Origin of the sequence: Campylobacter sp. RM12654 (assembly GCF_020137585.1) — a bacterium.
GTDB lineage: Bacteria > Campylobacterota > Campylobacteria > Campylobacterales > Campylobacteraceae > Campylobacter_E.
Genome location: NZ_JACGAR010000005.1, coordinates 1 through 57,671, shown reverse-complemented (window position 1 = coordinate 57,671; position 57,671 = coordinate 1). Strand labels below are relative to the sequence as shown.

The following is a 57,671-nucleotide window of genomic DNA, read 5'->3' as shown; positions in this document are numbered from 1 at the left end:
TATCTATAAAAATATATGAATTATTTTCTAAAGTTGATTTAAATGATAAATTATTTCCAGATATAAGCCCATCAGTATCATTTAAAACATCTCCATTAAAAGTATTGTTATCTCCAAAAATCCAGCCTTCTTGAAAGTTAATAAAATCATAAAAAATATTATCATCTCCATAAATTAAGCCATAATTTTGCATATTAAAAAAATTATTATGATTAGCTTCTATCATTCCATCATATAGATTAAAAAACTCTTGATTTGTAGTAGTATTGGTGCTTAAGAAATATCCATTATTAACAAACATTTGAATATTATGAAATGAGCCTTCAAAAAATCCACCATTATACACCTCGTTAAAAGTAGAAAAATTACCACTTAAAGTAGCACCAAAATTATTATTAAAAACACCAGAAAATTGATTTTTATCACTATTTATGACGCCTTCATTATCTATATCTTCATTTGTAATTATCTGATTTGAAATCACTTCATTTTCATTGATAATTAAAGCATTTAAAAAAGTTAAACTAAATAAAAATAACAAATATTTTTTAAACAATATAAACCTTTATATAAAAATAATTTTTAATTATATTTAAAAATTAGCTAATATTAAAATATCAAAATAATATTTTAAATTCTAATTTAATTGTTTATATAATATTTATAATTATTTTCAATTATTCTTAAGAAATGATTTTTATAATTAATATTTTTTAAGGAGAATGTATGAAAAAATTATTATTTGTGTCAATTTTATCAAGTTTAGCTTTTGCTGATGTAAGTTATTTATTAAATGTAAAAAATATGGGTTGCAATGGTTGTGCTAAAAAAATAATAGAAGCGTCTAAAAGTATTGCTGAAGTTAAAGATTATAAGGCTGATTTTAATTCTAAAGATTTAGTTATTACTTTTGCTAAAGATGTAGATATTAAAGCAATAGTAGAAAAAATCAACGAAATCGGCTATAAAGCAGTGCAACAATGAAGGCATTTTTTATAATGCTTTTAGCACTTAATCTTAATGCAAATGTTTATTTTATAAAAGATATGGCTTGTGAAGTTTGTGTTGATTTTATTAGTTTTTGTGCTAGTAAAGTTAGCAAAAATTATAAAGTAGATTTAAATTCTAAAACTCTAAAAATAAGTGATAAAACTTATGATGAAAAATCACTTTTAAAATGTTTAGCAAAAGATGGCTATGAAGCAATTTTGCAAAAATAAAATTAAGCTAAGCATATTTTTAGCTACATATATTTATGCAAATACCTTAGATGAAATCAATATTAATGCAGTGCAAAATATTGATTATTTAGAATTTTCTAACACTATTTACAATAAAGCCTATCTTAATACTCAAATAAAACAAAATCACACTTTAGATGAACTTATCAAAAATCATACAAATATAAGAATTACTACTAAAGATAGCGATAATTCAAATTCTTTAAAGCCAGATGATTTTTCAATCAATGGTGCTAAAACCTATCAAAATCAAATGTTTATAGATGGAATAAACATAACAAGCACCATTCAACCAGCTATGTCAAAAACGCTATATAAAAATGTCTGGTATAACCCATCTCTTGGTTCATATTCGCTTAATATAGATAGCGAAATTATAGATAATTTAAGCATTTATGATAGTTTTGTAAGTGCTAGTTATGGTGGATTTTTAGGTGGAGTAATTGATGCAAAAATCAAAAGCCCATCAAAAAATCCAAGTGGTGGATTTAGTCTTGGATATAGCTTTCAAGATAATATTTTTATAGATGATAAAATAAGGCAAAAATATTCTAGTGGATATGGTTATCAAGATTTTAGTAATTATTATAAAAGATATTTCAGTGCTAATTTTAGCTCATATTTAAATGATACTTTTGGAATTTTATTTTTTGCAAGTAGTAATTATTCAAATACAAAAATAAAGCAAAAAGATATATACACAATAAATAAAATCAGCGATACAAATAACTTAATTTTGCTAAAAACTCAAAAAGATTATGATAACCATATTCTTAGCTCAACTTTTATTTATAATCCTTATTTAATAAATCAATTTCAAGAAGGCGTAATTGATTCTAATATGAAAGTAAATTATGGTGGATTTAGCCTAGCTTTTAATCTTGAAAGTGAATTAAAAAATATAAATCTTAATCAGCATTTATCATTTTTAAAATCAAATTCTTCAAGAATTTATGATAAAAAAGTTCAGTATCAATTCATCTTACCTTCAGGTATAAAGCAAAGTTATGGTGGGCTAGGAGATACCTTACAAACTGAAAAATCATATCAATATAAATTAGACGCTAAAACTAATGAATTTAAAAATAATGATTTAGAATATAGCTTTAATTTTGGTTTTGAACTTAGTAAAAATCAAGGCAAAATAAATAGAATTAATCCTTATACAAGATATGAAAAACCAATTGATATTCTAGCTTGTAAAGAAAATGATATTAGTTGCATAAATAATCAATATTTTTCATATTATGAAACACATTTTGCAAAAGCTAAAAAATCAATAAATAACTACGCTCAATTTATACAAAGCGATATTAAATATCATAATTTTAGATTTAGATTAGGTCTTAGAAATGATTATGATAGCCTTAGCAAAAGATTTAATATAGCCCCTAGAACAGGACTTGAGTATTATTTAAATGATAATCAATTTTTAGGATTTGGATTTAATAAATATTATGATAAAGGGCTTTTAGCTTATATTTTATATGATGATTATTTTAGTGGATATGAAGAGTATTCAAGAATTGATTATAATAGCCCTTGGATACAAGATACAAAATGGCAAAAAGATAGAGTTTTTATGGGATTAAAAAGCCCTTATGCTAATGAGTTTAGCCTATATTACAACGCAGAATTTAAATATTTTAAAATGTTATTAAAATACATTAAACGCAAAACTTATAATGAAATTTATTCAGCAAATCAAGAAGAATTAGGCTTAGAAAGTATAAAAGATACTGATAATAATTATAAAGTTTATTATAATGGCAAAAAAACAGCTAATGATATTGTAAGTCTTAATTTATCTAGCAATGAAATTAGTATATTTAATACTAAAAATTATTTTGATTTAAATCTTAGCTATCTACATAAAAAAGGTAGTGCGACTAATTATTTAAGCACAACTGGTAAAAACATAATCTATAATGGTAAAACTATAAAATCAAGCGAATTGCCATTTGTTTATGAGCCTTTTATAGCTAATTTTACTCATAATTTATTTTATGATAATTTTAACTTGATTAATGAAATCACTTATCATTCAGCGAAAAATGATTTATACTCACAATACGATAAGAATTTAAATATGCAAATATTTAGCGATACTAAACTTAAGTCATATTTGAATTGGAATTTAGGATTTGGCTATACTAAAAATATTAAAAATACTAAATTAAAAATAAGTTTTAATATCTTAAATATTTTAAATAGCAAAAATAAAATCAACGTATTTAATTGTAATAACGAATTATGTTATAAATACGCTAATTCAAGGCTATATACTTTTAATCTAAATTATAATTTTTAAATTAGTGCAATTAAGCACTAATTTTTAATGTAAGCTAAACTTAAGCGGCACACTAATATCTAAAACTCTTTCATAACGCTTAAATTTCGCTATCTCAACGCTTTTAATCCCTGCTTTATTTAGATTTTCATATTTTGATGGCTTAAGTATTTTTATATTTTTTGCCTTACCATAATCATAGGTAAATCCTACAACCACTACTCCTTGCTCACGCCTTTTTCTTGAACTCATAGGATAATTGCTCTTAGCAGTTTTATTTAAAACTGATTGAATATGAGAGATTAATTCATCTTGATTATTCCCACCTGCAGGAGTATTATTACTAATTGTAGTAGTTGGTTTAGCTTCATTTATCTTGCTTGCTAAAGGTTCGTTTTGAGATGTGATTGGCTCATCTTGAGTTTTTTTAATTTCTTTTACTTCTTGCTTTGGTTTTGGTTTTTTATGGTGCTTTTTTTTAGGTTTTAAAGCAAATTTTTCTTCTTTTATCTCTTCTTTGATTATTTCTTCTTTTATTTCTTTTACTTCTTCAATTATTTCTTCTTTAACAGCATTTTGGGGTATGCTAGGAGCATAAAAAAGCACCGCTAAAGCTTTATCATTTTTAATCTCACTTGTCTTTACATCAATTCTAAAAAAACACGCCAACAAAACCGCATGAACTAAAAAGGAGATGAAAAATGCGATTTTATTTTTCTGTTGCAATAGCAAAATTTTCATGCTTTAACTCTTTTAAAATATCCACTATTTTTACAAAATGTTTATAACTAGCGTTCTCATCAGAGCGTAAAATTACAATTTCATCTTTACTAATACTTGATAATTTTGCCTTTAATTCATCTACGCTAAGCAAACTCTCATTATAAAATATCTCGCCAGTTTCATTAATACTTATAAATACTTTTTGCTTATCATCAATGCTTACGCTATTTTCTGATTTTGGTAAGTTTATAGCGATTTTTTCTTCTGCTATAAAGGTGCTAACACTTAAAACAATGCAAAGTAAAACTAGCATAATATCAATAAATGGAACTAGATTTAAGCCTTCTTTATTTACTCTCATTATTTTCCTTAAATCTTGATAATACAACATCAACTTTTCTAATAAATGCGTTGTATATCATAAGAGTTGGGATTGCTACAACAAGTCCAAGTGCTGTTGCTTTTAGTGCTAGCGAAAGCCCTAGCATAATACTTTTTGCGTCCATAGTAGCTGCATTTGCCATATCATAAAATGTAATCATTATGCCTATTACCGTGCCAAGCAAACCTATATAAGGAGCGTTTTGATAAACGATGTAAAGACAGGTGAGATTTTTACTAAGTGCTATTTCTAATTCATCTTTACATTTATAATTTTTAATATCAATATTCTTAAAAAATATTAGCCTTTCAATACTAAATGCCAAAACTAAAAAGCTCATAAAAAATAATATCGCAAACACAAAATAATCTAAATATTCTTTTAAAAATTCCACATTTTCTCCTAATAATTGATATTCTAAAAAAGGCTAAAAAGCCTTTTTTAGTTTAGAATTTGTAACTAAAGCCTAGTTTTATATTTCTTCCTGCTTCATAGTCGTTTGCAGTCTCAACCCCAAATCTTCTTTGAGAATGTGAAACATAAGTTTTATCAAATAGATTGCCAACGCTTAAGTTTATTTCAAGATTTTGAGTAGGCATATAACTTGCATATATTTCGCTTACTCCATAACCTGCTTTTTTAGTTCCATCTTCTAAAGTCTTACCAGCAAAAGCTATTAGGTTATAACCAAATAATGTATCAATTGGACTAGCAAAATATTCAGCATTAAATGTATATTTATCCCCACTATCACTATATGCCATTACGCCACCAACTTTACTTTTGTCTTTATGTTTTGTTGTTTGATGAGTATAACTTGCACTAAATTTTAAATTCTCATAAGCATAAGAAGCATATAATTCAACCCCACGAACATTAGATTTACCCATATTCATACGATTGTAATTATTCTTAATTGTTTGTCCGTTTTGAGTAGTTGTTACGCTTACATTTTCTTTAATTAAATTCTTATAATCAGTATAAAAATATTTAGCTACAAAATTAACATTATGTTCATTAAAGTTATTTTTATACCCAAATCCAGCTTCATAAGCATCACCTGTTTCAGGCTCTAAATTCTCATCAATATAATTTGTATTAAATGTATTTTCGCTAAGTCTTAAAGCTTCAATCGGATCAGGTCCTCTAAATACTTTTGAATACCCAGCAAATAAATTAATGCCGTTTTCTGCCTTATAATCAAGTGCTAATGCAGGGCTAAAATTATTAAATCCTTGAGTTTTCTTGCCAAAATTATCTATAGTAAATCTATCAAATCTAACTCCAGGAATTATGCTAAATCCACCAATTTGAATAGTATCTTGTAAAAATACTGATAGGTTGTTTGCTACTTCTTTAGGATGATTGTTTGTAGGAGTTACAGAAATTGCTCCATTTGTTGCATCTTTTAAACTTGAATGATTTTTTCTAAAGCTTGTAGTTTGATACCACTCAAGTCCATAAAATACTTCTTGATTAAAGCTAGTATTTTCAAATCTTGATTTATTGTTTAAATAAGCACCTGTGGTTTTTACTCCATCATTTGATAAAAATGCTTTACCACCTGATTTTTTAAACTCTGCATAATTTGGAACTTCATCTTTTATAAGCCTATGCTCTGTATGATAAACTCTAAATTCGCTATCAATTAATTCATTTGGATTGTAATTGTAATTAAATGTATAGGTATCTCTTTGCATAATTTGAGGCAAAATAGGTTGAGCTCTTTCTCCTGCTTTTAGTGTGCCTGTATCAAATGCCACCGAGCCACCAAACTCACCTCTAAATGGAAAATCACCATCATATTCAGTATGCTCATAGCTAAGACCTGCTTTATGCTCATCTTTTTCATAATTTACTTTAAATAAATAGCTTAAATCATGACCCTTACCACCAATATCATTGCCATTTCCATCTTTTCCAAAGCCATAATTTTTATGATTGATATATGCTAAAAGACCAAAATTATTATCAGTTTTACCATAAGCCATTATGCTTTTTTGCCATTCTTTATTATTAGTTGAATAGCCTGTCTTAAACTTACCACCAAAACTCTCATCACCTTCTAATAAATCAAATGCACTTGCAGTCTTAAACGCAACCGAACCACCTAAAGCACCTGAGTTATTAGCAACACTTAAAACACCCACGCCAACATCAATAGCTTTTAATAAATCAACATCTAAAACTAAATCAGCCGAGTGATGAAAAATATTTCCACGTTGTCTTGCACCATCAATAGTAATATTAATACCCCTATCATTTACGCCACGCATATAAAGTTTTTGATTAAACTGATTTGTCCCTGCCACATAAACACCTGGAATATCACGCATAACATCTCTTATTGCACCTGCGTTTTTGTTTGAGATTTTTAGCGAATCAACATTAGAATATCCAATTGAACTAGCATTTACTTCAATAGTATCAAGATTAGCATTCTCATTAGCCAATAAGCCAACACCACCAAATAAGCATAAAGCCAAAGAAAGTTTTAAAGATTTTCTCAAAATATCTCCTTAATTGATAATAAAAATGATATTCTATAATATTTTTAGTTAATAACAAAAATAATTATCATAATATTTATAAGTTTTAAATAAATGATAGTTATATTGATAATAAATTTTATTTAAAATTCAAATTCATTGTAATATTGTTTAAGATTTTTAAAATAAAGAATTTAATTTAGCTTTTGTAGTTTTATAATTTTTTAGAAAATACTTCGTATAATAAATCTATTTCACTATCTTCAAATATAGCTGAATTTTTATTTTTTAGATAATCTTTCATCTTAATTTTATTGATACTTACACTCACTTTACAACTCCTACAATACATTAAAAATCCTTCTCCTAAAGAAAAAAAATCATTTAATTCTTTATTGCATTCCGTGCAAGTTTCACTAAAATAAAGCCTACCTTCATACTCAATCATCAAAGCATAAGCATCTAAAAATACTCTTTTATAATGTTGAGTTTTTAATCTATTAATTATTCTTAAACTTAAATCATAATAAAAACTTCCACACTCTTGATTATCTTTTAAATGCTCATATAAAAGCACACAAAAACTCTGCCAAGCCTTAATAATCTCATAATCATTCCAAGGTAAGGCTAATTGCATTGTTGAATGTAATTTTGGCAAAAATAAAGGCTGAATACTTAGCTCATAATCAATAATATTTCCGACTATTAAATGCGAGTGTCTAACTCCGTAAAATCTATAGCATTTTACTAATTCTTCGCTGCTTAGGATAAAGACTATTAAATCTTTATCCCTAACGCTAAAGGTATTTAAGATTATTCCTTGCAATAATTAGCACCTTCGTTTGCAAAAAAAGTATCGTAATGAATGTTAAAAAAGGCATTTTCAAGGCTTTTAAATAATTTTGGATTTTGTGCTTCAAGACTTGCTAAAAGCTCTTTTGTTTCTGCTCTTGCGTGTGGCATTTTTACATCAAATCTCATAGCAGGACAAGCTTCATCACCTATTGTTTTAAGACCATTTTTAATAGCATTTTCTCTTAACATTCTTTCACGAACAAATATCAAAGGACGAATTACGGTAATTCCTTGTGCTGAAGTGAATTTTGCAGCAAGTGTTCTTAAAGCTCCATTATAAGTAAAGTTCATAAAAAAGCTCTCAATAGCATCATCTAAATGATGTCCTAAAGCTAATTTATTAAAGCCATTTTCCTTAGCATAAGTATATAAATATCCCCTTCTCATACGAGAGAAAAACGAGCAAAAGCTTGAATTTTGACGGATTTTTTCACTAGAAATCTCATAAATGTTACTTTCAATTATTGTATGCTTTATGCCTAAAATCTTGCAATAATTACTTAGATATTTATAATCTTCGCCCATTCCATAGCTAAGCGTTACTGCTTCAAATTCAAACTTAAACGGGACTGCTCTTTGCATATGTTTAAGTAGCATTAGTAAGCTTAAGCTATCTTTTCCACCGCTAAGTCCTACTAAAACCTTATCGCCTTCTTCAATCAAATTAAACTTATCACAAGCTCTTGCCACTTCTTTAATAAGTCTTTTACTAAGCTCATTTTTAAACAAATGTTCGCACATTTTTAAGACAAATCTAGCACTATTTTTAGCAGCTAGTTCTAAAAACTCATCAAAACTAACATCAGCATTTCCACCTGCATCATCGCTAATTGCTCTTAGTATAAAACAAGGCACATTAAGACTTTCGCAAACTAAAGCAACGCTTGCTCCTTCCATCTCAACCGCATCAGCATTAAAAGTATCTTTAATCCAATTTTTCTTAGTTTCATCGCAAATAAATTGATCAGATGTCGCAATAATGCCGCTAACTACATTTAAATCAAGCTCTTTTGCTACTTTTTTAGCAATATTATTTAATTTTTCACTTGTTTTTATAAAAACGCTAGTTTCAGGGACATAGCCAGGTTTGTGTCCAAACGCTGTTATATCTATATCATGCTGCACTAATTCTTCTGCAATTAATAAATCCCCTATTTTTAAATTAGGATTAAGCGACCCTGCAACGCCTGTAAAAAGCAAACAATCAGCCTTATATTTTTCTATCATTACACTTGCACTTAGAGCTGAATTTACTTTGCCTATTTTTGAATAAGCAATAATTAGTTCATGACCTGCGTAATCAATGAAATAATAAGTATTATTTGCATATTTACTCTCTTTATAAGAATACTCATTTAAAATTGGCTCAATTTCTTCACGCATAGCACCTAAAATTGCTATTTTCATAGGTTTTCCTTAAATGTTTTTATAAAATTTTCAATATCTTCTAGGCTTTTTATACTAATACTTGGTTTGTTTGTTATTTTTTTATTAAGTCCGCATAAAACACTGCTTCCAAATTCTATAAAACCATCAACGCTATTTTCTATACTTTTTATGCTTTGTTTATATAAAACAGGCTTAATAAGTTGCTCTTTTATGGCTAAAATGGCTTCATTTTTAGTGCTATAAGGCTTTGTAAAAGCATTAGAGATTACTGGTATGAAATCATCATTAAACAACAATTCTTTTTCTAATTTATTAGCTGCACTTTGCATTAAAGGACAATGACTTGCTACGCTCATATTAAGTAGCATTGCTCTTTTTGCTCCAGCATTTTTAAAATCATCTATGCTATTTTCTAAATCTTTTTTAAGCCCAGCTACAACTATTTGACCATCGCAATTGTAATTTGCTGCATAGATTTGCTTATTTTCCTTATTTGCTTTAGCACAAATTTCTTCTACTAAATTATCATCTAAACCTAAAATAACCATCATAGAAGCAGGATTTTCACTACTTGCACATTCTTGCATATATCTTCCACGCATATTTACTAGCTTTAAAGCATTTTTTAATTCAAGTGCATTATTTGCACATAAAGCCGAAAATTCTCCTAAAGAATGCCCTAAAGATGGAGTGTTTTCATAACTAATAAAAGGCTTTATATCATCTTTTTTTCTTAAAGAAATTCCATTTTCTTCTAATAATTTTTCAAATACTTTATAATACATAATGCTATTTAGTAATATTGCAGGTTGGGTAAATTCACTTATATCTAATCTATCATTTTTACTAAAAATTAATTCTTTAAAATCAATACCACAAAAACTACTAACTTCATCATAAGTTTTTCTTACAAACTCAAAATTATCAAATAATTCTTGACCCATAAAAGCACTTTGAGAACCTTGACCTGGGTATAAAAATGCGTAATTCATATTTTTCCTTTTTAATTTATTTTATTATCAAATCTTATAATACAAGTATTAAAATCTTTTAATTACAGCTATTATAAATCTTTTTTACTTTTTGTATAATATTATAAAAATATAAATTCCATTATTAAAATAATAAACGAAGTTTAACTTGTAATACTAATACAATCTATATTTTTAATATCATAATTTTAGCACTTTTTTATGATTGAATTAAAAATCAAGTTAAAAATAATAAGTTTTGTATATTTATAACTTACGATTATATATTAAAGATTGCTTGTAATTTGTGAATTTGATAGCAATAAATGTATTTTAAAGATTTGACATAAAAATAAAATTATAAAAATGATTAATTTTAAAAAACTGAATACTCTGAGTATATAATAAATATTAGTATAAGGCGAAATAAATCGCCTTACATTTTAGCTAAACCTTAGCTCTTAACCTCTGCAACAACCGCCGCCGTGGTGATGATGGTGATGATCATCTTCATCATCGTGATGATGACCGCAACTTCCATCGCCTTTGCAACCACTATGTCCGTGATTTCCACATCCACATCCACCAGCTTGTGCTACTGCACCACTTTCTAATTCTTCAGGAGTAGCATCTCTTACTTCTTTAATATTTACGGTAAATAATAAATCTCTTCCTGCATAAGGATGATTATAATCAATTACTACGCTACTATCTTTGATTTCTTTAACAACAACTCTAACTGTTGAGCCATCTTCGTTTTCTCCGAATAATTCTAAGCCAACATTTAAATCAATGCCTGCGAATTGTTCTTTTGGTAATTCTTGAACCAAATTCTCATCATATTCTTGCCAAGCTTTATCTTTAGTGATTAAAATATCACTTTCATCACCCTCATTTAGTTTAGCAATTTCATCTTCTAAAGCCTCTAATACTTGATTTCTACCTAATAAAAATGAAATAGGATGAAAATCAGTATTATTTTCTAATACTTCATTAGTTTTTGCATCACGCAATATAAAATTAAGTGATACTACGCTGTCTTTTTTTATAGCCATTTTTAATCCTTTCTATTAATTTATACTTTTAGCTTCACTTGAATCTGGAAATTGTTTTTTAAGTGCTGCATAAAAATTATTTGCTTTTTCTGTTTCATTAATTGCCTTCAACGAATTTGCGGTATTTAATAAAATTAAAGGCATATTAGGAGCTTTTACCCCTTGATTATTATATAAATCTGAACTTGTTTTATAATAATATATAGCATTTTTATAGTCTTTTTGTGCGTATGCAATTTGTCCTAAATAAAAATTACATTGTGCAGGTTTATGTTTTGCATTTGCTAATTCTTCAAAAATTTTTGCGGAATTTTCATAATCTTTACTATTATATAAACTTATAGCATTTGCCATTTTTTGAGCTGGAGTTTCATTTTTAGCTGCAACCTCATTTGCTACTACTTGCTGAGTTGTAGATTTTACAGCTTTATTCTCGCCCAAGCTACTAACTAAATTTGTTAATTCACTTAAAGCCTTTTTTAACTGATTAATGCTGTTTTTTTGATTTTTTAATTCTTGTTTTATTTCAGAAATATCTTTATCATAAATATCAAGTTTTTCTTTTGAAAACTTTTCTACTTCTAATAATTTACCTTCAAAATTATAAGTTTTGTTATTCAAATCATCAACTACACTTTGAATACCTTCAATTCTTTCTAAAGCCTTATTTGTTTTAAAATCAACACCAGTATAATCTTTACTAAGAGTTTCAACCTTTTTTTTGTTCTCTAATAAAACTTTTTCATTTTCTGTTAGCCCATAAGGCTCTTTAATATTTATATTACCTGCATTAAAGGCTGAAGTTTCTGCGTAAATAATAGGGGCTAAAGCCCCTATAAAAAGTATTTGTTTTAGCATAAATTAAAACTGAACTTTTGTTTCTGCTCTACGATTTTGAGCATCGCATTCTTTTGTTTTATCATTACATACTGGGTTGTTTTCGCCATAGCTTTTAATTGTAATTCTTGAGCTGCTAACTCCTTGAGATTCTAAACCATCTTTAACAGCTTTAGCTCTTTTTAAACCTAAAGCTTGGTTATATTCTTCACTACCCCACTCGTCGCAGTTACCTTCAACAACAATATTTAAATCTTTACCATCTTGATTTAATAAACTTGCGTTATTTGATACTACGCCATACATATCTGAACGAATATCATATTTGTCAAAGTCAAAATATACTTTACCTAAAGAATTATTAATTCTTTCTAGTTTAGTATTAATATCTTCCTTAACATCTACATTCATATCTGGAGCAACCTCCACTTTTTTTGGAGCCTCAACTGTAGCCTTTTGACTACAACCAACAACTAAAGCTGCTAAAGCAACTGCATAAGCTAATTTTTTCATTTTTTTCCTTTCATAAAAAGTAATTGAAATTATAATTTCCAAAACTAAAAATTTATTTAATTACCAATCCAAAGTTGAAATTTTACCAACTTTTAGTGGGAAATGATACACTTTATTCTCATCAAGTCTTAAAATTCCTAAAGAACTTTGCATTCCTAATAATTTTATAAACATAATCGTCTTACCATCGCTACTAAAATTAGGGAAAATATTTCTACCATTTAATGTCAATTGTCTTACATATTGCGAATCAGTTGCCATAACATATAAGTTAAAATCTCCTGATTTTTCACGACTTGAATAAACTATATAATTATTATAAACACTAAATGCAGAATTGTTTTTACCATGATAAACTAATTGAGTTGCATTAGTTTTATCAAGACCTTGTAAATATAAATTAGGATAAGAACTTCTATCGCTAACAAAAGCAAAACTATCACTACCTACAAATCTTGCACTAACATCTATTCCTTTATACATAGTAAGTCTTTTTGTATTTTTAGTATTTAAATCTAATAAAAATATTTCTGGTTGATCTTCAGTTGTTTTAGTAATTAATGCTTTAGTTCCATCTTTGCTAATATCGCTAAGAGCTAACATACCAGAACCTTGAGTAATTAAAGTTTTTTGATTATTCAATAAATTATATTTATATATACTCAAAATATCTTTATTATAATCTGTATAATAAAATTCATTTTGATTACTATTTGCCCATTTTGCAAATAAATTTAACCCACCTTGCATAATAATTTTTTGATAATTTAAAGTGTAATCTGCAATAAGAATTTGACTTTGCTTAGCAGCTATTTTTCTAGTAATTAAAATCTTTTTATTCATCCAGTCTAAATCTGCTAATTTTAAGTCCTTAAACATTTGTGAAATTGCTTTGTGAGATAAAAACACATAAGCACTTTTTGGATAAGTAAAAGTATTGTTATACTTAATTTCATTATTCATACCCTTAAGAGTTATGCTTAACTCATAATTATTTCCTACAGGATTTAAATTATAATTTAATTCATAATTTGCATTATTTTCATTAGTAATTTCAAATTTAGAACTTACTAAAACATCATTTTTAATTACCTTATCAAAATCAAAATTAACCAAACTACTTGTAGTTATTCTAATCTTAGGCAACACCTCTTGCTCGCTAACCACATCCATAATAATATCAGCAGTTAAGCATACTAAACTAAAACATAATAAAAATATCTTTTTCATTTTATCTCCTTGATACTTAATATAACCGAAAGCCTTAAACTACCACTATAATCTTGTTGATTTGGTGGAATTCCTAAATTTTTGTTTTGTTGATTAATAGTTTGTATAAAAATTCTTGCCTTTTGTCTTAAAGCAGAACTTTCATTAAAACCATTATCTTTGATTTTTATTATACCATTTTTTGATATTGTAAAAGCTACTTCAAAAATTTCCTTATCATTAATATCTGAACTATTAGCAGTTACTAAACTCCAAACATTTTTCAAATACGCATTCACTCTACCAAAATATTCATCATAAATTCCAGAAACCTTAGCCGATGTTTGTGTAGTCTCTGAATTATTATTTGACTTAATTGTTGTATTAGCTAATTGTGATTGTATTTTTTTTAAAGCATCTAATTGTGATTGATTTAATTTATTTTCTTCTTGCTTAGTTTCCTTTTTTGGATTTTTTCTTTCACTTTTGCTAACTTTTAAATCCCCAAACAAACTACTTAAATCACTATCACTATCTTTACTATCAGTTTGTTGTTCTACTTTTTCATTTTGTTCAATTACTTTATTTTGATTATCTTTTGTAGCATTATCATTGCTTGTATTTTCTGTACTTTTATTTATTTTTTTTGCTACTTCTTTAGTATAGTCTTGTTTAACCTCGGCTGGAGTTTCAACATTATCTTCTACGAACAATATATCCACTTCACTATTACCATATTTAATAACTTCTTCATTTTTAGCAAAAATATTTATTAGTAAAATAAATATTAATATAGTAAGCACATATATTAAACAAGATAATAAAAAAGCTTTTGATTTACTCATTTTGTTTGAAGTGAAATTTTTACAAATCCTGCTTTTGAAAAAGTTGATAATACTTGCATTAGCTTATCGTAACTTATATCTTTATCTCCAGATATATAAACTATTTTATCTTTATCAAATTGATTTTTAATTAAACTAAAATTATCAAAAAAAGCAATATAAGGATATTTTTTCTTATTTAAAACTACTTCATCTTTTGTAATGCTTACGAAAATATCATCTTTTTTTGCTTTGCTAACACTTGATTTTGAGCCATTTGGTAAATTAATATTTTCATCATATTTTAAATTAGGAATTACTAACATTAAAATTACCAATAATACTAACATAACATCAACTAAAGGAGTTATGTTTAACTCTGGGTCTTCGTGTAAAAAATCATTTTTCATCGCTAATAATCTTTATTTGACTCTCTAAAATATTTAAACATTCAAATACTTTTCGTTTCACAATTAAATGAAATGTATAAGCTAAAATAGCAGAAATAATCCCACTAGCAGTAGCTATTAAAGCATGACCAATTGGAGAAGCGATTTGAGTAATATCACCATTTCCATTTAAAGATATTAAAGTAAAGTATATTGAAACAACGGTTCCAAACAATCCTATAAAAGGCGAAGTAGTAGCAATAATACTAAGCCAAGTAAGGCCTTCACTAAGATTTTTAGAAGCCTCATTATAATAAATCTCTAATTTTTTCATAGAACCTTCACAAGGTTTAAAATAAGCCTCAAAAGACAAATCTTGATTTTTTAATAACCTATCTAAAGTTCTTAATTCTTCTTGATAAAATTTAGAAATATTGCTTAAGCGATATAAAAAAATCGCTAAAGCAATAATAGAATAAAAACCTAAAATCCCAACTGCTAATAAAGTAGCTAAGTCAAAATCCGAAATCAAATTCATTTAGAATCCAGTCTTCCTAAAGTTGCGGCAAGGGTTGCTGAATTTGCACCTGCTGATTTTAATAATTCTTTAGCTTCTTCTAACTTTTTTTTGCTTATTGAATTATCATTACCACCTAGATAAACAGCACCTTGAGCCAAAATAACAACACTATTTTCATCAACTTTTACATGGCCTGAATCAATAGCTATAAGCTCCTTTGAACCATCATAATTTTCCACACTAATTACACCAGCTTGAAGCAAAGAAATTACAGAAGCGTGGTTTGGCAAAACACCAAACTCACCTTCACTTCCTGGCACCAACACTGATTTAACTTCTGAATTAAAGATTTCTCCGTGTGGAGTAACTATTTCTAAAGTTAATTTATCCATATTAAGCCTTTAATTTTTCTGCTTTCTTAATAGCCTCTTCAATATTTCCTACCATATAAAATGCGTTTTCAGGTAAGTCATCATATTTACCTTCTAATATACCTTTAAATCCAGCTATGGTTTCTTCAAGGCTTATATATTTTCCAGGACTACCTGTGAAAACTTCAGCTACGAAGAATGGTTGTGATAAGAATTTCTCAATTTTTCTAGCTCTTTCAACAACTAATTTATCTTCTTCGCTAAGTTCATCCATACCTAAAATAGCTATGATATCTTGTAAATCTTTATACTTTTGAAGCACACTTTGAACTCCACGAGCTACCTTATAATGCTCTTCACCAATAATTTGTGGGTCAAGCATTCTTGAAGTTGAATCAAGTGGGTCAACTGCAGGATAAATTCCTTTTTCAGCAATACTTCTATTTAAAACCGTTGTAGCATCTAGGTGAGCAAAAACAGTTGCAGGCGCTGGGTCTGTTAAGTCATCAGCAGGAACATAAACAGCTTGAACTGAAGTAATTGAACCTTTTTTAGTTGATGTAATTCTTTCTTGGAATTTACCCATTTCACTTGCTAAAGTTGGCTGATAACCAACAGCTGAAGGAATACGACCAAGTAAAGCCGACATTTCTGAACCTGATTGAGAAAATCTAAAGATATTATCAATAAACATTAAAACATCAAGTCCCATTTCATCTCTAAAATATTCAGCCATTGTAAGACCTGTTAAAGCAATACGATTTCTTGCCCCTGGTGGTTCATTCATTTGACCATAGCATAAAGCAACTTTATCTAAAACATTGCTTTCTTTCATTTCATTATAAAGGTCATTTCCTTCACGAGTTCTCTCACCAACACCAGCGAATACTGAATAACCACTATGTTTAAACGCAACATTGTGAATTAATTCCATAATAATAACTGTTTTACCAACACCAGCACCACCAAATAATCCTACTTTACCACCTTTTGCATAAGGAGCAAGTAAATCAACTACTTTAATACCAGTTTCAAATATTTCACTTTTTGTGCTTTGGTCTTCAAATTTAGGTGGTTCTCTATGAATAGCCCATTTTGTTTCATAATTTTCTGGAGCACCTTCATCAATTAAATCTCCAACCACATTGAAAATTCTTCCTAAAACTTTTTCCCCAACAGGAACACTAATTGGAGCACCTAAGCTAACAGCTTTAGTTCCTCTTACTAAACCATCAGTCATATCCATAGCAATAGTTCTTACACGGCCATCACCTAAATGTGCTGCTACTTCTAATATTAAACGAATTTGCTTACCTTCAACCTCATAATTTACTTCAATAGCTTCATTGATTTGTGGTAAATAATCGCTAAATTCAACATCTACAACAGGTCCTAATACCTGAGATATAAATCCTTGCATATATTCTCCTATTCTTTCATTGATTCAACACCACTGATAATTTCAATTAATTCAGTAGTTATGCTTTCTTGTCTTGCTTTATTATAAGCTAAATTAAGTTCTTTAACCCTTGCTTTAGCATTATTAGTTGCGTTATCCATTGCTTGCATTCTAGCACTATGTTCAGCTGCTAAACTATCTATCAATGAATAAAACATACTATATTCTATATATCTTTTTAATAATTCTTCTAAAACTTCCTTTTCTTCAGGTTCAATTTCTAATAAAGAATTTGAATTAGTAATTTCAGAATTACTTGAATCTACAGGTAATAAATTACACACTGATAATTCTTGAGAAATCATATTTTTATAACCATTATGAACTAATATTATCTTATCAGTTAATGCTTTTTCATAATCACTAATAGCTAAATTAATAATTTCTCTAGCTTTTTCATAATCAGGTGAAGAACTAACGCCTGTATATTTATCTAGTATTTCAATTTTTTGAAAATTAAAAAACTCAATACCAACTTTTCCTATAGCTCTTAATCTAGTTTTAATACCTTTTTCTTTATTTTCTTTAATAATTTTACTAACTTCTTTTAAAGTTTTTATATTAAAACCACCGCACAAACCTTTGTCCGAAGTAATAAATACAACATCCACAATCTTAATCTCATGCTTACCAAAAAATCTACTATCTTTAGCCATATCAAATTGATTTAGCTTAAACGAAATTTCTTGCATAACCTCTTGCAATTTACTTGCATATACTTTAGACTTCTTAGCAAGCTCTTCTGCTTTTTTTAATTTAGCAGTAGAAACTAATTTCATAGCATTAGTAGTCTTTTGAGTATTATGAACGCTCTTTATTTTTCTTTTTATCTCTTTTAAATTCGCCATTACAAAACCTACGCTTGTGTTGCTTTAAACTCATTTAATAAATTTTTAATCTTATCTTCTAAATCACTATCTAAAGCTTTTTTAACTCTAATTTGCTCAAAAATCTCAGGAGACTTTGTTTCAATATAAGCATATAAATCATTTTCAAATTTAGTAATCTTATCTACAGCAATATCATCTAAAAATCCTCTAGTACCTGCATAAATTAGAACTATTTGCTTTTCAATAGCTAATGGGCTATATGGAGGTTGTTTTAATACTTCAACCATTCTTTGACCACGCTCTAATTGTTTTCTTGAACTCTCATCTAAATCACTTGCAAATTGTGCAAATGCTTGTAATTCACGATATTGCGCAAGGTCTAATCTTAATGTTCCTGATACTTGTTTTGTAGCTTTAATTTGAGCAGAACCACCTACCCTAGACACTGATAAACCTACGTTAATAGCAGGACGAATACCTGAGTTAAATAAATCTGTTTCTAAGAATATTTGTCCATCTGTAATTGAAATAACATTAGTTGGAATATATGCTGAAACATCTCCTGCTTGAGTTTCAATAATAGGTAAAGCTGTTAACGAACCTGCACCTAAAGCATCACTTAATTTTGAAGCTCTTTCTAATAATCTTGAATGTAGATAGAATACATCGCCTGGATAAGCTTCACGACCTGGAGGACGGCGTAAAATCAAGCTCATTTCACGATAAGCTACTGCGTGCTTACTTAAATCATCATATACTATTAAAGCATGTTTGCTATTGTCTCTAAAGTACTCACCCATTGTAACGCCTGTATAAGGAGCAAGGTATTGAAGAGCCGCTGAATCACTCGCAGTTGCACTTACTACTATTGTATAATCCATAGCCCCATGTTCTTCAAGTTTTTTAACAACTTGCGCAACAGTGCTTTGTTTTTGTCCAATAGCTACATAAATACATACAACATTTTGACCTTTTTGATTAATTATAGTATCTACTGCTACGGTTGTTTTACCTGTTTGTCTATCTCCAATAATCAACTCTCTTTGACCGCGACCAATTGGAACAAGGGCATCAATTGCTTTAATACCTGTTTGTAATGGTTCATGAACGCTTTTTCTAGCCATAATACCTTTAGCTTTTTCTTCAACAAATGCAGTTTTTGTAGTATTTATAACACCTTTTGCGTCGATTGGCTCTCCTAAAGCATTAACAACACGACCAATTAATTCTTCACCAACTGGAACTTTTAATAATTGTTTTAATCTTTTAACAGAGCTACCTTCTTTAATATTTGAAAAACTTCCTAAAACTACAACACCAACACTATTTTCTTCAAGGTTTAATGCCATACCTTTTTCGCCATTTTCAAATTCAACCATTTCTCCTGCCATAACATTTTTTAATCCAAAAACATTAGCAACACCATCAGCTATTGAAATAACTTTACCAGTTTCTTCAATTTCTAAATTTAAATTAAAATTCTCAATTCTTTCTTTAATAATTGAGCTAATTTCATTTGCGTTAAAACTCACTGTTACTCCTCTTAAATTGCTTTCATTATATGCTGTTTGATTTTATCTTTTAATGAAGTTTCTGATACTATTATTTCATATCCTAAGTCTTCAATATAAATCTTTATTTCATTTTTATCATGAATTATATTTTTTAGTTTTATTTCTTTTTTAAAATAATTTGATAATTCTTTTTCGTGCTTTAATATATCATTATCACTAATTTTTTCTTTAGAATAAATATCAGCATAATAAATATTATTTTCTAAAGCTAATTTTTTAACTAATCCATCATAAACAACTGGAACTTTATCAAGTTTATTATTTACTCCTAATACCTTTAAAAAATTAATAATTTCTTTTTTGTTTGTATTAGATAAACTCACTAAAAACTCTATCTTTTTATCTAAGCTAATGCCAACTGCATTTATTATCACTAATGTTTTTTTATCTTTAAAGGCTTCTTTTAAAATCTCAAAACAAGATATAAATTCTTCCCTATCTTTTCTTTGCATTATTATATTTACATACTTTTCCATTAGCTAACTTTCCTTGAAACAATATCTAATAAATCAGATTGTTTTAAATTAACATTAGTATTTAAAAGCTCTTCTATAAGTTCATTGACAACTTCTTCTTTAGCCTTTTTCTCTTCAAATATTTTTTGCTCTTCATAAGATTTTTTCATATTTTCTATCTCATTATTAGCATCTTTTAAAATATTTTCATTTAATTTTATAGCTTGTTCTTTAGCTAATTCTATTAGCTTATCAGCCTCATTATTAGCTATCTCTATTTTTTTAATTGCTTCTTCTTTATTTTTTTTAGCCTCATCTAAGCTTTTTTCTATTGATACTAATCTATTTTTAATATTATCAATTCTATCACAATATATCTTTTTAATTGTCTTAGCAAGTAATAAATACATCATAACAGCAAAAATTACAAAATTTATAGTTCTATAGAAAATATCTGTATCACTAGCCAACAAATAAGTAGGTAATAAAATCCATATTAATCTGTTCATAAAGCAACCTTAAATTTTTTCTATACTTGCTCTTAAAGCATTTTCACACTGAAACAAATCAGCTTTCAACTCATTTTTAAACTGAATTTTTTTTGCTTCAAGTTCAGTTAAAAATTTCTGATAGTCTAAATCAAGACTAGCCTTTTTTTCTGCTATAGCTTTGCTTGCTTGCTCTTTTGCTACGGCAACTTGCTCGCTTTTGATGGCTTGAGCTTTAGCTCTTGCATCAGCATAAATCTTAGCAATTAATGTTTCATTATTACTAGCGTCTGTGTTATTTTGCTGTATTCTAGCTTCATCTTCTTTTATACCATCATCTCTATTTTTCATAAAGGTTAGCAATGGTTTGTATAAGATGTAATCTAAAATCCAAAGCAACATTAAAAACAACATAGCTGTTAATAACATCATTTTAAGATCTAAGTCATCAAACATACATTCTCCTTATTTTGATAAAACTTTATATTAACATAAAAAAATCAAATAATATTTAAATTATAAGTTTTTTATAGCATTTTCAACAAAATTTTTAGTATTTTCTTGATTTAAATTAAATATAAGTTTGCCATTTTGTATTTTAAAATCTATTTTAAATTCTTTTAATTTTTTTAACAAACTATCATCAATTATGTTATTTGTATTTTTACCCTTGAGTTTATTTGCTAGTTTTTCACAATCTCTAACATTTAATTTTTGACCAATAATTGTATTTACTAAAATCTTTTCATCTTCTTTTTGACCTGCTATTACTTTAGCATGACCTGCACTTAATTTGCCATCAATAATTAATTTTTGAGTATCTTCACTAAGAGTAAGTAATCTTAAAGTATTTGCTATATTTGCTCTACTTTTTTGAATACTATGCGCTAATTCTTCTTGAGTAATTTTTCTAACTCTCATTAACTCTTTATAAGCTAAAGCAAGTTCAATAGGATTTAAATCTTCTCTTTGAATATTTTCAAGTAAAGCTAATTCTCTTGTTTTACTTGAATCTATATTTGCAATAATTGCTTTAATTTTTGTTTCACCTAAAGCTTTAATAGCCCTCAATCTTCTCTCACCAGCAATTAAAAAATATTTAGTTACTTTTTCTAAATTTTCTCCATTTTCCATTGCCTTTTCACAAAGCTCATCAGCATCTATTACAACAATTGGTTGTAATAATCCATGATTTTTAATGGAATTAGCAAGTTCATTTATACTATCTTCATTAAAACTTTTTCTTGGCTGATATGGATTTGGAGTTATATCATCTATACTAATATCTCTTATAGTATCTAAATCACTTCTAAAAACTCCACTTAACTCATCATCATAAGCTAAAGATATATCATCTAAAATACTACTAAAATCTGAACCTAAAGATTTTTTTGCCATTTTCTATCCTATTAAAGAATGTGCTAAGCTTTGATAAGCAACACAACCTGGAGATTTTATATCATACAATATTATAGGTTTTCCAAAACTTGGACTTTCTGCTAGTTTTACATTTCTTGGAATTATTACTATCTCTCCATCTTTTCTAAATAACTTGCCACTTAAATGCTTTTTAAGTTCGGCAACCGTATCCTTTGAAAGATTATTCTGTGGGCTATACATAGTAGGTAAAATTCCCCTTATTCTTAACTTCGGATTTATTGCTTCTCTTATATTATGAATCGTCCTTAAAATATGTGCCAAACCTTCTAATGCTAAATATTCACATTGAATCGGGATTATTACATCAGTGCTTGCTGCAAGTGCATTAATCGTGATATTTCCTAATGCAGGTGGCGAATCTATTATTATATAATCATATCTATTTACAACATCTTTTAAAGCTTTTCTTAAAATTTGTTTATTATTTACACCTGTTCCTAATTCTTGCTCAAAATTAGTAAGAACAATATTTGATGGAGCAAGGTCTAGTTTATTCAAACTTGTCTTTAAAATAATCTCATCTAATGTTTTTTTACCACTTAATACATGATATATATTAAATTCAAAATCACTTCTTTTAAATCCGTAGCCTGTGGTAGCATTACCTTGTGGATCCATATCTATTAGTAAAACACTTTTTTCAGCTACCGCAAGAGAAGCTGCTAAATTCACTGCCGTTGTTGTTTTACCTACCCCACCCTTTTGATTAGCTATTGTTATAATTTCACTCATCTTAAACTATATATCCTTTTGTTATCTACTAAAATAGAACCATCTTCATATAATTTTACATCATTTAATGAATAAGTATTATCATCATTTTTAAAATAAAACGATCTACTTAATTCAAAATCACTCTTATAATAATCAAAAATTTCTTTCCAAGAAATATTAAGATTTATTCTATCAAAAAAAGTTTTAAGTAATGTTGAATATGAAATATCTATATCTAAAATATTAGCATCTACTGGTGCTGTAGTTATGTTTATACCAATACCGCAAACTAATTTATTTTTTATTTTTGCAGTAATTAGCCCTCCAATTTTTTTATTATCTAAATAAAAATCATTAGGCCATTTGATAAAAACTTTTGAACCAAATTCTTTTAAGACTATTTTCATTATCATAGAATAATATATACTAGCTGATTGAATAGGTAAATCATCTGGTAAATTATCATTAAAAAAAGATAAATATAAATTATTTTTTATATCTAAATTAAATTTATTATATTCATCAAAAAATATAAAATCTATATCTTTAAAATACTGATTATTAATCTTAGAATTTATATTGCCAAATGAATCGGTATTATCGCTAATCCAATTTCTATTACAAGAGCCAATTCCGTTAGTTTGTTTAAGCGTAGCCAATGCAAATGCGTGTTCTTTAAAACCATTTCTAATAGCATTTATAAGCTCAACTTGAGTTGAACTTATACAATTACAAAAAGCTAGATTATACAATGCTATCTCCTTGTTTTAACCTTTTACCATTTAAATATACATTAGCATCTAAAGACTTTTTACCTGCATCTTGTAATTTATAAACTTTTAAGCTGCCTTTTTTACAAGTTAAAATTAAATAATTTTTACCTATTTCTTTTATAAGCCCTTCTTTATTATCACTTTCACATTCATTCAATTCAAGTTCATTTAGCTTTAAACCATTTTCTAAAAATATATTAGGCCAATCATAAAATGCTAAATATTTTTGGTATATTTCTTTAGCATTATTTAGCTCAATTAAACCATCTTGTTTTTTGATAATTTTTGTATGAGTTACCTTTGAATCATCTTGTTTAATAGGTTGAAAATAATTTGGATTTTCTAAAAATTCTAAAAGCATTTTTGCTGATAATTTAGACATTTTTTCAAATACTTGTGGAGAATTTAAATCCTTAATATTTAATTCTTGTTGATATAAAATATCTCCAGTATCAAGACCTATATCCATATTCATAAGTGTAACTCCACTTACAATATCACCATTTAAAATAGCACTTTGTATAGGTGAAGCTCCTCTATAATAAGGAAGTAAACTAGCGTGAGTATTAATACAAGGTGCTATGTCTAAAATCTCTTTTGGCAGTATTTTTCCATAAGCTGCAACTATTATAAAATCTGGTTTTTTATTGCTAATTAAATTTCTAATCTCTTCATTATTTCTTAAGCTTTTTGGTTGTGCTAATTCTAAGTTTAGTTTTAACGCAATCTCTTTTACCGGACTTGGAGTTAATATTTTTTTTCTTCCAACTTCTTTATCTGTTTGGGTTAAAACTAGACTTACATTATGAAATTTACTAAGCTCTTCTAAAATAAATGCCGAAAATTCGGGCGTGCCCATAAATACTACATTTTTTTTCATGATACACCTAAAAATTAAGATATGTTATTCAAATAACATTTTTGATAAAGATAATTTTAACTCTTTAATACCATCATTAGTAACTGAAGATATTTTTGTAACAAAAACTAAATTATCATATCTTTTTAAATACTCATTTAAAAGTTCTAATTCTTGAATTAAATTCTCTTTAGCCACATCACATCTTGTGATTGCAACTGCAAATTTAAAATCATTCAAGCCATAAGCTTCAAGTTCTTTGTATAAATTAATAAATTGTTCTTTAATGCTCATTTCTTTAAAACTATCTAGCATAAATAATAAGCATTTTGACCTTGATATGTGTTTTAAGAACTCATATCCTAAACCTTTTCCTTCGCTAGCACCTTCTATAATTCCTGGTATATCAGCCATTACAAACGAGTAATCATTAATATCTACAACACCTAATTTTGGAGTAAGAGTTGTAAATTCATAATCAGCGATTTCTGGCTTAGCATTACTTACTATACTAATTAAAGTAGATTTTCCAACATTAGGATATCCAACTAATCCAACATCAGCAATTAATTTTAATTCAAGTCTTACTTCTAGACTTTCTCCTTTTTTGCCAGGTTGAGCGTATGTAGGTCTTTGATTAACAGAACTTTTAAAATGTCTATTTCCAAGGCCACCTAAACCACCATTTAGTAAGACTATTTGCTCTCCTAAACTCGTAAAGTCATGTAAGATTTCATTGGTATTAATATCAATAATTTGAGTACCTATTGGAACCTTTATTTCTAAATTCTCACCTTTTTTACCACTTTTATTTCTAGGTAATCCACAATCACCATTACTAGCTTTTAAATGTGTTTTGCCTTTAAAATGTGCTAAAGTATGAAGATTATTATCACAAATAACCACTACATCGCCACCACGACCGCCATCGCCGCCATCAGGACCACCTAGTGGTACATGTTTTTCACGGCGAAATGAGCTAGCACCCGCTCCGCCGTTACCAGAGCTCAGCCTAATTTTTATACTATCAACAAACATTACCTAAGCTCCTTTTAATTTAAATTATACTGCAGGATATACAGAAACTTTTTTGCGGTTTTTGTCTTTTCTTTCAAATTTAACAAAACCATCAACTAAAGCAAAAATAGTATGATCTCTTCCCATACCAACATTTGCTCCTGCGTGAGTTGCTGTTCCTCTTTGGCGAATAATAATATTTCCAGCTCTTACAAATTCTCCACCAAATTTTTTAACACCTAAACGTCTACCTATAGAATCTCTATTATTTTGAGTTGAACCTTGACCTTTCTTGTGTGCCATTGTATTTCTCCTTACGCTTTAATTTCTTTTACTACTACGCGAGTAAATTGTCTTCTAAAACCTCTTTTTAATTTAGAGTCTTTTCTTCTTCTTTTCTTAAAAATTACAACTTTTTTATCTTTTCCTTCGTTGATAACTTCAAGAACAACTTTCGCTCCACTAACAAAAGGGGTACCGATTTTTAATTCTTTATCGTTAACAGCTAAAACATCTGTAACTTCTACGATAGACTTTTTCTCTGCTTCAAAGCGATCTAACTTTAATTCGTCGCCAACACTTACTTTGTACTGCTTACCGCTATGTTTAAAAATAGCATACATAATTCATCCTTTGTAATTTAGTAAGTCCCATCAAGCACTTTAAATATTAGAAATTTAAAGATTTAAATAAGCTTAAATGAGTTGTAAAAAGCGAATACTATCAAAAAATCATTAATTTTTATTTAAAAATTTATTTTTTTTGCTACACTAATGCTATTTTTAGTTTAAAAGGAAACAAAAACATGAGTTTTGAAGGAAGAGACGAACTAGTTAATTCTAGTATTAATTATTTTGAAAAATATACACACAAATTTATTAATAACATACAAGCTTATTATAGAAGCGAAGGCAAAATTTTATCAAAAAATTGTGAAGATGCTTACGAAGAATTATTTTCTATGTTACTAACAAAAGATTTTAGTATAGAAAGAGGTAAGGAATTAGCCAAGACAAAAGACTTTGATAGAGCTTGCTTTTTTGAATTTTTATTAAAAACTTATATAGATTTTTCTAAGCATATTATGAATAATGGATTAAACAATAAATTAGTTGTTAATCTCGCCTTTGCATTAGAAAGATATGGTTCAATTTTTTGCACAATTTGTCACGATTCTACGACTGCACAAAGTTCAATTAATGTATTTTCGGCAAGTAGTTCTGGTGGATTTTTTATACACGAGAATTTTATAGATACATTTAAAAAAATGTATTCTGTAGGAGAAAAATTAGAATTTTTAAATCTTTATAATGGTGTTCCTGTTAGAACTTACGGAGAAATTTTACAAGTTGAAGATGCGAGTATAGTTGTAAAAGTTGATTTAATGCAAATTTTAGCTATGAAAGAAGAAGATTGTGCTTATATAGTTCAAAATCAATATTTGCAAAAAAATATTAAAGCAAATATTTTATCTGTTAATATTGTAAATTGCACGGTAACTTTAAATAATTTTGAAAGCCAACCATATATGCACGCATTAAAAAGAGCATATCCTAGAGTGCATCCTAATGAATTTACTAAAATAGCACTAACTCATGAAGATGGAAGGGTTGCTAATGGAAAATTATTTGATATTTCAGAGGGTGGAATTGGTGTTGTTTCTAATGAAGATGTAGGATTTAAAAGAGGTGATATTTTATCATCTTACATTTGTTTACATATGCCTCATTCAAATGAAGCAGTTGAGTTTAATTTAAAATTTAAATTAGTTGTTTTAATTGTGTATCAAAATGCTTACAGATATTGTTTAGAGATTTTACCAGACCAAGAAGATGCTAAAAAAATCCAAGAATTTGCAAGCAGAAGAGTAGAAGAAACTTTAGTAGAGCTTAAAAATCAATTAAGCCTATATAAAAGAGATTAAGATATGAATTTTATTACATTCATAATTGACTTGTTTACAAATAATAATTTAATTTGTATGCTAATAGCCTATTTAATAGGCTCAATTCCTTTTGGATTAATATATGCTAAAAAATTTGCGAATGTTGATATTAAATCTCAAGGTTCAAAAAGCATAGGAGCTACAAATGTATTAAGAGTTGTAAAACAAGTTAATCCAAAATTGGCTAAAAAATTAGCAATAGCTACTATGTTAAGTGATTTTTTAAAAGCTATGCTTCCAATTTGTATTGCTATGTTTTTAGATATAAGTGAAGCAACAATTTGGGCTATGGCAGTTCTTAGTGTTATAGGACATTGCTATAGCATATTTTTAAGCTTTAATGGCGGTAAAGGCGTAGCTAGTGGGGCTGGAGCTTTAATACTATTAGTTCCTTATTCTGTAATTATAGGTCTTATTTTTTGGCTAATAATCGGAAAAGTATTTAAAATATCTAGCTTAGCATCATTAATAGGATTTAGTATTGGAGTAATTAGTGCAGAATTTTTATACCCTAATATTAGTATTAATTCTCACGCACCAATATATTTAATATTATTTTTTGTGTTCTATAAACATATACCAAATATTATTAGATTGATTTTTAAAGACGAATGCAAAGTCATATAAAAATAAAAACAAAATTTAAATGTATAATAGGCTTATTGGAATTTGAAAGATTAGAAAAGCAAACAATAAGCCTAAAAATAAATGCAAAAGCTGATAGTTTTTTAGACTATGCTAAAGTAACTAAATTATCAAAAAAATATTTAAAATCAAAAAAATTCTTTACCTTAGAAAAAGCTAATAAAAAACTAGCAAAAAAAATAAAAATCAAATTTCCACAACTAAAAAAAATAAAAATTGAGATTATTAAATTAGAGATTATGAAAAATACAAAACTTAGTGCTAAATACAAAAAAAAATATTAAAATAACTTTAAAAAAACTTGAATATTTGCTTAAATTGTGTTAGCATAACCTTAATTTTACTTTAAGGAAAAAAAATGCGTATTTTAGTAGTGGAAGATGAAATATCTTTAAACAAGACACTAGCCGAAGGTTTAACTGAATATGGCTATCAAATAGATGCGTGCGAAAATTGTAAAGATGCTGAATATTATATCGGTATTAGAAACTACGATTTAGTATTGACAGATTGGATGCTTCCTGATGGTGATGGCACTGACTTAATACATGTTGTAAAACATAAATCTTCAAGAACTTCAATCATAATTTTATCTGCAAAAGATGATAAAGAAAGTGAAATAAGCGCTTTAAAAGCAGGTGCTGATGATTACATTAAAAAACCTTTTGATTTTAATGTATTATTAGCTAGAATTGAAGCAAGACTTAGATTTGGTGGGTCAAATACAATTAAAATTGATAATTTAGAAATAGACCCAGATGAAGAAAAAATTACTTATAAAGGTAAAGAAATTGAATTAAAAGGTAAACCTTTTGAAGTATTAACCCATCTTGCAAGACACTCTGATCAAATAGTATCAAAAGAACAATTATTAGATGCAATTTGGGAAGAACCTGAACTTGTAACTCCTAATGTAATTGAAGTTGCAATCAATCAAATTAGGCAAAAAATGGATAAGCCTTTAGGTATCTCAACTATTGAAACAATAAGAAGAAGAGGCTATAGATTTTGCTTTCCCAAAAAAGCATAAGAAATAAATTTTTCTTGCAACTAGCATCTACTATTACGGTGCTAGTTGTTATTTTTTCAGTTCTGTCGTATCAAATTCTAAAAATTAATATAATGCAAAATGAATTTGATAATTTAATCAAAAATGCTATTAGTATTATTGAAGTGAATAATAGTTCAAACTTTATTATTTTTAAAGACTATAAAATAATTCATTTAGATAAAAAAACTATGAAACCAAACTTTCAAATAATCAATGAAAATGATAAAAAAGTCTTGATTTTAACATATCCTTACAATGAATTTGGGGATTATATAATATTGAAAAAAGATATAAGTCAATCAATTAAAATTCTTGATACTATTTTTATATCTTTATTTTTAATAATTATTATTGCTATTAGTTTGATTATTTTTTATTCATTATTTTTATCAAGAATATTATCAATGCACCTAAAAGAATTAAGCGTTAAAGTTAGTAGGTTTGATGATAACTTTACAAATAGATTAGATTATAAAAACTATCCATTAGAGTTTAAAGAAATCATAAGTAGTATTAATCACTTAATTACTAGAATTCAAAACTATAATATGTCTCAAAAAGAACTATTTATAGGAATTGCTCACGAATTAAAAACTCCTTTAGCAGTTATAAAAGCTAAAAACGATGTAACGCTAATTAAATCAAGAGATAGTGAATATTATATTCAAACCATTAAAAACTCTAATGATAGCATAGATAATATCAATAAAATCATAAATGAAATTCTTAAAATTGGCAGATTAGAAGGTGCGCAATTTGAAGAGCCAAATGAAATAGACTTAATTGATTTTATTAGACAAGAAAGCAAAAATTTTAGCCTATTAGGCTCAAAAACAGGACAAAAAATAGAACTTAATCTAAACCCAAATGAATTAAAGATAAAAATACAAAAAACCTTATTCTCACAAATTTTACAAAATTTTATTCAAAACGCATTTAAATTTTCTCAACCAAATACAACAATAACAATTACAACTTTCATCAATAATATGACTTTTTATCTATATGTAGATGATATGGGTTGTGGAATTAGTGAAGATAAAGATTATTTTGCACCATTTAAAAGATTTGGAGATAAAGAAGGCGTTGGATTAGGACTTTATTTATCAAAATCAGCTGCAACCGCACTAAAAGCTGAAGTATCATTAGAAAATAGAAAAGATATGCAAGGAACAAGGGCTATTTTTTCTATGAAAATCAAAAAAAATTAAGAGAAGAAATATGGCAAAAAAAACTGCAATTATTGATTTAGGTTCAAACGGAATTAGGATGGCAATATATGAAAAAACTTCAAGATATGGTTTTTATATATTAAACGAACAAAAAGTTAAATTTCGTTTGGCACAAGGTGCTTATGAACAAGATAATGTATTGGTAGAAAAACAAATCAAAAAAGCTTACGAAATAATAAAATATTTTAAAACTCAAGCGCTTAATTTTAAGTGTAATAAAATATTTTGCATAGGAACATCAGCTCTAAGAGATGCAAAAAATAAAGCTGATTTAATTAACCTATTAAAAAAAGATTTAAAACTCAATATCAAAACTTTAAGTGGAATGGAAGAAGCATATTTAAGTGGTTTTGGAGCTATTAATTTACTACCTAAATTAGATGAAAAATCAATTTGTTTAGATATTGGTGGTGGTAGTGCTGAATTGTGTTTGTGTGAAAATACAAAAGTAGTTAAAACTTTCTCGCTTGACCTTGGAACGGTGAGATTAAAAGACTTATTTAAAGACAAATTTAATAAATTAGAAAAATATATAGATAATTATTTAGAGCAAATCCCTGATGATTTTAAAGCTTCTATCTTAATTACAATAGGTGGCTCATTAAGAGCTATTAGCAATGCTATTATGGAAAAAAATAATTATCCTTTAAGTCAGGTTCATGCTTTTTCTTATCAAGTAGATGAAGAAAGTGAATTTATAGAAAAAATTATCAATTGCAAAAATTCAGAACTTAGCTCGCTAGGAATTAAAAAAGAAAGACACGATACCATTAAAATGGGTGCTTTAGTCTTTTATAAAATAATTAAAAAATTAAAAATTAAGCAAATAATTACAAGTGGTGCTGGAGTTAGAGAAGGAATATTTTTAAAAGACTTATTTAAACACCACAAAGGGTTTCCAGCCAATTTTAATCCGAGCTTAAAAAGTCTTGAAGATAGACTAATTAAATACAAATCAGGCTCACTAGTTAGTAATGTTACAAGATTATTTAATACTTTAAATGAAATTCATTATGTTGATAAAAAATATCTAAAACATTTAACATATGCAGCAAAACTCATTGAAACAGGTTTATTGCTTAGTTATTATTCAAACCATAAACATAGTGCTTATTGTGTTTTAAGTGGTCTAAATTTTTGTATCAAACACGAAGATAAAGCACTAATAGCAACTATAATAGAACAACACGGCAAAAAAATAAATTATGAGAATTTAAAATTAAAAAAATTATTGCCAGATGAAAATACCATATCTTGGCTTAATTTTATTCTAGCATTTTGTAATGCTTTAAATAAGGCTAAAGAAAACGAAATTTGTGATTTTTCTTATAAAAATAAAACTTTATATATAACAAAAAATACAAATAATTTCATTATGCAAGAAGCCATCAAAAAGATTAGCAAGCCAAAAAGTTTTAATGTATATATAAACAATGAAGAGATTTAACTCTTCACTAATTATTTAATAGAATTAATAGTCTTTAAAATATAATTTTTTGAGATTTCAAGTTTTTCTTTTTCATCTTTATTTAAGTCTAATTCAAGAACTTTTTTAATACCACCCTTACCTACTACAACCAATCTTGAATAAGCTAAATTATCTTGAGTAAAACTAATAGGTGTGATTAAATTCTCATCATCTTTAATAGCTTTAATAATTCTTGTAATTACACTTCCTATTCCAAATTCTGTTTTACCTTTTACTTTAAAAATCTCTCCACCCTTAAAGCGAACTCTGTTTTCAATCTCATCTAAATTAAGGTTAAACTCATTAATATTTTTACCACCCACAAAGGCATTGCTCTTATAAAAAAACTGCGTATCTCCGTGCTCTGCTAACATAAAAGCATTTATATTTTTATAAGAAATTCCTAATTTATTAGCAATTTCAATCTTAAGCCTTGCACTATCAAGCGTTGTGCCTGTGCCAATTACTTTAAAAGCATCTAAGCCGCTTAATTTTTGAGCGTAATAAACAATGCTATCATTTGGATTTGTAGCTATTAAATATATACCATTAAAGCCCTTTAAGGCATTAATAATTTCTTTTAAAGGTTCATAATTAGCCTTAAGTTCAAGCGTTCTATCAGGCTCGATACAAGTTGTATATGCTAAGACAATAAGGTCACATTTTACTAATTCTTCTATCTTGCTAACAGCAAAAATTTTAGAATTTGAATTGGTATTTTCAAGACTATCTTCTAAATCAATCTTACTTGCGTTTGCTAAGCCATCTTTAATATCGTATAAATAAAGCTCGTTTGCTATATTTTGACTACTTAGCATAAAACTTGCAGCCGAACCAACGGCTCCAAGTCCAATAATTCCTATTTTCATTTTAATAAACTCTTAAATAATTCAACACTATCAAGCTGCTCCCAAGGATAACTTGCAACTCCAACTTGCCCGTAAGTCGCAACATCAGCATAAGAAAATCCAGCTTTACTAGGCTCATCTAATCTAAATTTTTCTTTAATCCATCTAGGAGTTAATGCAAAATTTCTTTCAACAAATGCACTTAAAATATTATCATCAACACTTGCATTTGTCCCCATACAATCAACATTTACGCTAATTGGTTTTGCAATTCCTATTGCATAGCTAATTTGCACTATACATTTTTTAGCTAAGCCACTTGCAACTATATTTTTTGCTACATATCTAGCTGCATAAAGCCCACTTCTATCAACTTTTGTGTAATCTTTTGAGCTTTGTGCACCTCCTCCTATTGGGCTATATCCACCAAAACTATCTACTATTAATTTCCTTCCCGTTAAGCCACTATCGTGAAGGCTTGAGTGATTTACATATCTTCCTGTTGGATTAATATAAATAATGCAATCATCTTTATTAAATAGCTCTTTTGGTAAGCCTGAATTACAAATTAAATTCATAATTTTTGAGCGAACTTCATCAAGACTTAGGCTACTTACGCTTGGAGCTGAAACTACTATTGTATGGATTTTTTTAGGCTTACAATTTTCATAATTTTCCTTGCTCTCATAGTCAATTGTAACTTGAGTTTTAATATCAACTCCAAATTCATGTGGATTATTTAGAGCATATTCATATACTTTATTACAAATCATTCTCGCATAAAAAATCGCAGCAGGCATAAATTCAGGTGCTTCGCTACTTGCAAAGCCAAACATCATACCTTGATCACCCGCTCCCATTTCTCCATCACTTTTATCAACGCCTTGATTAATATCATTACTTTGCTCGTTTAATAACACTTGCACTTTAACATCACTTGGGTGTAAGCATTCAGCCTTGCTAAAATGAGAATTTTCTTTATAACCTATTTTAATTAAAGCGTTTTTAACTACTTCTTCATATTCACTTTCACTAACCTTTAAATTAGATTTAATCTCTCCACCAATTATTACATTCTTTCCAGCGACAAAAACCTCACTAGCAACGCGAGCATTTTTATCATAATTTATATGCAAATCAACAATGCTATCAGCAATGATATCAGCACATTTATCAGGGTGTCCTGCACTTACTACTTCACTTGTAAATAAATACATTTATTATCCTTTAATAATTAAATTTTGCCTAATTTTAGCCTTTATAGTTAATGTTTTGTAAGAGAGATTTGCTATATTTTTGCCTTTTTAAGGAGATATTATGAGCGTCTTAAGTTCAATGATTAAAAGATATAAAAGTACTAATTTAATTATAAAAATTATGATTGGTATTGTTGTAGGTGTTTTTGTTGGAATTTGTATTCCTAGTTTTACTGATTATACTTCTTTATTAGGAGATTTTTTTATAGGTGCTCTAAAAGCAATTGCTCCGATATTAGTATTTATTTTAGTTCTTAGTGCAATCTCTACTAGAGAATATGGAAATGGAACTAAAAAAATAAAACAAGTAATAATTTTATATTTAATAGGAACTTTCTTAGCTTCTGTTTGTGGTGTTGTTGCTAGCTTTTTATTTCCTACAAAACTTATATTAGAAATACCAAATAATATTGATTTAACCCCGCCAAGTAGTGTTGCTATGGTATTTAAAGATTTATTATTTAAAATGATAGAAAATCCAGTAAGTGCATTAGCTAATGGAAATTATATTGGAATTTTAACTTGGGCTATAGCTGCTGGAATTGCACTTAAAACTTGCTCAAAAGAAGTAAAAAAAGTATTTATAGATATTAATGAAGGCACTATTAAAATTGTTGCTTTCATAGTTCGTCTAGCTCCTATTGGTATTTTTGGTCTAGTAAGCACAAGTGTTGCTAAAACTGGTGTAGAAACTTTAGCTGATTATGTTTTATTACTATTAGTATTAGTTGGGACTATGCTATTTGTAACATTTATAATCAATCCATTAATAGTATTTGTAGTTACTAAGAAAAATCCTTATCCATTAGTTTGGGTTTGTATAAAACACTCTGCAATTTATGCGTTTTTTACAAGAAGTTCAGCTGCAAATATTCCTGTAAATATGGCACTATGTTCAAAAATTAATGTTGATAAAGAATTATATGGAGTATCAATTCCACTAGGTGCTACAATTAATATGGCTGGAGCTGCTGTTACTATTTCTGTTTTAGCACTTGCTGCAGTTCATACATTAGGACTTAATATTACTTTTACAAACGCTATACTACTTAGCTTTTTAGCTGCATTTGCTGCTTGTGGAGCTAGTGGGGTTGCTGGTGGCTCACTTTTACTTGTTCCTTTAGCGTGTTCATTATTTGGGATAAATGATGATATTGCTATGCAAGTAGTTGGGGTTGGCTTTATAATTGGAGTTATTCAAGATAGTGTTGAAACCGCTTTAAATAGCTCTACTGATGTGCTATTTTCTGCAATTTGTTCTGATACTAAAATAGATTTAAGTAGGGTATAAAATGGAATGGGATTTAAGCATAATTTATAAAAACAAAGAAGAGTTATATAAAATTTTAAAAGATTTAGAAAATCAAGCAAACGATTTTGCTTTAAAATACGAAAATAATTTAAAAAATGAAAAAGAATTTGAAAATATAATTTCAAAATTAGAAAGCATTTATAATGAGTTAAGCCGTGCCGGAGCTTATGCGTATTTACATTTTGCAAAAGATAGTGCAAATGGAGCGTTTTTACAAGAAATAAGCACAATTTGCACTAATATTGAAAGTAAATTGGTGTTTTTTGAAATTGAGTTTTGCGAATTAGAAAACGCAAAAGAAATTGCAAATAATTGTAAAAAATATTCATATATGCTAAATAATTGGCTAAAAGCTAAAAAATATCAATTAAGCAAAAGCAACGAGCAAGTATTTATGAAAATGAATATAAATGGTAAAGAAGCATTTTCAAGATTATTTGATGAATACTTAAGTAATATTACCTTTAAACTTGATTTAAAAAAAATCAGCGAAGAAGAACTATTAAGCAAACTTTATAGCCCTGATAGAGCTTTAAGAAAAAGAGCAGCCGATGCGCTTACAAAAGGACTTAAGAAAAATATAAAAACTCTATGTTTTATTTTTAATATGATTAAGAATAATCACTTAAGTGAATGTGAGCTAAGGGGCTATGAAAATCCTATGCAAGCAAGGAATTTGAGTAATCAAATTGAAGATGAAAGTGTAAAAAGCCTAATAAAAGCAGCCGAAAATAATTATCATTTAGTAGAAAATTATTACAATAAAAAGCGTGAAATTCTAGGTCTTAAAGAATTAAAAGACTATGATAGATACGCTCCACTTTATGATGATATTAGCAATGATTGGGATTTTGAGAAATCTTGTAAAGTTGTAAAAGATACTTTTAATAAATTTAGCCCAAAATTTGCTGAACTTATGCAAAAAGCACTTGATAATAAAGCTCTTGATGTATATCCTGCTAAAAATAAGCGTAGTGGAGCATTTAGCTATGGCATAAATCCTCAACCATTTGTAATGCTAAATCATACAAATAATAGAAGAGATTTATTCACTTTAGCACACGAATTAGGGCATTTAATCCATCAAAGTCTAGCAGGAGAAAATCTAGGGTATTTTAATGCAAATACTCCGCTAACTACAGCTGAAACTGCTAGTGTTTTTGCTGAAATGCTAGTTTATGACGCTATTAAAGATACGCTTAGCCCTAAGGATAAAAAAGCACTTTTGGCAAGTAAAATTGAAGATATATTCGCAACATTTTTTAGACAAATTAATTTTACAAATTATGAAATCGCTCTACATAATCACGAAGGTGAATTAAGTGTTGATGAGTTTTGCGACTTATGGTTAGCTGAAGGGCAAAAAATGTTTGGTAGTAGCGTAAAACTACGCAAAAAATACAAATATTGGTTTAGCTATATCCCACATTTTATTCATTCGCCGTTTTACTGCTACGCGTATTCTTACGCACAATTATTAGTTTTAGCATTATTTGGGCTTTATAAGAGTGGAAAATGTGCTAATTTCGTAGAGCTTTATACAGAATTTTTAGCAAGTGGTGGAAGTCGCTCTCCGGCTGAATTGGTAGGACTTTTTGGACTTGATTTAAATAGTGATAAGTTTTGGCAATTAGGAATTAATGAAATTGCTAAAATGGTTAAGGAATTTTGCGAATGAATTATTTAGATAGACTAAATCCTGCTCAAAAACAAGCCGCTACATTTGTAGATGGAAGTTTATTAATCTTAGCTGGTGCTGGAACTGGCAAAACTCAAACAATGATTAGCAGATTAGTCTATTTAATAAGTGAAGTTGGAATTAGCCCTGAATCAATTTTAAGCCTTACATTTACAAATAAAGCTGCAGCTTCAATGAAAGAAAGAGCTATAAAAATGCTAAATGAAATAGGCTATAGTAATAATTTACCAATTTTAAGCACATTTCATAGCTTTGGAATGGAGTTTTTAAGTGAATATATAGAATTATTAGATGGAAGAAGAAGAAAAAATTATAGACTAATTGATACTGATGATAAAAAGGCTATGATTAAAGAATTTGTTTTAGAAAAAATTAGAAAAACTGATATAAATTTTTTAAGTAAGGATAAAAAAGATAAAGAAATCTTAAAAGATGAAAAAGAGTTTTTAAGAAATAAAACCAACGAAGCTATGGCTTATATAGATAGGGTTAAAAATACCTTAGAATTTGAATTAGAAAATGAAAATCACGAAATATATTTAGATTATGAAAAAACTTTAGAATACAATAATTTAATAGATTTTGATGATTTAATAATTCTTCCACACGATATTTTAAAAAACAATCCAACAACAGCTACAAAAATTAGTAATCAATATTCATACATAATGGTAGATGAGTATCAAGATACTAATTTAGCTCAATTAAAATTATTAAAATTATTATGTAAAGCTCATCAAAATATCGTTGTAGTTGGAGATGATGATCAAAGTATTTACTCATTTCGCCACGCAAGAATACAAAATATATTAGGATTTTCTGATGATTTTCAAGACGCAAAAATCATTAAATTAGAAGAAAATTATAGAAGCACAAAAACCATATTAAATCACGCAAATAGCTTAATAGCAAACAATAAAACAAGATATGGAAAAGAGCTATTTACAAATAATGAATTTGATATAGATATTACTAAATTAGAAAATTATTATGAAGTAATTTACGAGATTAAAAGTCTTATAGAAAAAGGCGTAAAACACAATGAAATCTGTGTTTTATATAGAATGAATATGAGCGGAAATTTCATTGAGCCTAGATTAATTAGTGAGAATATACCTTATAAAGTTATTGGTTCTGTTCCGTTTTTTGAAAGAGCGGAAATTAAATTACTCATAAATTATCTAAGACTTTATGTGGATTTTAACGATAACTTAGCCTTTAAAAAAATCATCAATATGCCTAAAAGAAAATTTGGCGAAAAAGCCTTAGAAAAATTAGAGAATTTATCTAAAAAACCATCTTTATTTGAAAGTTTAAAAGATAATTTAGATAGTTTTAAAAATATTGAAATTAAAGAATTTATAGAGCTTTATACTACAACTCAAGATAAATTCGCTTTATTTTTAAATAAATTAGCTTCTCTTGAAGTTCACAATTTATTTGATAATCCAAAATCAAGAGCTGAAAACTGCTCGGTATTTTTTGATATTATCAAAAGAGAATGCGGCTTTAATGCTGATATTGCTAAGCTTACTAATTTTTTAAATAAAATCATCTTACAAGAACAAATAATAAAAGAAAATAATAACGCAATTAATCTTATGACTATTCACGCTAGTAAAGGATTAGAATTTGAATATGTATTTTTAATTGATTGTGATGGTGGCAAAATGCCTTGCACTTTTATGGGCATTTTTGATATTGAAGAAGAGCGAAGATTAGCTTATGTAGCGATGACAAGGGCAAAACATAAATTCTATTTACAATATGATTATACAAATCCAAGTATTTTTGTAAATGAAATTATGTATAAAAATACTAGCAATACTACTATAAATAATTCTACTAATGAATTTAAAGTAGGAAATGTAGTAAATCATAAATTATTTGGTAGTGGAAAAATACTTGCCATTGAAGGCAATTTAATTAGCGTAAATTTTCAAGGAAAAATTAGAAAGCTCAATAAAGACTTTCTAAGTTTAGCTTAAATAATATTAGTATTTAAACTAATATTATTTATAAATCTCTTTAAAATTCTTATAAAAATTAGCAAAAGTTTTATTAGCTATATTTTCTCTAATCTCACTCATTAAATTTAAATAATAATGCAAATTATGAAGACTTGCTAAGCGAAAAAATGTAATCTCTCCAGCTTTAAACAAATGATGAATATAAGCACGGCTGTAATTTCTACAAGTATAACAAGAGCAGTTTTTATCAATTGGCTCATTATCATCTTTCATAAAACTAGCCTTTATATTTATTTTGCCAAAACTTGTAAATAATGTGCCATTTCTAGCATTTCTAGTAGGCATAACACAATCAAACATATCAACCCCACGAGCGACATTTTCTACCAAATCAAGCGGAGTTCCAACCCCCATTAAATATCTTGGGCGATTTTGTGGCATTTGTGGGGCTAGTTTTTCTACCGTTTCATACATTAATTCATTTGGCTCTCCAACGCTTAACCCACCAATTGCAAGTCCATCAAAATAATATTCATTTTCAGCATCTAAAATACCTTTTAAACACTCACTTCTTAGCGTATGATTAGTCCCACCTTGAACGATAGCAAAGATATTTTGCTCTCTTTTTAATTCATTTGTATAAAGCTTTTTAAACTCGCTTTTATAAAGCTCTTTTGAATATTTTTGAAGCAAGGTAATTTCATCTGTATTTTGAAATTCTTTTTTCATCTCAAGCGAGAGTTTAGCCCAATAAATAGTGCGTTTAATACTTGCTTTAATTCTTTCTTCACTAGCAGGTAAAGCACATAAATCATCTAAAACCATACAAATATCACTATTTAATAAATACTCTGTTTTTAAAACACTTGCAGGTGTAAAATGATGTAAGCTCCCATCAATGTGGCTTTTAAAGGTAATTCCATCATCACTATGTTTTGTATTTTTACTTAGTGAAAAGGCTTGAAATCCACCACTATCAGTTAGAAAGCTTCCATTAAATTTAGTAAAATTATGTAGCCCGCCGTGTCTAGCTATCAAATCAGCACCTGGTCTTAAATAAGTATGATAAGTATTTGCTAGGATTATTTTTGCTCCTAGTCCTTGCATATCAGTTGCATCTAGGGCTTTTACGCAGCCTTGAGTTCCTACTGGCATAAAACAAGGAGTATTAAATTCCCCGTGAGCTGTGCTTACTTTACCAAGCCTAGCATTATTATCTGTTGAATATAAATCAAATTTCATTATAATTTTCCTTTATAAAATGGAGTTGTTATGAAAAAAATATTAGTTTTAGCTAAGGTTTGTGTTGCAAATCACTTCTTAAAAGAACTTGCAAAGTTTAAGGATAGCACAAAAGAATATATAATCGTTTGCCAAGATGATATTAATTTTAAGCATAGTTTTACTCATATTAAAATTGACCCTACAAATGCTGCAAGACTTAAAAATTATGTAAATAATAATCTTGAACTTGTATATTTATTATTTGATAATGATTTAGATACAAGGCTTGCTTATGATGCTATAAGACTTATTGATAAAAGAGTAAGAATTGTAGTATTATCAAACAATAAAGAATACGAAAATGATAGCTTTTGCACCCTTATTAATCAAGAAGAAATGACTACAAATCATTTGATAGATATTTTGCCAAATATGCCAATGATAGCAAGAGATATTGGGCTTGGAATTGGCGAGATTATGCAAGTATTTGTTCCTGTTGGCTCAATTTATGCAAACAAACATATAAATGCAATTGCACAAGAATTTTATAAAATCGCGTTAATTTATAGAGATAATGAAATAATTTTACCAAAACCCGATACTCAAATTCTAGCAAATGATGAGCTAGTTTTAGTAGGTGATCCAAATATTTTAAATCTAATGTTTTCAAGGATTAAAGGTCAGGTAGGACAATTTCCTAGCCCTTATGGAGATAGTATTTGCGTTGTAATTGATATGAAAATTGATGAAAATATAGACAATTTAATCAATACAGCACTTTTATTACACGCTAAATCTAATAGTTCAAGACTAATTTTTTATGTAGTAAATCCTACAATAAATAAAGACCTAGAAAAATTAAAGAAATTAAAAAGAAAGACAATAATAGTCCATATTAAATATGAAGATATATCGGTAAATAATGTAGTTTTAGAGTTTTGTAATATGTATTCTGGACTATTTATTACAAGTAAAGAAATTTTTAAAAAAAATATAGCAACTTTTTATGATAGTTCTATGCCTGTTTTAAAAATAGGAACAATAGATTTTGCAAAGCTAAATACTATAGCTTGCATAGGTTCAGGCTCTCTTAGAGTGGAGAATTTAACATCTACTTTATTAGATATTTCTTTAATACTTAATTTAAATGCAAAAATGATGTATTTTGATAATGCAAATCCTGTAAGTGATGATTTAATAGAGCATATAAATATGCAATCACAATTTTTTAATAAGAATTTAGAATTAGTAGAATACAAAAGCAAAAACCCATTATTAGAGCTAAAATTTAATCCATATATAATACATTGTTTAGGATTTGAAAAGCATATAATCAAAACGAATACTTTAAAATATTTATCTAATGATTTTTCAAAACTTTACGAAATACTAGATGATAATTATCAATTATTCATACCAATAGTTTAAAACTTCTAGGAATTTAAATCATTTTAAATTCCTAAAAATTAATCGCAAATTTTTATTAATTTTTTTCATACATTTTTCTTCAAAAATTTTTATCATAAATTTAATTTTTTTTGTATAATATTTTTTTTATTTTTTAAAGGAGAAAAAATGAGTGCAAAATCTTATGTAAATGAAACACTTGAATTAATCAAAACTTATTCATCTAGACAACCTATATTCTTACAATGTGCAACTGAAGTTTTAAAATCAGTTACACCATTACTAGAAAGCAACAAGCAATACGAACAACACGCAGTATTACAAAGACTAGTAATGCCAGAAAGAACAATTATTTTTAGAGTTGTATATATTGATGATAGCGGTAAAGCTCAAACACATTTTGGCTACAGAGTTCAATTTTCTAGTGCTCTTGGACCTTATAAAGGTGGTTTAAGATTTCACCCTACGGTAAATCTTGACATTTTAAAATTCTTAGCATTTGAGCAAATCTTTAAAAACTCTTTAACAGGACTTTATATAGGCGGCGGTAAAGGTGGGGCTAATTTTGACCCTAAAGGCAAAAGCGATGCTGAAATAATGAGATTTTGCCAAGCATTTATGAGCGAACTTAGCAAACACATAGGCTATTCAACCGATGTTCCTGCTGGAGATATTGGTGTTGGTGCTAGAGAGCTTGGATATATGTTTGGAGCTTATAAAAAAATTACTTCTAAATTTGATGGAACTTTAACAGGTAAAAAAATTAGCTGGGGCGGTTCATTAGTTAGAAAAGAAGCTACAGGATATGGAACGGTTTATTTCTCAAAAGAATTACTAAAAGAAAAAGGCGAAGGCTTTGAAGGAAAAACTTGCGTAGTTTCAGGTAGTGGAAATGTGGCTATTTATACTATTGAAAAACTTTATGAATACGGAGCAAAAGTTGTTGCAGTAAGCGATAGCGATGGCTATGTTTATGATAAAGATGGAATTGACTTAGACCTTTTAAAAGAAATTAAAGAAAACTTAAGACTTCGTGTAAGTGATTATGCTAACCGCAAAAAAGGTGCAGTTTTTGTATCTAAAGTAAATTATGAAAAAGGAACAAATGGAATTTGGAGTATTCCTTGTGATTATGCTTTCCCTTGTGCAACACAAAACGAACTTAGCTTAATAGATGCGAAAAACTTATATAAAAATGGCTGTAAATTAATCGCTGAAGGTGCTAATATGCCTTGCACACTTGATGCACAAAAATTTATTTTAGAAAACAAAATATATTATGCACCAGCAAAAGCAGCAAATGCTGGTGGTGTAGCTACAAGTGCGCTTGAAATGCAACAAAATGCAAATATGACTTCTTGGACATTTAACGAAGTTGATGAAAAATTACATAAGATTATGAAAGATATTTACGCTAGAACTGCAAATACTGCTAAAGAATTTGGATTTGAACACAATTTATTAGCAGGAGCAAATATTGCAGGCTTTAAAAAAGTTGCAGATGCTATGATAGACCAAGGCTATATTTAAGCCGAAAAGCCCTATTTTTAGGGCTTTTTTTACAAACTTAATATTAACTTTCTTTTATTATTATTCTTTCTTCAAAATCAAAAAATCAGGTTAAATATGAAAAAAATTATATATGTAAGTGCTATTAGTTCTTTGATTTATGCAAATACAATAAGTGATATTGAATTTAAAGGTTTATATCACTTGTCAAAAGAACAAGCCTTAAAGGCTGTGGATTTAAAAATTAATGATGAAGTTAATATATATAAGATAAATGATGCGGTTAAAAACCTTTTTTCTTATGGATATTTTGATGATATTTATGTTGATGAAAATAATGGAAGGCTAATATTTAATGTTGTAGAAAAACAATTCATTGCAAAAGTAAATATCAAAGGAACTTCAAGTAATGATAAAAAGCAAATAGAATCGTTTTTAAGTATTAAAAAAGGCGAAGCTTATAATGATAGAAAAATAGAAGAAGCAAAAGAAAAAATAATTCTATACTACCAATCTCGTGGATTTTATGATAGTGTAGTTGAAGTTGATACTCAAGAGCTTGAAAATAATGCTGTTGTATTAAATTTCAACATAAATAGAGGCGAAATCATAACAATTAAAAAAGTTAATTTAATAGGTGCTAAAAAATTAGACTATAGTGATTTTGACCCTGTAATAGCAAATAAAGAAAAAGAACTATTAGGTTGGTTTTGGGGATTTAATGATGGTAAATTATACTCAACCGAACTACCAAACGACCCTGCTAGAATTAAAGATGAATATATGAAAAAAGGCTATCTTGATGCTAATGTATCAAATCCTTATTTAGAAGCTAATATGCAAACTTACAAAGCAGAATTAACCTATTATATAAGCGAAGGCAAACGTTATAAAATAGAAGAAATCACAATAGAAAACCCACTAGAAAATGAAGTGAAATTTAACTTAAGTGATTTAAGAAGCAAAAAAGGAAAATATATTAATTCAGAAAAAATTCGTTCTGATATAGAATTAATTAAAACCAAATTCCAAGATAAAGGATATGCTTTAGCAGAGGTTTATCCTGATATTGCTAAAAATGATGCTGATGGAGTTGTAAAAATTTATTTTAGAGTTAATCTAGGCAATAAATACAATATTGGTAAAGTAATAATTAAAGGCAATGATAAATCTTTAGATAAAGTAGTAAGAAGAGAATTATTCTTAACCGAAGGAATGCAATTTAACAAAACAGATTTAAATGATAGCATTATAGCACTTAGAAAAACCGGTTATTTTGAAGAAGTAAATATCACTCCAAAACCAAGCTTTACGGGAGATATTGATTTATTAGTAGATGTAAAAGAAAAATCAACAGGCTCAATTACTGGTGGTGTTGGTTATAGCACATCTGATGGATTCTTAATTAACGCATCTGTTAGCGATAGGAATATCTTAGGTAGCGGAATGTATGGTGGGATTAATTTAGAAAAATCAGATAAAGATGTAACTGGTAAAATATTTTTAAATAATCCTAGGATATTTGATTCTAAATACTCAACAGGCTTTGATATATATAGCTACAAAAGAGATTGGGATACTTATGAAGAATACAATAATGGTTTAGAACTTAGCATTGGTAGAGAATTAGCTAGATTTTGGGGAATTGGAGCTATTTATAATTACGAGCAAAGTGATTTAAGAAAAGCAACTATTGAAATGATTGCAAGTGGTGAAAAATTAGGCAAATCAAGAAAATCAGCTATAACTCCATATTTATATTTTGATAATACTGATGATTTTTACTTACCAAGAAGTGGTATTTATAGTAGAGCAGCATTTACTTATGCAGGGCTTGGGGGAGACCAAAAATATAAAAAATTTGCCTTTGATTTTAAATATTATAAAGGTTTAAAAGAAGATTTTGACACCGATTTAATTTTTAGATTTAGAACATCATTTAATAAATTATTTAATTATAAAGATACACCAATTAACTCAAGATTATATCTTGGTGGTTTAAGAAGTGTTAGAGGATATGAAAGTGATAGCATAACTCCAAGGGGTATTGGATATTATGATACAAATACTCATACTAAAGTAGATAAATTAGGAAACGGAGTTATTGCTTATCCTTACGATAAAGGTGGAGCGATTTCACTTAATTCTAGTGTAGAAATCAATTTCCCATTAATTAATAAATTAAAACTTCGTGGTTCAATTTTTTATGATTATGGTATGATAGGCGAAAAAAAATTAAATGAGATTAAAAGACAAAGTGCAGGAATTAGTCTTGATTGGAGCACACCAATGGGACCATTAGTGTTTGTATTCTCAAAACCTATTGATAAAAAATCAGGGGATAAAACAAATACATTTGAATTTAGCATAGGAAGTCAATTTTAGGAGATAAGAATGAGTTTTGCAGATATTTTTAAAATTAGAAGAACACAATCAAAGCCAAATGAAGCACCAAATCACTGGGTAAAATGTGATAATTGTCATGCTTTAATGTATTATAAAGAAGTTGCAAGTTGCTTTAATGTATGCCCTAAGTGTGGCTTACATATGAAAATAAGCCCTAATGAAAGAATAGAAATGCTAGTTGATGAAGGAAGTTTTATTGAATATGATAAAACTTTAAGAGCTAATGACCCATTAAAATTCGTAGATTCAAAAAGCTATAAAAAACGCTTAAACGAAAGCGAAGAAAAAACAGGCAGAACAAGTGCAGTAATTTCAGGAGAATGCAAAATCGGTGGAATTGGCGTTCAATTATGTGTGTTTGACTTTTCTTTTATGGGTGGTTCGCTAGGAAGTGTTGAAGGCGAAAAAATCGTTCGTGCAGTTCAACGCGCTATGCAAAAAAAAGAAGGACTTATAATAATTAGCGCAAGTGGTGGTGCTAGAATGCAAGAGAGCACATATTCACTTATGCAAATGGCTAAAACATCAGCTGCATTAAAATTACTTGCTAGAGAAAGACTTCCTTATATATCAATTCTAACTAACCCTACTTTTGGTGGAGTATCAGCGTCTTTTGCTTGGCTTGGAGATATTGTAATTGCTGAACCTATGGCACAAATTGGCTTTGCTGGTGCTAGAGTTATTAAGCAGACTATAGGAGCTGATTTACCTGAAGGATTTCAAAGTGCTGAGTTTTTATTAGAGCATGGACTTATTGATTCTATTGTTCCAAGAGCCAATCAGCGTGAATTTTTAAGTGATTTTTTACGATATTTTAAATGAATATAAATATTTATTTTATTCAAAAAAAATTAGAAAAATTAAGCGAATTTGAAAATAGATTTATAAAATTAATAAATCAATTTTCAAAACTTAATCTAAATAATGTATTTTCAAAACAAATCGCAAAAGCACAAGATTTAGGCTCAAATGAAGCTAGAATAGAATATGCAAAAGCTTATATGCCTTATAAAAAAACTTTTAGTATAGCTTTAAGTGAAAGGGGCAAGAGCATTGATAGTATTGAGTTTGCTAAGTTATTGCAAGATAAAAATGAGATTAATTTTTTTGTAGGTGGAGCTTTTGGATTTAATGATGAGTTTTTAAATGAATGTGATTATGTATTGAGTTTTTCAAAACTTACATTTTCACACGAAATTGCAAGGATTGTATTGTTAGAGCAAATTTATAGGGGTTTTTGTATAAATTCAAATCACCCTTATCATAAGTAAAGGATTGTTATGAAAATTAGAAATTTTTTAATTTATTCTATTTTATATTTAATGTTAATTGGACTTATTATTGTTGTATTTTTTAATGATTTATTTAACTCTACAAGAGTAATTAATTTAGGAATTTTCAATTTTCAAAAAACATTTGAATTTGATAGCTTTACTTGGGTTTGTATGCCACTTGTTATATATGTTATATTTGCATTACTTTATTTTTATTTTTCATTTATTTCTTTTCATTTTTCAACAAAAAGACTTATTAAAGATGGTAAAAAATTTGAAATGTTTTTAGAAGATTTAGTTTTAGATAAAAAGAATATTTACAAGTTTAAAACAAAAGAATTTCAAGACGCTAGTGAATTAGTAAAATCACTTTATTACAATCAAGCAGGAACAAGTGCTGATAAATTAAATAATGCAATAGCTATAAAAGCAATGGTTGAAAATGGAGAAATCTGTGATTTAAAACCATTTAAACTATCTAAAGACAATACAATTTATTTAAAAAACGAAGCAAATAAAGCTAAAAATGATTTAAATTACGCTTATAACTTACTAAAAAATCAAGAAGAAATTCAAGATGAAATCAGCCTAAGTGCTTACAATAATCTAATTTTAAACGGCATTTATGCAAATATTAAAACACTAAAAATTCAAAAAAGCAAAGAAGATATTAAAATCCTTTTAAATAGATTTGCTAATGATGATTTAAGTCTTAGCAATGCTGAATTAGAAGTTTTAATTTTTAATGATAATTTTGAAGAAGGCGAATATTTAGATTTTGCAAAAGAATTATTTGCAAAAATTGAGCCAAATAGCCTAAAAGCAATCTTTTTAAAACTAAAAAATGAAAAAGATAACGCATTTAGAGCGTATTTATATATACTTGCAAAACTTGCATTATTTGATGAATTAATAGAAGAAATTTATGGTAGCGAAGCTGATTTAGAAGATTTTAAATTAATTGTATTTTTAAAAGAACAAGGTAAAACTTACGATGTTGATAAACTTATTTGCTAATTCTAAGCCCTTATTTCTAGCACCAATGGCAGGTCTTAGTGATCTTGCCTTTAGAAGACTTGTTAAAAGATTTGATTGTGATGTAACAATTAGCGAAATGATTAGTTCAAACGCTCTTGTTTATGAGAGTGAAAAATCTTTAACTATGTTAGAAAAAGATAAAAGCGAAAGACCTTTCATAGCTCAAATTGCAGGTTCAAATAAAGAAATTATAAAAAAAGCAGTTGAGATTATAAATAAAGAAGAAAACATTCACGGGATTGATTTTAATTGTGGCTGTCCTGTAAATAAAGTTATTAAGCAAAATGCAGGTTCAGCACTACTTAAAGACTTAGATAATCTAAAATCACTCCTAGATATTATAAAAACCAATAATAAAGTAGGCACAACAAGTGTTAAAATAAGACTTGGTTTTAATGAGTGCGAAATAGAAAAAATAATAAATGCTTTAAACGAATTAGAGCTAGATTTTATAAGTATTCACGGAAGAACTAGAGCAGGAATGTATAGTGCTAAGGTAGATTATAATGCTATAAAACTAGCAAAATCTTTAGCAAAAACCAAAATAATTGCAAACGGCGATATATCTTATGAAAATCATCAAATGGTATTAGAACAAACCAATGCTGATGGGCTTATGATAGGAAGAAATGCTGTTGGAAATCCTTGGATTTTTTCTCAAATTAAGGGTAAATTTAATGAAATTAATAAAAGCGAAATCATACTTACACATTTTGAATTTATGTGTGATTTATACAAAGATTATGCTTGTTCATTGTTTAGAAAACACTTGCACGAATATTCAAAAGGCTTAGCAAATGCGAGTGAATTTAGAAATGAAGTAAATAAAATTAATGAGCCTAAAATTATGCTAAATACGATAAAAGAGTTTTTTGATGCTACAAATTATTAAAAACCTTGATTTAGTTGAATATTTAGATGAATTATTTGCTTTATTTGCTAGAAATAAACCTTTATTTATTGAAGGGGATACTAATTTACACCTAGCAAGAATTAATGAATTATGCGAATATGAATTAAAAGAATTAAAAAGCGTAAAAGATTTAAGCAAAGCATTAAATCATCTTAGTAAAAAAGGCATTTTACACCTTGATGAGATAGAAGAATTTGTAAAGATTTTAAATTATTTTAAATACTTATTTCAAATTCCGTTTTCAAATTCTTTTAAAAAATACCTTGAAAAAATAATAATCCCAAATGAAATTGAAAATATATTAAAATATTTTAAAGACGATGTATTTGATGAAGAAAAAGACGAGCTTTTACAAAGTATAAAAATCAAAATCAAAGAATTAAACCAAAGCATAAATCAAAATCTAAGAAGCCTGTTAAACTCAAAATCACTTGAAAGCTATTTAATAGATACTCAAATACATTTTATATCAAATACTGAATGCTTATTAGTTAGGGGCGGATTTGCTAAAGTGCTTGATGCTAGTATTGTTGCAAGAAGTAGTGGTGGTGGATTTTATGTAGAACCTAGCAGTATTTTAAACTACAAACAAGGCATAAAAAGATTAGAAAATGAAGCCGATGCTAAAAGATTTGAATACGCAAAACAATTTAGTGAAATTTTATCTAAGCATTTATTGTTTTTAAAGTTTATAAATAAAGAATTTGATTTAATAGATAGCTATATTGCAAGGGTTAATTTTGCTAAAAAGAAGGATTTAAACTTCATAACTCCAAGTAATGATGATAAAATTATCTTAAGTGAGTTTTGCCACCCTGCTTTAAATAATCCAAAACCTGTTAGCGTAGAGTTTAAAGAGCAAGTTTTATTAATAACAGGTGTAAATGCGGGTGGAAAATCAATGCTACTTAAAAGCATTTTAGCTGCTAGTTTTATGACAAAATATCTAGTTCCTATGAGAATTAATGCAAACAAATCTCACATAAGCACTTTTAAAGAATATATAAGCATTATTGAAGACCCACAAATGGCTAAAAATGATATTTCTACTTTTGCAGGAAGAATGTTAGCATTTGCTAAAATGAATGGTAAGAAAAATTTCTTATTAGGGGTTGATGAGATTGAGCTAGGAACTGATTTTGAAGAAGCGAGTTCATTATTTTTTACCCTAATTTGTGAGTTGAAAAAACACGGAAAACTAATAATCACAACCCATCACAAACGCTTAGCAATGCTACTTGCTAAAGAAGATAAAGTAGAATTATTAGCAGCTTTATATGATATTAAAAATGAGCGTCCTAAATATGAGTTTTTAGCGGGAATTGTAGGCAAATCATACGCATACGAGACGGCTTTAAGATATGGAATAAGTGCTAGTTTGGTTGAACTTGCTAGAAAAAGCTCTAGCGAAGCTGAGCAAAATATAAATGAAATGCTAAATAAAAACCTAGAACTTGATGCAAAACTTAAAATGCTAATTGCAAACAACGAAAAAAAAGAAAATAAATTAAACAATCTCTTAGAAAGCCTAAAAGATAAAGAAAATAAATTAATTGAAGAATACAAAAAACGCAAAAATGAATTAGAAAATGAATATTTTAAAGCAATAAATGCAGCTAAAAAAACTCTTGATTTTTCTGATTTAAAAGATAAACAAAGACAAATTAATGCAGCAAATATATTAAAGCAGCAAATAAAACCAGAAAGTGTTAAAAGAGAAGAATTTAAAATAGGAGATTTTGTAAAATACGAAAAAATTAAAGGCAAAATCATAGCTTTAAATAAAAATATAGCAACCGTGCAAACTGATATGCTACAATTAAAACTTGATATTTCAATGTTAAAAAGAAGTGGCGAAACTCCTAAATCAAATTCTAGCAAAGTAACTTATGAAAAAAGTGTAAGTAATGCTAGCACTAAATTAGATTTGCATGGATTAAGAAGCGAAGAAGCTATTGAATTATTAGATAAATTTATTTCAGACGCACTAATAATTGGATTTGATGAGATTATCGTATATCACGGCATTGGAACAGGTCGCTTAGCTTATGCTGTGAAAGAATATTTAAAAACTAATAGGAGTATAAAAAGCTTTTGTGATGCACCTGCAAATGCTGGTGGATTTGGGGCTAAAATTATAAGATTGTAGGTTGAAAAATGGAAAACAAGGATTTTAAAAAAATAAAAAATATTTTATATTTATTAATTGGTGTTTTTGTTCTACTTAATTTTTATCTTTTTATGGATTCTAGAAATTATGTTAGATTATTTACAGAAAGCTACTTACATTCATTAGTAAATAAAGAAGAATTTAAATCTTCTAAAATATTAAGCGAATTTATCGTTCAAGACAATAAAATTATCTCAAAAAATGATAATAGTCCTAAATTAAGTGAATTAGAAATTAAAGAATTAGTAAAAAATAATAGTTTTTACGAAGCTATAAAAGTAGATAAAAATCAATTTGACATAAGATATTATGAATTAATTAATGGGGCTTATTATGGCTTTAATAACCAATTTTACCTTACAAATTCTAGATTTTACCAATTTTACATACCTGTGCTTTTAAATATTTGTTTTTTTATTTTAATTTATAACTTATATAAACAAAAAAATCATATCTCAGCACAATATCAAAGAAGTATTAGCACATACACTAAAAGAATAGAAAAACTTGAAATTGAAGCAAGTATAGACCCACTAACTCAACTAAAAAATAAAAGAAGCTTGGAAAAATCAATCGTTCTTATGAAAAATCCAAAATTATTATTAGTTGATATTGATGAGTTTAAAAAAATTAATGATTATTTTGACGCTAATACTGCTGATGATTTATTAAAACATATTGCTTTAATTATGAGCGATTTTGCTGATGAAAACCACTTAGAAGTCTATAAGCTTGATGGAGATTTGTTTGCGCTTTTAGAAGATAATATTGAAGATGAACAAAGGTATGAAGAATTAGTAACAGAGCTTATGCAAGAGCTTAAAAATAAAGATTTAACAATAGAATATAATCACCAAATAGCTAGCATAGTTCTAACACTTACAATGGGACTTTGTTTAGAAAATGAAAATACACTTAAAAAAGCATTTATTGCACTAAAAAGAGCAAAAAGAGATAATAAGAATTTCGTTTGTTATTCTAAATTTATAGATGAAGAAAAAGAATATTTCCATCAACTAAGCACAGCAAAATCAATTCAAAGTGCAATAGCAAAAGATGAAATCTTACCTTTTTTCCAACCTATTTTTGATAAAGATAAAAACATTACTAAATTTGAATCTTTAGTAAGAATTGTCAAAAAAACTCCTGAAGGAACCGATGTAATCACTCCAGGTGCTTTTTTAGCAGTTTCAATTAAAATGAAGCAATACGAAATCATTGAAAATTTCATAATAGAAAAAGTTGTTCAAACTTTAGTTGAAAACCAAGACATTGTTTTATGCGTAAATCTTGGCGGAAGGGATATGATTGATAGTGCTAAAAATAATAAATTCATAAATCTTTTAAGAAGAACAGGGGTTGCTAATCGCTTAATTATTGAAGTATTAGAAGATGAAAATATTTCACAAAATGAAAAAATAAAAGACTTTTTAAAAAGAATAAAAGAATTAGGCTGCAAAATAGCAATAGATGATTTTGGTAGTGGATTTAGTAATTTTTCATATTTATTAGAATTAATGCCTGATTATATTAAAATAGATGGAAGTATTATAGAAAAAATTACAAAAGATGAAAAAAGTGAAAAAATAGTCAAAACTATAGTTTTATTCTCAAAATCTCTAGGTATTAAGACCGTTGCAGAATTTGTAAGTACAGAAGAAATATTTAAAAAATGTATTGAAATTGGTGTTGATGAATTTCAAGGATTTTATTTAGGAAAACCAAGTCCAACTTTTACTCAAGAAGAAATTGATTTAGACTTTTATCATTTAAAGGAAAAAAATGCTTAAAAAATTATTTATAGACCTTTTAAAAGAAGCTAGTGTTACTCCTGATGCTAAGAATTGTTATAAAATTACAAGTGAGTTTTTATCTAATTTTGATAATGAAATCCTAGCTATAAATAATACTACAAATCAAATTCTAAGCAAAGAATTTAACAAAGTTGGTTTGCATATTTGTTTTTGCGGACATATTGATGTAGTTCCTAGTGGAAATGGCTGGGAAAGTGAGCCATTTTTACCAATTATAAAAGATGATTTAATAATAGCGCGTGGCACTCAAGATATGAAAAGTGGCGTTGCAGCATTTTTGTATGCAATTAAAGAATTTAGCAAAAACAATATTAAAAATATAAGAAAAATCAGCATTGTTTTAACAAGTGATGAAGAAGGAGATGGTAAAGATGGAGTTATCAAGGTTTTAGAAGAATTAGACAAAAGAAATGATTTGCCTAATATGTGCATAGTTGCCGAGCCAACTTGCGAAAAAAACTTCGGTGATAGCATAAAAGTTGGTCGTAGGGGTAGCATTCACGCAAACATAAAAATATTAGGAACTCAAGGTCATGCAGCCTATCCATCAAAATGCAAAAATCCCGTTCATTTAGGGGCTTCGTTTTTAGCTAAAATTTCAGGATTTGATTTAGATAAAGGCAATGAGTTTTTTGAACCAAGTAAAATAGTAATTACTAATTTAAGTGCAGGAATTGGTGCATCAAATGTAACTCCTAGTGAGTTTAAAATTATGCTAAATGTTAGAAATTCTCCACTTACAAGTAAGCAAGATTTAGAAGATTTTTTAAGAGAAAATTTAAAGAATTTAGATTATGAATTAGAAATCAAACAAAGTTCAGAGCCGTTTTATACAGACGCTAATTCAATACTTGTAAAAACTCTTAAAAAAGCTTTAGAGAATCAAGGTATTTTCAATACTAGCTTAAACACAAAAGGCGGCACTAGTGATGCAAGATTATTCGCAAAATACGGCGTTTTAGTCTGTGAATTAGGCGTGGTAAATGATAAAATCCACGCAGCAAATGAAAGTGTGCCTTTTAGTGAAGTTGTAGCTTTAAGCAATACATTTTTAGAGTTTTTAAACTTAATGGAGGCAAATAATGTTAATTAATAGCGAAATTGAACTTATTAAAAAAGAATTAAATGATGATTTAGGTAGGGGAGATTTATTCTCACAACTTGAAAATAATGAAATAATAAAAGCAAATCTTAAGGCTAAAAGTGATGGAGTTTTTGCGGGAGAGCCTTATTTTAAAGAGATTTGTAAAATGCAAAATATTGAATATGAATTATTTATAAAAGATGGACAGAGCTTTAAAAAAGGCGATATTTTAGCAAAATTTAAAACCTTAAAAACTACTTTATTAATGAGTGAGCGAACCATACTTAATTTTATTCAACACGCATCAGGGATTGCTACAAAAGTTGCTTCAATGAAAGCTTTAATAAAAGATTATAATGTAGCTTTACTTGATACTAGAAAGACAAGACCTGGATTAAGAGTGTTTGAAAAATACGCAATTCGTTGTGGTGGTGGGCAAAATCATCGTTTAGGTTTAGATGATTGTATTATGCTAAAAGATACTCATTTGCTTGGGGTAAAGGATTTAAAATCTTTTATAAAAGAGCTAAAAAGCAAAATCCCATATTACACTCCAATTGAAATTGAGTGCGATACAATTGAACAAGTAAAGGCTGCTTTAGAAGCTAATGTAAATGCGATTTTACTTGATAATATGAGCCCTAGTGAGTGTGCTAATATAGTAAAATTAAGAGATAGTTTAGGCATTAAAGTTATCTTAGAAGCTAGTGGGGATATTAACGAAAACACCATAGTTGAATATGCTAAAAGCGGAGTTGATGTAGTAAGTTCAGGCTCAAATATTTATAAGGCTACTTGGGTTGATTTTTCTATAAGACTTGGTGAATAATTATGGCTGATGATGCAGAAAAGACAGAAGAACCCACAGATAAAAAGATAGAAGACGCCAGAAAAGAAGGAAATGTCGCTAAAAGTCAAGACGTAGCAGCACTTATAACTCTTTGCGTTGGTTTTGGCTTTGCTTTATTTTGGGTTTATTTTCTGCACGAAAGAATTACGGCTTTATACATTTATTATCAGAGTTTAATAGGTAGCGAAATTGATAATAAATTGCTTTATAAAATAGGTATTAAAACCCTTTTAGAGCTTACATTAATGGTATTACCACTTGCTATTGCAATTGCTATTGCTGGAATTATTGCAAATGTTATGCAAATAGGCTTTAATTTCACACTCAAACCCATAATGCCTAATTTTGGCAAAATCAATCCAATCAAGGGCATTAAAAATATAATTTCAATGAAAAAGCTAATAGAATTAGTAAAAATAATTCTAAAAGTTAGCGTTATTTTTGGCATTGTTGGATATTTTATATATAGCTTTTTGCCAGGACTTAGTCATTTAGCAATTTTGCCACTCATTAAGCAAATGGAGTGGTTAAGAGATAAAATCATAATCCTTTTTGCAGCCGTTATTTGCTCATTTTTAGTATTTGGAATACTTGATATTTTTATAGTTCGTTTTCAGTATTTTAAAGGGCTTAGAATGAGTAAGCAAGAGATTAAAGATGAATACAAGCAAATGGAAGGAGATCCGCAAGTAAAGGCAAAAATCAGACAAATTCAAATGCAAGCAGCAAGAAATCGTATGATGCAAGATGTCCCTAATGCTGATGTGGTAATTACCAACCCAACTCATTACTCAATCGCAATTGCTTATGATAAGACAAAGCATAAAGCCCCTGTGGTATTAGCAAAAGGAGTTGATAATATCGCTTTTAAAATCCGTGAAATAGCACAAAAACACGATATTCCAATATATGAGCAAAGAGAATTAGCAAGATCACTTTATAAGATTTGTGAAGTAGGAGATGAAATCCCTGTAGAATTATATAAGGCAACGGCTGAAGTCTTAGGCGTAATTGCTAGAATGAGTAGAAGATAATTTAAATTCTTTTTAAGCACAATACAAAATATAAGCACCAAAAATCTTCATAAAATCAAAAAAATAATATCGCCAAATATAATTTTGAAAAATACTTTTAAATAGTTTTAATAGCTATTTAATAGTCATTTCAACGCTCCAATAAAAATTATCTACTCCAATAGCTTCAACAATACCGCTTCTTTTCATAATTTCTTTAATATCAGGAGAAACTCCTGCAATAAATACGGGAATTTTTCGCTTTTTAATGGCTTCTATTACTTCAAGAAAGGCACTTGCTCCTGAAATATCCATATAAGTTGTCCCACGCATAGAAAATATAATCGCTGTTTTATAATTTATTCTGCTAGTTAATTCTAAAATTTTATCCGTATTAGAAAATATAATAGCTCCCATTATATAAATTACTTCAGCTTGTTTTATATGTTGTGGTAAAGGAGAATTTAAATCAGTAAATTTCTCACTATCAAAATAATCAAATTTAATTTTTAAGTTTGAAATCTGAACCATTAAAAGCATTAAAGATAAAATCACGCCTATTAAAATTGCAATTGTTAAATCAAAAATAATAGTTGCTAACATAGTTGCAAAAAACTGAACTAAAGCACCTTTAAATCTATTTTTAAAAAAATATTTAATAGTATGCCACTCATTCATTCTAAATGCAGTTACAAATAAAATTCCAGCTAACGCACTAAGTGGAATTAAACTCATAATCGGTGCTAAAACAAGCATAGATACCAATAAAATTATAGAATGAAATATACCAGTAAGCCTAGTAACAGCACCAGACTTAATAGCCACGCTAGTTCTAGCAATAGCAGCAGTCGCAGGAACTCCACCGCAAAAAGGAACTAAAATATTGCCTAAGCCTTGAGCTATTAATTCTCTATCGCATTTAAGTCTAACACCAACCATTCTACCACCACTTGCACCACATAACAAGCTCTCTATCATACCCAATAAAGCAATACTTATTGCAGGAGTTATCAACTCTTTTAAGTGCAAAATATCAAAATCACTAAAAGCAAACCTATCATCTAAGATTATGTTAGTAGGAATTACCCCTATTCTTTGAATATCTAATGAAAAAATTATACTTATTAATGTAGCGACTATCAGTGCAATTAATGAAGCAGGAGCGTATTTTTGATATTTTTTAGGATAAGCTAACATAAAAACTACTACGAAAATACATATAAAAACTGAAATATAATTAATATCTAAATCCATTTTAAAATAATTTATTGTTTTTTCCAACGTTGTAATTCCACTAGCTTTAACACCTAATAAATTATCAATTTGACCTAAGGCAATAATAACAGCAATTCCTGAAGTAAAACCTGTAATTACAGGCATAGGAATAAATGCAATCACTCTACCAAAATGAAATAATCCTGCAAAAATTAATAATAATCCAGCCATCAAAGTAGCCACAAAAACACCTGTTAGTCCATATTGAGTAGTTATGGCAATTAAAATAGCAGCCATTGCACCGGTTGGACCTGATATTTGATAATAAGCTCCACCAAATAACGATATTACAAACCCAGCTAAAATAGCAGTAATAAGTCCTGAAGCTGCACTTGCCCCACTACTAACACCAAATGCAAGCGCTAAAGGCAGAGCAACAGCAGCAACCGTAGCACCAGCCATTAAATCTTGTAATAATTTCATCTTGTTATATTCGGTAAATTCTAGTCTTAAATCTTGAAAATAGCTTTTCATCAAAAAATTCCTTAGGTATATTTTGTTAATCATATCAATGATTGTTTTAAAACTAGCTTTTAATACAAAATCGCAATTTCTAATTATTCTATTAATACTATGTATAAATACTATACCCCCCCCCAAC

57 protein-coding genes and 1 pseudogene (1 of these 58 running past the window's edge) are annotated in these 57,671 nt (G+C 27.9%); 24 read left to right on the top strand and 34 right to left on the bottom strand.

Translation table 11 applies throughout. The annotated features are described in order from the left end of the window. Positions 1–556, bottom strand: partial view of a hypothetical protein gene (locus tag AVBRAN12654_RS02845; protein WP_336613888.1) — the start only. The gene continues 1,868 nt to the left of window position 1, outside the view; the window shows 556 of its 2,424 coding nt (coding positions 1–556); the start codon lies at positions 554–556; its stop codon lies off the left edge, out of view. Positions 557–726: 170 nt separating this feature from the next. Between AVBRAN12654_RS02845 and AVBRAN12654_RS02840 the strand changes: the two genes are divergently transcribed. The 3 genes from AVBRAN12654_RS02840 to AVBRAN12654_RS02830 are packed head-to-tail and all read left to right on the top strand — an operon-like array spanning position 727 to position 3,552. Further along, positions 727–984 carry a heavy-metal-associated domain-containing protein gene (locus AVBRAN12654_RS02840; protein ID WP_214117354.1) on the top strand — a complete coding sequence of 86 codons (258 nt, stop codon included), beginning with the start codon at positions 727–729 and terminating at the stop codon, positions 982–984. Next, a complete protein-coding gene (locus AVBRAN12654_RS02835; RefSeq protein ID WP_214117355.1) occupies positions 981–1,220 on the top strand; it encodes a hypothetical protein in 240 nt (79 codons plus the stop codon). Before AVBRAN12654_RS02840 ends, AVBRAN12654_RS02835 begins: the two co-directional genes overlap by 4 nt. Beyond that, positions 1,198–3,552 carry a TonB-dependent receptor plug domain-containing protein gene (locus tag AVBRAN12654_RS02830; protein ID WP_336613887.1) on the top strand — a complete coding sequence of 785 codons (2,355 nt, stop codon included), beginning with the start codon at positions 1,198–1,200 and terminating at the stop codon, positions 3,550–3,552. Before AVBRAN12654_RS02835 ends, AVBRAN12654_RS02830 begins: the two co-directional genes overlap by 23 nt. A 24-nt stretch (positions 3,553–3,576) precedes the next feature. Here the strand turns inward: AVBRAN12654_RS02830 and AVBRAN12654_RS02825 are convergent, their stop codons facing one another. The 29 genes and pseudogenes from AVBRAN12654_RS02825 to rplU all read right to left on the bottom strand — a co-directional run bounded on the left by AVBRAN12654_RS02825 (position 3,577) and on the right by rplU (position 26,290). Beyond that, a complete protein-coding gene (locus AVBRAN12654_RS02825) occupies positions 3,577–4,272 on the bottom strand; it encodes a TonB family protein (protein WP_239802993.1) in 696 nt (231 codons plus the stop codon). Continuing rightward, complete coding sequence (gene exbD, locus AVBRAN12654_RS02820; protein WP_442862271.1) at positions 4,241–4,615, bottom strand: TonB system transport protein ExbD; 375 nt, start codon at positions 4,613–4,615, stop codon at positions 4,241–4,243. The genes AVBRAN12654_RS02825 and exbD overlap by 32 nt, the downstream gene beginning before the upstream one ends. Further along, a complete protein-coding gene (exbB, locus tag AVBRAN12654_RS02815; RefSeq protein ID WP_239802994.1) occupies positions 4,602–5,030 on the bottom strand; it encodes a TonB-system energizer ExbB in 429 nt (142 codons plus the stop codon). The genes exbD and exbB overlap by 14 nt, the downstream gene beginning before the upstream one ends. Before the next feature lie 52 nt (positions 5,031–5,082). Then, complete coding sequence (locus AVBRAN12654_RS02810; protein WP_336608398.1) at positions 5,083–7,146, bottom strand: TonB-dependent receptor domain-containing protein; 2,064 nt, start codon at positions 7,144–7,146, stop codon at positions 5,083–5,085. Between the two features lie 193 nt (positions 7,147–7,339). After that, on the bottom strand, positions 7,340–7,951 hold the full coding sequence (recO, locus tag AVBRAN12654_RS02805; protein ID WP_336609504.1) for a recombination protein RecO: 612 nt from the start codon (positions 7,949–7,951) through the stop codon (positions 7,340–7,342). Next, entirely contained in the window at positions 7,939–8,721 is a 783-nt protein-coding gene (locus tag AVBRAN12654_RS02800; protein WP_214117410.1) for an ATP-binding protein, read from the bottom strand. The genes recO and AVBRAN12654_RS02800 overlap by 13 nt, the downstream gene beginning before the upstream one ends. Further along, a pseudogene (locus AVBRAN12654_RS02795) lies at positions 8,707–9,387 on the bottom strand (5'-methylthioadenosine/adenosylhomocysteine nucleosidase); the annotation flags it as partial. The pseudogene AVBRAN12654_RS02795 and the gene AVBRAN12654_RS02800, both read right to left, overlap by 15 nt. Beyond that, positions 9,384–10,361 (bottom strand): ACP S-malonyltransferase, encoded by a 978-nt coding sequence (locus AVBRAN12654_RS02790; protein WP_336613886.1) that lies wholly within the window; start codon positions 10,359–10,361, stop codon positions 9,384–9,386. The pseudogene AVBRAN12654_RS02795 and the gene AVBRAN12654_RS02790, both read right to left, overlap by 4 nt. 440 nt (positions 10,362–10,801) lie before the next feature. After that, on the bottom strand, positions 10,802–11,395 hold the full coding sequence (locus AVBRAN12654_RS02785) for an FKBP-type peptidyl-prolyl cis-trans isomerase (protein WP_214117363.1): 594 nt from the start codon (positions 11,393–11,395) through the stop codon (positions 10,802–10,804). 15 nt (positions 11,396–11,410) lie between these two features. Next, on the bottom strand, positions 11,411–12,253 hold the full coding sequence (locus AVBRAN12654_RS02780; RefSeq protein WP_214117364.1) for a tetratricopeptide repeat protein: 843 nt from the start codon (positions 12,251–12,253) through the stop codon (positions 11,411–11,413). Between the two features lie 3 nt (positions 12,254–12,256). Beyond that, positions 12,257–12,745, bottom strand: coding sequence for an OmpA family protein (locus AVBRAN12654_RS02775; protein WP_214117365.1), 489 nt, complete (start codon positions 12,743–12,745; stop codon positions 12,257–12,259). A gap of 60 nt (positions 12,746–12,805) precedes the next feature. After that, on the bottom strand, positions 12,806–13,975 hold the full coding sequence (locus AVBRAN12654_RS02770) for a PD40 domain-containing protein (RefSeq protein ID WP_214117366.1): 1,170 nt from the start codon (positions 13,973–13,975) through the stop codon (positions 12,806–12,808). Next, complete coding sequence (locus tag AVBRAN12654_RS02765) at positions 13,972–14,799, bottom strand: hypothetical protein (protein ID WP_336607933.1); 828 nt, start codon at positions 14,797–14,799, stop codon at positions 13,972–13,974. The genes AVBRAN12654_RS02770 and AVBRAN12654_RS02765 overlap by 4 nt, the downstream gene beginning before the upstream one ends. Then, a complete protein-coding gene (locus AVBRAN12654_RS02760; protein ID WP_214117368.1) occupies positions 14,796–15,188 on the bottom strand; it encodes a biopolymer transporter ExbD in 393 nt (130 codons plus the stop codon). The genes AVBRAN12654_RS02765 and AVBRAN12654_RS02760 overlap by 4 nt, the downstream gene beginning before the upstream one ends. Then, positions 15,178–15,705 (bottom strand): MotA/TolQ/ExbB proton channel family protein, encoded by a 528-nt coding sequence (locus tag AVBRAN12654_RS02755; protein WP_214117369.1) that lies wholly within the window; start codon positions 15,703–15,705, stop codon positions 15,178–15,180. Before AVBRAN12654_RS02755 ends, AVBRAN12654_RS02760 begins: the two co-directional genes overlap by 11 nt. After that, the gene (gene atpC, locus AVBRAN12654_RS02750) at positions 15,702–16,079 is read right to left on the bottom strand and encodes an ATP synthase F1 subunit epsilon (protein WP_214117370.1); all 378 of its coding nucleotides are present in this window, start codon (positions 16,077–16,079) and stop codon (positions 15,702–15,704) included. Before atpC ends, AVBRAN12654_RS02755 begins: the two co-directional genes overlap by 4 nt. Before the next feature lies 1 nt (position 16,080). After that, on the bottom strand, positions 16,081–17,478 hold the full coding sequence (atpD, locus tag AVBRAN12654_RS02745) for a F0F1 ATP synthase subunit beta (protein ID WP_214117371.1): 1,398 nt from the start codon (positions 17,476–17,478) through the stop codon (positions 16,081–16,083). An 8-nt stretch (positions 17,479–17,486) separates the two neighbouring features. Then, entirely contained in the window at positions 17,487–18,365 is an 879-nt protein-coding gene (atpG, locus tag AVBRAN12654_RS02740) for an ATP synthase F1 subunit gamma (protein WP_214117372.1), read from the bottom strand. Between the two features lie 8 nt (positions 18,366–18,373). Next, positions 18,374–19,879, bottom strand: a complete 1,506-nt coding sequence (atpA, locus tag AVBRAN12654_RS02735; RefSeq protein ID WP_214117373.1) for a F0F1 ATP synthase subunit alpha — start codon at positions 19,877–19,879, stop codon at positions 18,374–18,376. Positions 19,880–19,890: 11 nt separating this feature from the next. Beyond that, a complete protein-coding gene (locus tag AVBRAN12654_RS02730) occupies positions 19,891–20,397 on the bottom strand; it encodes a F0F1 ATP synthase subunit delta (protein ID WP_214117374.1) in 507 nt (168 codons plus the stop codon). Continuing rightward, positions 20,397–20,885 (bottom strand): F0F1 ATP synthase subunit B family protein, encoded by a 489-nt coding sequence (locus AVBRAN12654_RS02725; protein ID WP_214117375.1) that lies wholly within the window; start codon positions 20,883–20,885, stop codon positions 20,397–20,399. Before AVBRAN12654_RS02725 ends, AVBRAN12654_RS02730 begins: the two co-directional genes overlap by 1 nt. A 9-nt stretch (positions 20,886–20,894) precedes the next feature. Next, positions 20,895–21,320, bottom strand: a complete 426-nt coding sequence (locus AVBRAN12654_RS02720) for a F0F1 ATP synthase subunit B family protein (RefSeq protein ID WP_214120240.1) — start codon at positions 21,318–21,320, stop codon at positions 20,895–20,897. 60 nt (positions 21,321–21,380) lie between these two features. Further along, positions 21,381–22,262: a ParB/RepB/Spo0J family partition protein gene (locus tag AVBRAN12654_RS02715; RefSeq protein WP_214117377.1), complete on the bottom strand. Its 882-nt coding sequence runs from the start codon at positions 22,260–22,262 to the stop codon at positions 21,381–21,383. Between the two features lie 3 nt (positions 22,263–22,265). Next, a complete protein-coding gene (locus AVBRAN12654_RS02710) occupies positions 22,266–23,036 on the bottom strand; it encodes a ParA family protein (protein ID WP_214117378.1) in 771 nt (256 codons plus the stop codon). Then, positions 23,033–23,770, bottom strand: a complete 738-nt coding sequence (locus AVBRAN12654_RS02705) for a biotin--[acetyl-CoA-carboxylase] ligase (RefSeq protein WP_336613885.1) — start codon at positions 23,768–23,770, stop codon at positions 23,033–23,035. Before AVBRAN12654_RS02705 ends, AVBRAN12654_RS02710 begins: the two co-directional genes overlap by 4 nt. Further along, positions 23,763–24,671 carry a methionyl-tRNA formyltransferase gene (fmt, locus tag AVBRAN12654_RS02700; protein ID WP_336613884.1) on the bottom strand — a complete coding sequence of 303 codons (909 nt, stop codon included), beginning with the start codon at positions 24,669–24,671 and terminating at the stop codon, positions 23,763–23,765. The genes AVBRAN12654_RS02705 and fmt overlap by 8 nt, the downstream gene beginning before the upstream one ends. 24 nt (positions 24,672–24,695) lie before the next feature. Further along, positions 24,696–25,688 (bottom strand): GTPase ObgE, encoded by a 993-nt coding sequence (gene obgE / locus AVBRAN12654_RS02695; protein WP_214149696.1) that lies wholly within the window; start codon positions 25,686–25,688, stop codon positions 24,696–24,698. A 24-nt stretch (positions 25,689–25,712) separates the two neighbouring features. Further along, positions 25,713–25,970 carry a 50S ribosomal protein L27 gene (gene rpmA, locus AVBRAN12654_RS02690; protein WP_214117382.1) on the bottom strand — a complete coding sequence of 86 codons (258 nt, stop codon included), beginning with the start codon at positions 25,968–25,970 and terminating at the stop codon, positions 25,713–25,715. 11 nt (positions 25,971–25,981) lie between these two features. After that, positions 25,982–26,290 (bottom strand): 50S ribosomal protein L21, encoded by a 309-nt coding sequence (gene rplU, locus AVBRAN12654_RS02685; protein ID WP_214117383.1) that lies wholly within the window; start codon positions 26,288–26,290, stop codon positions 25,982–25,984. A gap of 182 nt (positions 26,291–26,472) precedes the next feature. On the opposite strand from rplU, the gene AVBRAN12654_RS02680 reads away from it, so the two are divergent. The 6 genes from AVBRAN12654_RS02680 (at position 26,473) to AVBRAN12654_RS02655 (ending at position 31,987) form a co-directional block, all read left to right on the top strand. Then, positions 26,473–27,591 (top strand): PilZ domain-containing protein, encoded by a 1,119-nt coding sequence (locus AVBRAN12654_RS02680; RefSeq protein ID WP_214120243.1) that lies wholly within the window; start codon positions 26,473–26,475, stop codon positions 27,589–27,591. Positions 27,592–27,594: 3 nt separating this feature from the next. Continuing rightward, a complete protein-coding gene (gene plsY / locus AVBRAN12654_RS02675) occupies positions 27,595–28,239 on the top strand; it encodes a glycerol-3-phosphate 1-O-acyltransferase PlsY (protein WP_214120244.1) in 645 nt (214 codons plus the stop codon). After that, positions 28,224–28,541 (top strand): dihydroneopterin aldolase, encoded by a 318-nt coding sequence (locus AVBRAN12654_RS02670; RefSeq protein WP_214117386.1) that lies wholly within the window; start codon positions 28,224–28,226, stop codon positions 28,539–28,541. The genes plsY and AVBRAN12654_RS02670 overlap by 16 nt, the downstream gene beginning before the upstream one ends. A gap of 74 nt (positions 28,542–28,615) precedes the next feature. After that, positions 28,616–29,287 carry a response regulator transcription factor gene (gene hsrA, locus AVBRAN12654_RS02665; RefSeq protein ID WP_214117387.1) on the top strand — a complete coding sequence of 224 codons (672 nt, stop codon included), beginning with the start codon at positions 28,616–28,618 and terminating at the stop codon, positions 29,285–29,287. A gap of 14 nt (positions 29,288–29,301) precedes the next feature. Beyond that, positions 29,302–30,519, top strand: coding sequence for a sensor histidine kinase (locus tag AVBRAN12654_RS02660; RefSeq protein WP_336609498.1), 1,218 nt, complete (start codon positions 29,302–29,304; stop codon positions 30,517–30,519). A 10-nt stretch (positions 30,520–30,529) separates the two neighbouring features. Continuing rightward, positions 30,530–31,987 (top strand): Ppx/GppA phosphatase family protein, encoded by a 1,458-nt coding sequence (locus tag AVBRAN12654_RS02655; RefSeq protein WP_214149695.1) that lies wholly within the window; start codon positions 30,530–30,532, stop codon positions 31,985–31,987. An 11-nt stretch (positions 31,988–31,998) separates the two neighbouring features. Here the strand turns inward: AVBRAN12654_RS02655 and AVBRAN12654_RS02650 are convergent, their stop codons facing one another. Further along, entirely contained in the window at positions 31,999–32,877 is an 879-nt protein-coding gene (locus AVBRAN12654_RS02650; RefSeq protein ID WP_336613883.1) for a lactate/malate family dehydrogenase, read from the bottom strand. After that, positions 32,874–34,073, bottom strand: a complete 1,200-nt coding sequence (gene metK / locus AVBRAN12654_RS02645) for a methionine adenosyltransferase (protein ID WP_214117391.1) — start codon at positions 34,071–34,073, stop codon at positions 32,874–32,876. The genes AVBRAN12654_RS02650 and metK overlap by 4 nt, the downstream gene beginning before the upstream one ends. A gap of 100 nt (positions 34,074–34,173) precedes the next feature. Between metK and sstT the strand changes: the two genes are divergently transcribed. Genes sstT through AVBRAN12654_RS02630 form a run of 3 tightly spaced genes read left to right on the top strand, consistent with a single transcriptional unit; the run spans position 34,174 to position 39,111 of the window. Further along, positions 34,174–35,403 carry a serine/threonine transporter SstT gene (sstT, locus tag AVBRAN12654_RS02640; RefSeq protein ID WP_214149693.1) on the top strand — a complete coding sequence of 410 codons (1,230 nt, stop codon included), beginning with the start codon at positions 34,174–34,176 and terminating at the stop codon, positions 35,401–35,403. Between the two features lies 1 nt (position 35,404). Beyond that, positions 35,405–37,102 (top strand): M3 family oligoendopeptidase, encoded by a 1,698-nt coding sequence (locus AVBRAN12654_RS02635; RefSeq protein WP_336613882.1) that lies wholly within the window; start codon positions 35,405–35,407, stop codon positions 37,100–37,102. Then, positions 37,099–39,111, top strand: a complete 2,013-nt coding sequence (locus tag AVBRAN12654_RS02630) for an ATP-dependent helicase (RefSeq protein WP_336608405.1) — start codon at positions 37,099–37,101, stop codon at positions 39,109–39,111. Before AVBRAN12654_RS02635 ends, AVBRAN12654_RS02630 begins: the two co-directional genes overlap by 4 nt. A 24-nt stretch (positions 39,112–39,135) precedes the next feature. Here the strand turns inward: AVBRAN12654_RS02630 and AVBRAN12654_RS02625 are convergent, their stop codons facing one another. Further along, a complete protein-coding gene (locus AVBRAN12654_RS02625; RefSeq protein ID WP_336613881.1) occupies positions 39,136–40,335 on the bottom strand; it encodes a tRNA guanosine(34) transglycosylase Tgt in 1,200 nt (399 codons plus the stop codon). Positions 40,336–40,365: 30 nt separating this feature from the next. Here AVBRAN12654_RS02625 and AVBRAN12654_RS02620 point away from each other — a divergent pair, with 30 nt between their 5' ends. The 12 genes from AVBRAN12654_RS02620 to flhB all read left to right on the top strand — a co-directional run bounded on the left by AVBRAN12654_RS02620 (position 40,366) and on the right by flhB (position 55,816). Beyond that, positions 40,366–41,745, top strand: a complete 1,380-nt coding sequence (locus AVBRAN12654_RS02620) for a TrkA C-terminal domain-containing protein (RefSeq protein WP_336613880.1) — start codon at positions 40,366–40,368, stop codon at positions 41,743–41,745. 147 nt (positions 41,746–41,892) lie between these two features. Next, positions 41,893–43,254: an NADP-specific glutamate dehydrogenase gene (gdhA, locus tag AVBRAN12654_RS02615; RefSeq protein ID WP_214117397.1), complete on the top strand. Its 1,362-nt coding sequence runs from the start codon at positions 41,893–41,895 to the stop codon at positions 43,252–43,254. A gap of 96 nt (positions 43,255–43,350) precedes the next feature. Further along, positions 43,351–45,618 carry an outer membrane protein assembly factor BamA gene (gene bamA / locus AVBRAN12654_RS02610; protein ID WP_336613879.1) on the top strand — a complete coding sequence of 756 codons (2,268 nt, stop codon included), beginning with the start codon at positions 43,351–43,353 and terminating at the stop codon, positions 45,616–45,618. A 9-nt stretch (positions 45,619–45,627) separates the two neighbouring features. Next, a complete protein-coding gene (gene accD / locus AVBRAN12654_RS02605; protein ID WP_214117399.1) occupies positions 45,628–46,461 on the top strand; it encodes an acetyl-CoA carboxylase, carboxyltransferase subunit beta in 834 nt (277 codons plus the stop codon). Beyond that, positions 46,458–46,910, top strand: a complete 453-nt coding sequence (locus tag AVBRAN12654_RS02600) for a 23S rRNA (pseudouridine(1915)-N(3))-methyltransferase RlmH (RefSeq protein ID WP_214117400.1) — start codon at positions 46,458–46,460, stop codon at positions 46,908–46,910. Before accD ends, AVBRAN12654_RS02600 begins: the two co-directional genes overlap by 4 nt. Before the next feature lie 9 nt (positions 46,911–46,919). Further along, positions 46,920–47,930: a hypothetical protein gene (locus AVBRAN12654_RS02595; protein ID WP_336613878.1), complete on the top strand. Its 1,011-nt coding sequence runs from the start codon at positions 46,920–46,922 to the stop codon at positions 47,928–47,930. After that, positions 47,908–48,843 carry a tRNA dihydrouridine synthase gene (locus tag AVBRAN12654_RS02590; RefSeq protein ID WP_214117402.1) on the top strand — a complete coding sequence of 312 codons (936 nt, stop codon included), beginning with the start codon at positions 47,908–47,910 and terminating at the stop codon, positions 48,841–48,843. Before AVBRAN12654_RS02595 ends, AVBRAN12654_RS02590 begins: the two co-directional genes overlap by 23 nt. After that, the gene (locus tag AVBRAN12654_RS02585; protein ID WP_336612629.1) at positions 48,827–51,013 is read left to right on the top strand and encodes an endonuclease MutS2; all 2,187 of its coding nucleotides are present in this window, start codon (positions 48,827–48,829) and stop codon (positions 51,011–51,013) included. The genes AVBRAN12654_RS02590 and AVBRAN12654_RS02585 overlap by 17 nt, the downstream gene beginning before the upstream one ends. An 8-nt stretch (positions 51,014–51,021) precedes the next feature. Further along, positions 51,022–52,824: an EAL domain-containing protein gene (locus AVBRAN12654_RS02580; protein WP_336613877.1), complete on the top strand. Its 1,803-nt coding sequence runs from the start codon at positions 51,022–51,024 to the stop codon at positions 52,822–52,824. Further along, on the top strand, positions 52,817–53,941 hold the full coding sequence (gene dapE, locus AVBRAN12654_RS02575) for a succinyl-diaminopimelate desuccinylase (protein ID WP_336613876.1): 1,125 nt from the start codon (positions 52,817–52,819) through the stop codon (positions 53,939–53,941). Before AVBRAN12654_RS02580 ends, dapE begins: the two co-directional genes overlap by 8 nt. Beyond that, entirely contained in the window at positions 53,931–54,761 is an 831-nt protein-coding gene (gene nadC, locus AVBRAN12654_RS02570; RefSeq protein ID WP_239803008.1) for a carboxylating nicotinate-nucleotide diphosphorylase, read from the top strand. Before dapE ends, nadC begins: the two co-directional genes overlap by 11 nt. Then, the gene (flhB, locus tag AVBRAN12654_RS02565; protein ID WP_336613907.1) at positions 54,761–55,816 is read left to right on the top strand and encodes a flagellar biosynthesis protein FlhB; all 1,056 of its coding nucleotides are present in this window, start codon (positions 54,761–54,763) and stop codon (positions 55,814–55,816) included. The genes nadC and flhB overlap by 1 nt, the downstream gene beginning before the upstream one ends. 114 nt (positions 55,817–55,930) lie before the next feature. Here the strand turns inward: flhB and AVBRAN12654_RS02560 are convergent. Beyond that, positions 55,931–57,671, bottom strand: a 1,741-nt coding sequence (locus AVBRAN12654_RS02560; protein ID WP_336613875.1) for a SulP family inorganic anion transporter, incomplete at its 5' end; no start/stop codon positions are given.

Coding starts and splice junctions, on each gene's coding strand:
- AVBRAN12654_RS02630 (WP_336608405.1), top strand. CDS start 37,099: ATGAATTATTTAGATAGACTAAATCCTGCTCAAAAACAAGCCGCTACA.
- AVBRAN12654_RS02655 (WP_214149695.1), top strand. CDS start 30,530: ATGGCAAAAAAAACTGCAATTATTGATTTAGGTTCAAACGGAATTAGG.
- AVBRAN12654_RS02840 (WP_214117354.1), top strand. CDS start 727: ATGAAAAAATTATTATTTGTGTCAATTTTATCAAGTTTAGCTTTTGCT.
- AVBRAN12654_RS02775 (WP_214117365.1), bottom strand. CDS start 12,745: ATGAAAAAATTAGCTTATGCAGTTGCTTTAGCAGCTTTAGTTGTTGGT.
- nadC (WP_239803008.1), top strand. CDS start 53,931: ATGTTAATTAATAGCGAAATTGAACTTATTAAAAAAGAATTAAATGAT.
- fmt (WP_336613884.1), bottom strand. CDS start 24,671: ATGAAAAAAAATGTAGTATTTATGGGCACGCCCGAATTTTCGGCATTT.
- accD (WP_214117399.1), top strand. CDS start 45,628: ATGAGTTTTGCAGATATTTTTAAAATTAGAAGAACACAATCAAAGCCA.
- AVBRAN12654_RS02760 (WP_214117368.1), bottom strand. CDS start 15,188: ATGAAAAATGATTTTTTACACGAAGACCCAGAGTTAAACATAACTCCT.
- AVBRAN12654_RS02590 (WP_214117402.1), top strand. CDS start 47,908: ATGTTGATAAACTTATTTGCTAATTCTAAGCCCTTATTTCTAGCACCA.
- atpD (WP_214117371.1), bottom strand. CDS start 17,478: ATGCAAGGATTTATATCTCAGGTATTAGGACCTGTTGTAGATGTTGAA.
- AVBRAN12654_RS02825 (WP_239802993.1), bottom strand. CDS start 4,272: ATGAAAATTTTGCTATTGCAACAGAAAAATAAAATCGCATTTTTCATC.
- AVBRAN12654_RS02755 (WP_214117369.1), bottom strand. CDS start 15,705: ATGAATTTGATTTCGGATTTTGACTTAGCTACTTTATTAGCAGTTGGG.
- AVBRAN12654_RS02800 (WP_214117410.1), bottom strand. CDS start 8,721: ATGTGCGAACATTTGTTTAAAAATGAGCTTAGTAAAAGACTTATTAAA.
- AVBRAN12654_RS02585 (WP_336612629.1), top strand. CDS start 48,827: ATGCTACAAATTATTAAAAACCTTGATTTAGTTGAATATTTAGATGAA.
- AVBRAN12654_RS02635 (WP_336613882.1), top strand. CDS start 35,405: ATGGAATGGGATTTAAGCATAATTTATAAAAACAAAGAAGAGTTATAT.
- AVBRAN12654_RS02580 (WP_336613877.1), top strand. CDS start 51,022: ATGGAAAACAAGGATTTTAAAAAAATAAAAAATATTTTATATTTATTA.
- exbD (WP_442862271.1), bottom strand. CDS start 4,615: ATGAGAGTAAATAAAGAAGGCTTAAATCTAGTTCCATTTATTGATATT.
- AVBRAN12654_RS02785 (WP_214117363.1), bottom strand. CDS start 11,395: ATGGCTATAAAAAAAGACAGCGTAGTATCACTTAATTTTATATTGCGT.
- dapE (WP_336613876.1), top strand. CDS start 52,817: ATGCTTAAAAAATTATTTATAGACCTTTTAAAAGAAGCTAGTGTTACT.
- rplU (WP_214117383.1), bottom strand. CDS start 26,290: ATGTATGCTATTTTTAAACATAGCGGTAAGCAGTACAAAGTAAGTGTT.
- AVBRAN12654_RS02625 (WP_336613881.1), bottom strand. CDS start 40,335: ATGAAATTTGATTTATATTCAACAGATAATAATGCTAGGCTTGGTAAA.
- AVBRAN12654_RS02715 (WP_214117377.1), bottom strand. CDS start 22,262: ATGGCAAAAAAATCTTTAGGTTCAGATTTTAGTAGTATTTTAGATGAT.
- bamA (WP_336613879.1), top strand. CDS start 43,351: ATGAAAAAAATTATATATGTAAGTGCTATTAGTTCTTTGATTTATGCA.
- AVBRAN12654_RS02765 (WP_336607933.1), bottom strand. CDS start 14,799: ATGAGTAAATCAAAAGCTTTTTTATTATCTTGTTTAATATATGTGCTT.
- AVBRAN12654_RS02725 (WP_214117375.1), bottom strand. CDS start 20,885: ATGAACAGATTAATATGGATTTTATTACCTACTTATTTGTTGGCTAGT.
- atpC (WP_214117370.1), bottom strand. CDS start 16,079: ATGGATAAATTAACTTTAGAAATAGTTACTCCACACGGAGAAATCTTT.
- hsrA (WP_214117387.1), top strand. CDS start 28,616: ATGCGTATTTTAGTAGTGGAAGATGAAATATCTTTAAACAAGACACTA.
- AVBRAN12654_RS02670 (WP_214117386.1), top strand. CDS start 28,224: ATGCAAAGTCATATAAAAATAAAAACAAAATTTAAATGTATAATAGGC.
- AVBRAN12654_RS02600 (WP_214117400.1), top strand. CDS start 46,458: ATGAATATAAATATTTATTTTATTCAAAAAAAATTAGAAAAATTAAGC.
- gdhA (WP_214117397.1), top strand. CDS start 41,893: ATGAGTGCAAAATCTTATGTAAATGAAACACTTGAATTAATCAAAACT.
- AVBRAN12654_RS02620 (WP_336613880.1), top strand. CDS start 40,366: ATGAAAAAAATATTAGTTTTAGCTAAGGTTTGTGTTGCAAATCACTTC.
- AVBRAN12654_RS02720 (WP_214120240.1), bottom strand. CDS start 21,320: ATGTTTGATGACTTAGATCTTAAAATGATGTTATTAACAGCTATGTTG.
- AVBRAN12654_RS02595 (WP_336613878.1), top strand. CDS start 46,920: ATGAAAATTAGAAATTTTTTAATTTATTCTATTTTATATTTAATGTTA.
- AVBRAN12654_RS02650 (WP_336613883.1), bottom strand. CDS start 32,877: ATGAAAATAGGAATTATTGGACTTGGAGCCGTTGGTTCGGCTGCAAGT.
- AVBRAN12654_RS02790 (WP_336613886.1), bottom strand. CDS start 10,361: ATGAATTACGCATTTTTATACCCAGGTCAAGGTTCTCAAAGTGCTTTT.
- AVBRAN12654_RS02830 (WP_336613887.1), top strand. CDS start 1,198: ATGAAGCAATTTTGCAAAAATAAAATTAAGCTAAGCATATTTTTAGCT.
- obgE (WP_214149696.1), bottom strand. CDS start 25,688: ATGTTTGTTGATAGTATAAAAATTAGGCTGAGCTCTGGTAACGGCGGA.
- atpG (WP_214117372.1), bottom strand. CDS start 18,365: ATGGCGAATTTAAAAGAGATAAAAAGAAAAATAAAGAGCGTTCATAAT.
- plsY (WP_214120244.1), top strand. CDS start 27,595: ATGAATTTTATTACATTCATAATTGACTTGTTTACAAATAATAATTTA.
- AVBRAN12654_RS02835 (WP_214117355.1), top strand. CDS start 981: ATGAAGGCATTTTTTATAATGCTTTTAGCACTTAATCTTAATGCAAAT.
- metK (WP_214117391.1), bottom strand. CDS start 34,073: ATGTATTTATTTACAAGTGAAGTAGTAAGTGCAGGACACCCTGATAAA.
- AVBRAN12654_RS02710 (WP_214117378.1), bottom strand. CDS start 23,036: ATGAGTGAAATTATAACAATAGCTAATCAAAAGGGTGGGGTAGGTAAA.
- rpmA (WP_214117382.1), bottom strand. CDS start 25,970: ATGGCACACAAGAAAGGTCAAGGTTCAACTCAAAATAATAGAGATTCT.
- AVBRAN12654_RS02770 (WP_214117366.1), bottom strand. CDS start 13,975: ATGAAAAAGATATTTTTATTATGTTTTAGTTTAGTATGCTTAACTGCT.
- sstT (WP_214149693.1), top strand. CDS start 34,174: ATGAGCGTCTTAAGTTCAATGATTAAAAGATATAAAAGTACTAATTTA.
- AVBRAN12654_RS02680 (WP_214120243.1), top strand. CDS start 26,473: ATGAGTTTTGAAGGAAGAGACGAACTAGTTAATTCTAGTATTAATTAT.
- AVBRAN12654_RS02730 (WP_214117374.1), bottom strand. CDS start 20,397: ATGGAAAAGTATGTAAATATAATAATGCAAAGAAAAGATAGGGAAGAA.
- AVBRAN12654_RS02780 (WP_214117364.1), bottom strand. CDS start 12,253: ATGCTAAAACAAATACTTTTTATAGGGGCTTTAGCCCCTATTATTTAC.